We start from the raw sequence: 54702 nt of genomic DNA on the forward strand, positions 1-54702 counted from the left end.
GGGACACGAAGGCCTCCGGTTCGTGAAGCGGTTCCTCGACAGCTCCACTTCACAACCAGAGGCCTTCGCCTGTCTCAACGACAAGCCGACATCAACCCAACCCCGAACAACGTCCCTGGACATCACACCTAGCCGACCCCTAGCCGACCCCTGACCGACCCCTAGGGGCAACGGCGGGGTCTTTCCCGGATGTCGCCGGTCGCGGGCTCTGCCAAGGTCAGGCCATGCCGATCGCCCTGTCCTCGCGGGCGCGCGACGCCGGTCTCGCGCTCGGGTTCGCCGTGCTCGTCGTCGGCGCAACGCTCGCGAACGCGCGCCTGCACGGCGCCTCGATCACCCCGCTGGAGCTGGCGCCGCTGCTCGCGGGCTGCGCGGCTCTGGCCGTGCGCCGGCGCCACCCGGTGGCGGTCGCGGCGGTGACGCTGGCGGCCTCTGCCGTGCACTACGCGACCGTGGAGCCAGACGGTCCGATCCTGCTCACGTTCGTGGTCGCGCTCTACACCGTCGCGGCACAGGGTCACCTGCGGGCGGCCGTCGTGCTCGGCGGGACCGCGCTGGCGGCCACCGCCTACGGTGAGTTCGCCACCCCCGTCCGGCACGTCGGCGACGCGGGACTGGCGATGCTCGCGGGCTGGCTCGTCGCGAGCATCGCGCTCGGCCGCGCTCGCCGCACGCACGTCGCCTACCTGCACGAGGCGGAGCGGCGCGCGGCCACCGAGGAGCGGCTGCGCATCGCGAGGGAACTGCACGACACGCTCGGCCACCACCTCTCGCTCATCACCGTGCAGGCGGGCGCCGCACTGCACCGGCCGGACGAGCAGACGTCGCTGCGGGCGCTGACGGTGATCAAGCAATCCAGCAGGGACACGCTCGGCGAGCTGCGCTCGACGCTGGGCGTGCTGCGCGGCGATCGGCCCGCCCCGCCCGGACTGGCCACTGTGGACACCCTGGTGGAGCAGGCCCGCGCCACCGGGCTCACCGTGACGATCGAGGTGGACGGCGAACGCACCGAGCTGCCACCCGAACTCGACCTCACGGCGTACCGGCTGGTGCAGGAGGCACTGACCAACGTCCGCAGGCACGCCGACGCCAGTACCGCGACCGTGCGCATCCACTACGCGCGCAGGGAGCTGCGCGTGGAGGTGATCGACGACGGCAGGGGCGGCACGGCCGACCCCGGCCACGGGATCAGGGGTATGAGCGAGCGCGTGCGGCTGCTCGGCGGCGACCTCAGCGCCGGGGGCCGCGCGGGCGGCGGATACCGGGTGAGCGCACGGCTCCCGGCGGGAGCACTCGGATGATCCGCGTACTGCTTGCCGACGACCAGACCCTCGTGCGCGCGGGATTTCGCTCCATCCTGGACGGTGAGGACGACATCTCCGTGGTCGCCGAGGCCGCCGACGGCGAGCAGGCCGTGCGGCTCACTCGCGAGCACCGGCCCGACGTGGTGCTCATGGACGTCCAGATGCCCGGCAGTGACGGGCTCGAGGCCACCCGCCGGATCGCCGCCGACGAACGCCTCGCCGGCATCAGGGTCGTCATCCTCACCACCTACGACGTCGACGAGTACGTCTACGGCGCGCTCCGCGCGGGCGCGAGCGGCTTCCTGGTCAAGGACACCGAGCCCGCGGAGCTGGCCCACGCCGTGCGCGTGGTCGCCAGGGGCGACGCGCTGCTGGCGCCCACGGTGACCCGCAGGCTCATCGCGGAGTTCGCGGGCCGGGTGTCGCGGCCGGAACCGAGCCCGCGGCTCAACGCGCTGACCGAACGCGAACGCGAGGTGACCGCGCTCGTCGCCGCGGGACTGTCCAACGACGAGATCGCCGCGCGCCTCGTCCTCTCGCCCGCCACGGCGAAGACGCACGTCAGCCGCATCATGACCAAGCTGGCGGTGCGCGACCGCGCGCAGCTGGTGGTGCTGGCCTACGAGTCGGCGATGGTGACGCCCGGCTGGTTGTCCTCGGACGGTCGACCCCGGTAGTACGGGATGTCCCGCAGGGGACGACCTCGGTGGTACTCCGCTTCGGTACCCGCGCCGGACGCGCCGCGGCAGGACAGCCGCGCACGCTGCGCAGCATGAACACACCAACGTTGTCCGGCAGCCGGCTCACCCGGCTCGCCGCCTGGGCCCAGCGGCGGCACTGGCTCGCGCTGGGACTGTGGATCGCGGTACTGGCCGCGATCACCGTGACCTCGCAGGCGCTCGGCGCCGACTATCGCGACGACCACTCGCTGCCGGGAACCGAGTCGCAGCAGGTGATCGAGACCTTCGAGCGCGAAGCCCCCGCCGAGCAGGGCGAGACCGTGCAGCTGGTGCTCGCTCACGACGACGGCGTCGCGCAACAGCGGGACCGAGTCGAGGCGTTGCTGCGCGAGGTCGCAGCGCTGCCTCACATCGCGGGGGTGCAGAGCCCGTTCGCGACGCCCGGCGCGGTCTCGGCCGACGGCACCATCGCCTACGCCACCGTGGCGCTCGACGCGGACACTCCGGCCGAGGACGTGCGCGCGCTCGTCGGCGCCGGAGAGTCGGCCGCGGGTGACGGGCTCGACGTCGCGTTCGGCGGCGACCCGGTGCGCGAGGCGGAGGAAGGCGGTGGCGGGGCCGCGGAGGGCGCCGGAATCCTCGCCGCGCTGGTGATCCTGGTCCTGATGTTCGGCTCGCTGCTCGCCGCGGCGGTTCCCGTGCTCACCGCTGTGCTCGCCGTCGGCAGCACGATCGGCGTGATCGGGCTGGTCTCGTGGCTGGTCGACATGCCCTCCTACGCGCCGCCGCTGATGATGCTCGTCGGAATCGGCGTCGGCATCGACTACGCGCTGCTGATCTTCTCCCGGTTCAGAGGTGAGCTGCTCGCGGGCCGCGACCGGCAGCAGGCCGCCAGGGTCGCGCTCGACACAGCGGGCCGTTCGGTGCTCTTCGCGGGCTGCACCGTGATCATCGCGCTGCTCGGTCTGCTCGCTCTGGGCCTCGGCTCCCTGCGCGGAGTCGCGTTCGCGGTCGCACTGACGGTGCTGGTCACGATGATCGCCTCGATCACGCTGCTGCCCGCGCTGCTCAGCGTCTTCGGGCGTCGCATCGAACGCAGGATCGTCGCGAGGGCAAGCCGTCGCGAGCAGGGCAGGCGCTGGCGCTCGCTCGCGAGCGCGGTGCAGCGGCGGCCGGTCGTCCCGCTGGTCGTCTCGCTCGCCGCGCTCGGCGCGCTGTCGCTGCCCGCGCTGGACCTGCGGCTCGGGTTCGCCGATGCGGGCAACGACCCGCAGGGCTCGACCAGCAGGCAGGCCTACGACCTGCTCGCCGAGGGCTTCGGAGCCGGAGTCAACGGCCCGTTGATCGTTGTGGCCGAGGGCGGAGCGGCGGCGGCGGAGGAGGCCGCGGCCGTGCTCGAGCGGACCCCCGGCGTCGCGAGCGCGACCCCGCCGCAGTCGCTGTCTCCCGAGGTGTCGACGGTTGTCGTCTTCCCCGACAGCGCGCCACAGGACGCGGCCACGCACGAACTCGTCGAACGGCTGCGGGCCGACGTCCTGCCCGGCGTTGCCGAACGCACCGGCGCGACGTTGCTCGTCGGAGGATCGGTGGCCGCCGCCGACGACTTCGCCGCGGCCGTCAGCGACCGGCTACCGCTGTTCATCCTCGTCGTGGTGGGCCTGTCGGCACTGCTGCTGGCCGCGGTGTTCCGTTCGGTGCTCATCCCGCTCAAGGCCGCGGTGCTGAACCTGCTCAGCATCGGCGCGAGCCTCGGTGTCATCACGCTCGTGTTCGGGCAGGGCCTGTTCGGCGTGCAGCCGGGACCCATCGAAGCGTTCGTGCCCGTGATGATCTTCGCGATCGTCTTCGGGCTCTCGATGGACTACGAGGTGTTCCTCGTGGCGCGCATGCACGAGGAGTGGCGCCGCACGCGCGACGCCGGACACGCCGTGCGCGAGGGCCTTGCCGCCACCGGCGGGGTCATCACGGCCGCGGCGGCGATCATGATCGTGGTCTTCGGCGCGTTCGTGCTCAGTCCCGACCGGATGCTCCAGCAGTTCGGTCTCGGCCTGGCCGTGGCGGTACTGCTCGACGCGTTCGTGATCCGCTGCCTGATCGTGCCCGCGGTGATGCGGCTGTTCGGCGAGCGGGCGTGGTGGCTGCCGCGCAGGCTCTCGCGCGCGTTGCCCGAGGTGAAGCTGGAACGCGACGAGGTGGGCGTCAGTTCGTGACCTCGTGCAGGCACAGCACGTTGCCCTCGGAGTCGTGGAACCAGGCGGCTCGCTCGTCTCCGAGGGTGGCGATGTGGTCGACGGTGCGCAGCTCGTCGCTGTCGATGTCGGTGAACTCGACGCCGTGCCCCTCCAGCTCCTTGATCTCGGCGGGCAGGTCGTCGACCTCGAAGCTGAGCGCGGTGTGCTCGCTCTGTGTGCCCTCGGGCATCGGCCGCAGGGCGAGCACGTCGCCCGCGCCCGCGTTGAAGTAGACCGAGCCGTCGGGGCTCGCGCCCGTGCGCTCGAGGCCGAGCGACTCGGCGTAGAACCGGCTGGCGCGCTCCACGTCGGTCACCGGCAGCAGGGTGGTGATCATCGATCGGGTGAGCATGGTGGCCTCCTCACCGGCCATGCTCCGCTCGATCCGGGGGCCGCGGCGGCCCGGTTTTTCACGTCGGGGCGTTGGCTTCGCGCAGGGTGCGCATGGCCTCGGCGAGCGACTCGGAGGCCTGCGGACCCAGCGGCTCGAGCACGGTTCTGCGCAGGATGTCCGCGCACGCCTTGCGGGCCTGCTCGGCCACGTCGGCGCCGTGCTCGGTCAGGCAGGCGTAGGTGACGCGCCGGTCGGCGGAGCTGGGCACCCGGTGGATGAGATCGGCGGCGGCGAGCCGGTCGGCGACCTTGGTGAACCCGCCGCTGGACAGCGCCGCTTCCTTGGCGAGCCGGGTCATCGGCATGCGGTTCTCGGGGGAGCGGACGAGCCGCAGCAGGATGTCGAACGAGGCGGGCGCGAGGTCGAAGCGGTCGGCGATCTCGCCCATCAGCCGGTCCTGCGTCGCCAGGTAGCCCTCGATCACGAGGCCCCACCAGGTCACGATCTCGTCGTCGTCGGGTTCGGTCGGCACGCGCCGAGTGTAGCGCAGTTGTCTTCTGGAAATATATCTTGCGAGCGAGAGGTTATCGGGTCTAGCTTGGAAGAATCCGCTCCCAAGGAGGGAAGCCATGTCGTTCCAGACCAGCGGCTTGCACCACGTCACCGCCATTGGAGGGGACCCGCAGCGCAACGCCGACTTCTACCTGCGAACGCTGGGGTTGCGGCTCGTGAAGACCACGGTCAACTTCGACGACCCTGGCACCTACCACCTCTACTACGGCGACGAGTCCGGCAAACCAGGCTCGCTGCTCACCTTCTTCCCGTGGAAGGACGCACCGAGCGGGCGCCTCGGCACCGGCCAGGCCACCACCACCTCGTTCTCCGTTCCGGAGCGTTCGCTGGGGTGGTGGAAGAAGCACCTCGAGGCATCGGGTGTCACGACCGGCGACATCGTCAGCCGCGACGCGGAGGAGGTGCTCACCTTCCGTGACCCCGACGGCCTCGTGCTCGCGCTCGTCGCCCACCAGCAGGGCGACCCGCGCGACCCGTGGGACACCGCGCTGGTGCCCGGCGAGCACGCCATCCGCGGCCTGCACTCCGTGACCATGTCCGTGACGCGCGAGGACGCCACCGCGGGCACCCTCACCGAGGACCTCGGGCTGTCGTTCGCCGAACAGGACAGCAACCGCTTCCGGTTCAGTGCGGGCGAGGGTGGCCCTGGCGCGACCGTGGACGTGCTGGTGACGCCGGACGCCCCGAGGGGACTCGTCGCCGCGGGCACCGTGCACCACGTGGCGTGGCGGGCGCCGGACGAGGGCACCCAGGTGGCGTGGCGCGAGGAGCTCGTCGACCGCGGCGTCGGCGTCACGTCCATCCTCGACCGCCAGTACTTCCGCTCGATCTACTTCCGCGAGCCGGGCGGCACCCTGCTGGAGATCGCCACCGACCAGCCGGGCTTCTCGATCGACGAGCCGCTGCTGGAGCTCGGCCGTGCGCTCAAGCTGCCGCCGTGGCTCGAGCCCGACCGCGAGCAGATCGAGGCGATGCTGCCGAAGCTCGACCTGCCCTCCGAGAACAACCCGGTGCGGGCATGAGCGGCCTGTCGCTCGACCACCGATTCGTCGAAGGTGAGCAGCACGCGCCGGTGCTGTTGCTGCTGCACGGCACGGGCAGCAGTCCCGAGGACATCCTCACCCTCGGCAAGGAGCTGAGCCCCTCGTCGCCGATGCTCGCGCCGGCCGGTCCCGTCTCGGAGAACGGGGCGGCACGCTGGTTCCGCAGGCTGGCGGAGGGCGTGTTCGACGTCGAGGACGTGCGGGTGCGGGCCGAGCAGCTCGCGGAGTTCGTGCTCGCCGCAAGGGAGAAGTACGGGCTCACCGACCGCAGGCTCGTCGCCGCCGGGTTCTCCAACGGCGCCAACATCGCGGCGGCCGTGACCCTGCTGCGGCCCGATGTGCTCACCGAGGCGGTATTGTTCGCGGCGATGCTGCCGGTGCCGGACCCGCCCTCGCACAACCTCGGCGGTTCGCGGGTCTACCTGTCCAATGGCAGGCGCGACCCGATGGCCCCGCTGGCGTCCAGTGAAGAGCTCGTGGAGGTGCTGCGCGAGCGCGACGCCGAGGTGACGGAGCACTGGCACCACGGCGGCCACCAGATCACCCTGCCCGGGCTGCAGGCGGCGAAGGCCTGGCTGACCGAACCCTGACCCGCCCCGCCCCCAGCCGCGGTGAAGGGCACCTTCCGTGCGTTGAACGCAGGAAAGGTGCCCTTCACCGCGTTCGGGCTAACCCACAGTTCATGATCCATTTGCGTTTTCGTGGGACGCGAATGTCCGAATTGCTGGGTCGAATGGCGTAGTCGCCAATAGTCGAATCGGGGTGCCTGATTTTTCGCGAACTATGCTGATTACTCTTTCAATGGCGCGGGGGAAGGTACACGATGAACTTCGGTGACATGGTCGACTGCCCGCGGTGTCACGGCTCCGGGCTCGCACCCAACCGAAAGGATCCCTGTGGCAACTGCGGAGGACTCGGGCAAGTCCCCAGGTCGTGAAGGCTGTCCGCTCTGCCGGGGAACCGGGACGTTGTCGTGGCAGCAGCCGCAGGGAAACCCGGGATTGGTCCGTACGATCGAAATGCCCTGCCCGCATGGTTGCGGTGAGTATTGGAAACACCCGCGCGCAGAACGCGATCGGGTGGTCGAAACACCGGTCCCCGAAAAATCGACGCCGGAGCGTGTTCGAGGGAACGCCGACGAAGCGAACCGGATCGGCGCGGACTTCATTCAGGGTGCACTTCGAAACTGGGGTTTCCTCGACGGCGAGCGCGGCCGCCGTTCGTAGTACGGGGCAGTAACATCACCGACGTGGACTCGGAAGACTTGGTGCAGCGCGCCGGGCGGATCGCAGGCTGGGCCGCGCGCACGGGCTACTCGCTGGGCAAGCGCCTGCCCGGAGCCGACAGTGCCGAACGCAGCCTCCGCACACTCGAGCAGCGGGCCCTCGGTGAACTGCGCAGACGTCTCGAGAGCACCGGAGATCCCTACCTCGCCACGCTGAACCAGGCTCCCGCACGGCACACCGCCAACGGAGACGCCGACGTCAGGCCCGGCGCGATCACCGTCATCCAGCAGGACGATCCCCTGCGCGTGGCCATGGCCGAGCTGCTGAACCGCTCCACCGGGCTGGACCGCGACCGGTCTCGCGACTATCTCTACGCCACCATCCTGCGTCAGCTGACCCCGGACGAGGCCCGGATCCTGGCCGCGCTCTCCGACGGCTCGCCCTTCCCGCTCGTCGACGTCGCCGAGCGCGCCGGCCTCGGCACCGGCCGGTTCGTGCTCCGCAACGCCTCGACCGTCGGCAAGCAGGCCGGGGTGTCGCTGCTCGACCACGTGCCCGCCTACGTCACCCGCCTCATCGGGCTCGGGCTCGCCGAGATCGACGAGGAGGCGCCCGCGCTGAGCACGCAGTACGAGATCCTGCTGACCGACGACACCGTCAGGGCCGCCGAGGAGATGGTCAAGCGCGCCAGGATCGTGCGGCGCACGGTGCGGATCTCACCGCTCGGCGTCAGCTTCTGGCAGGCCTGCGCGCCGGGCTGACTCGCGTGCGCCCGGCGGGCGGCCGTGTGATCATGGTCACCCACATTGATGACCGTGACGGTGGTGGGTGATGGACGAGTACCTGCGGGGAATCGCTGACGACTTCCTGCGGTACTGGCCCGTCTACTGCTCCATTCCGCTGGTCGCCGCGCTGATCGGCTACGTCACCAAGCTGGTCGCGATCCGGATGATGTTCCGGCCCCTGAACTTCGTGGGACTCAAGTTCCGGCACAAGCCCGTCGTCGGCTGGCAGGGCATCGTTCCCAAACGAGCGGCGCGCATGGCGAGCATCGCGTGCGACACGATGACCCAGCAGCTCGTCTCGCCCCGCGAGGTCATCGAGCGCCTCGATCCCGAGCGCATCGCGAAGGAGATCGAACGGCCGCTGCTAGCGGCGGCCGAGGAGATCGTCACCGACATCGCCGCCGAGTACCAGCCCGGTCTGTGGGAGGCGCTGCCCGACGGTGTGCGCAGGCTCGTCGTGAAGCGGGTCCAGGCCGAGGCGCCCAAGATGGTCGCCGCGGTGATGGAGGCGATCAAGGACGACGTCGACTCCGTGTTCGACCTCAAGGGCATGGTCGTCACGAGCCTGGTCAAGGACAAGGAGCTGCTCAACCGGATCTTCCAGGAGGCGGGACACAAGGAGTTCCGGTTCATCGCCCGCTCCGGGCTGCTCTTCGGCGGCCTCATCGGCATCGTGCAGATGGTCGTGTGGCTGGTGTTCCGGATCCCGCTGATCATGCCGCTGTTCGGTCTGTTCATCGGCTGGTTCACCGACTGGCTCGCGCTGAAGATGATCTTCCGTCCGAAGCAGCCGACCCGCTACCTCGGCCTGTTCGAGTGGCAGGGTCTTTTCCTGAAGCGGCGCGCCGAGGTCTCCGAGGCCTATGCCGCGCTCATCGCGAAGGAGATCATCACCCCCCACAACGTGATCGAGGCCGTGCTGCGCGGCCCGTTCTCGGACAAGGTCGTGACGCTGATCCAGCGTCAGGTGGACGAGGAACTGGCGAAGCAGGCGAGCTTCGCCAAGCCGCTCGTGGTGATGGCCGTCGGCAGCAGGCGCTACCAGGAGATGAAGGTGCGCATCGCCGAGCAGATCATGGCCAGGCTGCCGGAGACGCTGCACTACATCGAGGACTACGCCGAAGACGCGATGGACATCCGCAACACGCTGGTGACCAAGATGAAGCAGCTCGATGCCGACGAGTTCGAGGGCCTGTTGCGCCCTGCATTCCAGCAGGACGAGTGGATCCTCATCCTCACCGGTGCGCTGCTCGGAGCCGCGTGTGGCGAGTTGCAGGTGCAGCTCGTGCTGCATCTGACCTCGTAGTCGCACGCCTCCCGGCCGGTCCAGCACCACGGCCCTCCGACCGGCCGGTGCAGCCCCGTCGCCGCCATCGGCGCGACGGTGGCCGCTCAGCTTGAGCGCACGTAGGCCAGCAGCTTCTCCGTCAGCTCCTCGGGTCGCGCGAGCGCGGGCAGGTGTCCTCCCTCCATCTCGTCGGGCACGATCCCCAGCCGTTGCTCGACCACGCGCCGCTGGAACTCCGCCGGGAACAGCCGATCGTCGCGGCAGAGCAGGAACCGGGTCGGCACGTCCGGCCACGCGGCCAGCGGCCACGGCTTCTGGAACGGGGTGTCCGACGGGTTGTGTTCGCCGCGCTCGAAGGCCTGCTCGGTGACCTCGTCGGGTACGTCGTGGAAGAACATCTCGCGCACGTCGAACTCCACCGCGCGGCCCTCGCGATCCGCCTTCTCGCGCTGTGCCTGCTCCTGGCCCGTGGCCGCCCACCATTCGCCCGGCGACTCTCCCGACTTCGGCGTCATCGCGGCGACCAGGATCATCAGTTCGACCGGAACCCGCTCACACACCATCGGGGCGACGAATCCCGACATCGACTGCGCCACGAGCACGACCCCGCTGCGCTCCCCGATCGCGTCCACGACCACATCGGTGTACTCGGCTAGTCCGGCGCCGGCATCGGTCCACGGCAGATCGGGAGTCAGCACGTCGTACCCCTCGCTGCGCAGCCGCGGCGCGACGAGATGCCAGTACCACGAGTCGGATCCGGCGCCGGGTAGCAGCACGAATGTCGTGGTCATGACGCAACCGCCAGCGCACCGGGGACACGGTTGACGAAGTCCAGCACTCCGACCCAGGTCGGGCGCACTGCGATGCGGGCCATCCTGGTGCCTGGTCCGAGATCGGCCAGCGTCGCGGCCGCCTGTTCCTCGCCGTAGTAGCGCCGTTGCGCCAGCACGTACTCCTCAGCGACTCCGTCCACATCGGTCACCTCGGCCGCGCCCCGGAGCAACAGGACCTCCGGTGGGATGCCGGCCGTGTCGATGGTGATCGCCACGGCCGGCCGCTCGCGCAGTGCCGTGATCTTGTGGGCGCCCGCGAACGTGGCCACCACCAACTCGATGCCGTTCCAGTGGAACAGCATCGGTAACACGCGCGGCGTTCCGTCTCGTGCCGTGTACGCGAGGCGCGCCAGCTCCGTCGACCGCAACAATCGCTGCGCGACGTGGGTCCTGAGCAGGTCGACATCGCCCTGGGGCAGCGATTCTGTCCTCGGTCCTGTCTCGGGCCCTGCCTTCGGTGTGAACGGTGCGGTCATGATGCCTCCTCGGGTCGATGGTCCTAAATTAGCACTGACAAGTCCTGGTTGTGAAGTGTAGACTTGGATCATGTCCGGCAAACGCACCTACGACGACCCGTGCGGGGTCGCGAGAGCTCTCAACCTCATCGGGGAACGGTGGGCCCTGCTGGTGGTCCGCGAGCTGCTGCACGGCCCGAAGCGGTTCACCGACATCCGGTCGGGGCTGCCGCACGCCAGTCAGAACGTGCTGTCCACGCGGCTGCGCGAGCTGGAGGAATCCGGGATCGTGCGGCGCCGCAAGCTGGGGCCGCCGGTCAGCGCGCAGGCCTACGAGCTCACCGAACGGGGGCGGGAGCTCGAGCCCGTCCTGCTCGCCCTGGCCCGCTGGGGTAGCCGTACTCCGCTCACGTCGGAGGAGGAGCTGAGTGCCGACGCGCTGGTACTCGCCCTGCGCACCACGTTCGACGTGCAGGCGGCCGCTGGCCTGCGCGCCGGAGTCGAGCTGCGGCTCGGCGAGGACATGTTCCACGCCGAGGTCGCCGACGGTGATCTCACGATGGAGCGAGGGGCCGCCGACGAGCCGGACGCCGTCATCGAGGCGGGCTCGGCCACCTTGCGGTCGGTGGTGTTCGGCGGCCGGAAACTCACCGACGCGCAGCGAAAGGGGGAAGCCAGGGTCGAGGGGGACGGCGACGCGGCGAGGCGCTTCGTCGAACTGTTTCCCCGGCCCAGCGTGCGATAGTTCCGTCGGGCACTCCGGCGGAACGGCAAAACCGCGGGACGGGCGGAAGGCCCGCGCGACAGGGGAATCGCTCGGGTCGTCCGCTCCGGGCCGGACAGGTCAGGGGCGCGGTGGGATCTGCTGCACTGCCCAGGAGTTGCCGTCGGGGTCGGAGAAGTACACGAACCGTCCCCACGGAAAGTCCTGGACTTCGCTGACCTCCACGCCGCGGCCCGCGAGCTCCTCGCGCGCGGCCTCGATGTCGGAGACCACCACCTGCAAACCCTCCACCGAACCCGGCCGCATCCGCGAAATCCCTGTGCCGATGGCGATTGAGCAGGCCGAGCCGGGCGGAGTCAGTTGCACGAACCGGATCTCGTCGCTGACGACGTGGTCGTGGTCGGCGTTGAAACCCGCCCGCTCGACGTAGAAAGCCTTGGCCTTGTCCACATCAGACACCGGAACAGCCACCAGCTCGAGCTTGAAATCCATGGTCACTACTCCCTCTCGTTGTCGGTGCGACCACGCTATGTCGAATTCCGGCCAGTTTTCGTCCGCAAGGGGTTGAGTGACCGCTCGGGATCCGCCGGACAGCATGACTCGCAGTGTGCGGCAGGAACCGGCGCCATCAAACACAATCGAGGCATGGGAAGTGTGGAGCTGCTGAAGGACGGTTTCGGTCGCATTCAGGAGGAGGTGCACGCCGCTGTCACTGGATTGAACCCCGACCAGCTGGCCCATCGGGTCGACAAGGACGCCAACTCGATCGCCTGGCTCGTCTGGCACCTGACGCGGGTGCAGGACGACCACGTCGCGGGCGTCGCCGGGCTCGACCAGGTGTGGACCGCCGGGGGCTGGGCCGACCGGTTCGGGCTGCCGTTCCCCGCGGGCGACATCGGTTATGGGCACTCGAGTTCCGATGTCGCGAAGGTCCGGGTCGCCTCGCCCCGGCTGCTCACCGACTACCACGACGCCGTGTACGAGCAGACCGTCGACTACGTCGGCGGCATCAGCGACGCGGACCTGGACGTCGTCGTCGACGAGGCCTGGGACCCGCCGGTGACGCTGGGCGTGCGGCTGATCAGTGTCATGGACGACGACATGCAGCACGCCGGGCAGGCGGCGTTCGTGCGGGGAATCCTGCTGCGCTGACCTACGGCTCGAGCGCGTGACCCGTGGTGGCGTCCACGTGGTCGGGCACGTCCTCGTGCCGGTCGCCGACGGTCGACGTGCCGGTGGGCTCGAACAGCATGATCGAGGCGCCGTCCTTCGACGAGGGTTTGTGCTCGGTTCCGCGCGGCACCACGAAGACGGCTCCCGTGGACAGGACGACGGAGCGCTCGCCTTCCTGCTCGCGCAGCGCGATCGTCAGTTCGCCGTCGAGGACGAGGAAGAACTCGTCGGTGTCGTCGTGGGCGTGCCACACGTGCTCGCCCTCGACCTTGGCGACGCGCACGTCGTAGTCGTTCACCTGGGTCACGATGCGCGGGCTCCAGCGCTGGTCGAAGGTCGACAGTGCGTGGGCCAGGAGGATGGGTTCTCGGGTCACGGGTCCATCGTGACTTTCGCGCGGCCTCCACGGGGTGCTAGGAATCGCATATGTCGCGTGATTCCTCGCAGCCGCATCGGGTGGTGGCGATCGTCGACGACGGCTCGAACCCGTTCGAGTTCGGCGTCGCGACCGAGCTGTTCGGCTTGCGCAGACCGGAGCTGGATTGCCCGTGGTACGACTTCACTCTCTGCGCGGCACGGCCCGCCGTTCGGATGCACGCGGGCATGTTCACGCTCTCGGACGTGGCGGGCCTCGACGTGGTGGAATCCGCGGACACGGTCCTGGTGCCCAACCGGCCCGATCCCGAGGTGGATCCCGCGCCCGAGGTGCTCGATGCCGTTCGCGCCGCCGCCGCTCGTGGCGCGCGGCTGCTGAGCTTCTGTACCGGGGCGTTCACGCTCGCGGCGGCCGGCGTGCTCGACGGGCGCAGGGCCACCACGCACTGGCAGTGGGCGCACACGTTTGCGCGCAGGTACCCGGCGGTGCGCCTCCAACCCGACGTGCTCTTCGTCGACGACGGCGACGTGCTCACCGCGGCGGGCAGCGCGGCCGCACTGGACCTTGGGCTGCACGTGATCCGAGAGGACCACGGCGCCGAGGTGGCGAACGCCGTGAGCAGGCGGCTGGTGTTCGCGGCGCATCGGGACGGAGGTCAGCGGCAGTTCGTCGAGCGACCGCTGCCCGCGGTGGCCGACTCGTCGCTGGGGCCCGTGCTGGCCTGGGCGCAGGAACGGCTGGACCGGCCACTCACCGTGGCCGACCTGGCGACGCGGGCGGCGGTGAGCGAGGCGACGCTGCACCGGCGGTTCCGCTCCGAGCTGGGCACGACCCCGCTCGGCTGGCTCACCGCGGAACGGGTGGCGATGGCGTGCAGGCTCATCGAACGCGGCGAGCAGCGGCTCGACGTCGTGGCGTTTCGCAGCGGGCTCGGTACCGCCTCGAACCTGCGCGCGCAGCTACGCAGACGCACCGGGCTCAGCCCGAGCGCGTACCGAACCCGGTTCGCACTGGCGGGCGCGGTCGACTAACCGGTGCTCTTCGCTGCTGCCTTGGCCGCCTTCTTGAACGAGCGCACCTCGGCGAGCGATTCCGCGCTGGTGACGTCGGCGATCGAGCGGCGAGAGCCCTCCTCGCCGTAGGCACCCGCGGCCTCCCGCCAGCCCGCGGGTGCGACGCCCCGCTGCTTGCCGAGCAGGGCGAGGAAGATCCGCGCCTTCTGGTCGCCGTAGCCGGGCAGTGCCTTGAGCCGCTTGAGCACCTGCTTGCCATCGGGGTCGCCCTCGGTCCAGATGGCCTCGGTCCGGCCGCCGTAGTTGTCCACGATGTCCTGCGCGAGCGCGTGCACCCGCCGTGCCATCGACCCGCCGTAGCGGTGGATCGCCGGCTTGGTCACGCACAGTTCGACGAACTCCTCGAGGTCGGTCTGCGCGATCGTGGTGACGCTGAACCCGCCCATCCGCTCCGCGATCTTCTTCGGCCCCGAGAAGGCGACCTCCATCGCGATCTGCTGGTCCAGCAGCATGCCGGTGAGCAGTGCGAACGGGTCGTCGGACAGCAGCTTGTCCGCATCGGGGTCACCGGTGAGGTGCAACGTGCCAGCCATGGAAACAGGATGGCACGTCGCACCTCGGCTGGTCACGGCACGATGTAGGAGTGGGCGTCGAGCGCCCGTCCCCGCTCCGAGTAGAACGTCACGGTGTCGCCACCGGTGTTGTTGAGGAAGCCGACCGTGAGGTCGTTGTAGTACGCGTCCGGGCGGTTCGTGCCCGGTCCCGGGTACACGCGCAGCAGGCTGCCCGGCTGGATGACGTAGCCCTCGCCGATGCGCAGCAGGTTGCTCGCCGCGTCGCGAACGGTGTGCCCGCCGACGTTCACCGGCCTGCTCGTGGTGTTGCGCAGGGTGACGTGCTCGCCGGTCTCCGGCTGCATGTCGTCGCCGCTCGGGTTGGGGAACACGTGGTCCACCACGACCGCACCCGCGCCGGGGAACGGGTCCTTGCCCGCGCGCACCCGCTTGGCGGTCTCCGGGTAGTTGGTGACCACCCAGTCGTAGCGCTGGTGCAGGGCCATCTCGATCTGCTCGGGGCTGTCCACCGGGTCGCTGATGACCTTCAGGCCGCGTGCGTGCGCCCTGTCGACGTCGGCCGCGGTGGTGACGCGCGGGTGGGAGAACACTCCCACCGTCCAGCCCGCGAGCCGGTCGAGCGTCGCGTCGTCGAGCATCTCGCCGCCGGTCAGCACCGCGAGCTGCACCTTGGGCGCGACCTCGTGGAACTCCCGCAGTGCGGCCTCGTCGCGCGAGTGGACCTTGACCCGGTAGGCACCGGAACGCAATACGGCTCCGTCGGCGAGCCCAGCCGCGTGCAGTTCGTGCGCGAGTTTCGCTCCGACACCCGGGCTGTTCTGCGGCGCCTTCAGCTCGAGCGTCAGACCCGCCCTGCCGCGGTTGATCTCCAGCAGCTCCCGCACGGTCGGCACCCGCTGGCCCGCGAACCGCTCGTCGAACCACGAGCCCGCGTCGAGCTGCTTGATCTCGGCGAGCGTGAAGTCGCCGACCAGGCCCTGTGCCCGCTCCGGGAACACGGTCTCGACGTCGGTGGTGCGCTCGAGTGTGTCGTCGTGGACGAGCACGAGCTCACCGTCGGCGGTGAGTTGCACGTCGCCCTCGAGCACGTCGGCGCCCTCGGTCAGCGCCTGCCGGTAGGAAGCGGGGGTCTCCTCGGGCGCGAGGCCGGGCGAGCCGCGGTGTGCCGCGATCACGGCCCTGCTGTGCTCGCCGGGCGCGGCCGAGGCGACGGTGCCGGACGGTTCGGCACGTTCGGGAATGAGCGTCGCCGTGGTGACGGCCGCGGTGGCGAGCACCGCGACGGCGAGTGGGACGCCGAGCCTGCGCAGGCGTTGGTCCACGAGAATGCCTTTCGGTGGGGAACCGGAACCCGGCGATACTGAAGCCGGGAATTTGCGCACCACCGACTTTCAGTGAAATCGGGACGGAACACCCGGTGACGGAGAGTCGCCGTTCTCTGACCCCTCGCGTGTGGCGGACTCTGCCACTACCGTGCTGGACGAGAGCCGTTGGGAGCACAGCGGTCGACAGTTCTGCGCACCTAGCACATGCCGCCCATTGATCGGTACGTTTCTGTCGGCATTGTCACAGGTGTTTCGGCGTTGTTGCAGGTCGGCGCGTGACCGCGCGGACCTCGGGCTGAGCGCCGTAACGCACTCTGTTACGTTGCTTGAATATGTCCGGAAAGCACTCAAACCGTGCCAACGGCGATAATCAATCGGCGGGCGACGTTGTGATCGAAAAGCCGTCGAGGGCTGATGGTGCGGCTCTCTGGCGAATAGCGCGAGATTCACAAAAGCTCGACCTCAACTCGTCGTACACCTACTTGTTGTGGTGCCGAGATTTCGCTGAGACTTCTGTTGTCGCCAGGGTTGGCGAAAATACTGTGGGGTTTGTCATCGGGTATCGCAGGCCCGATGCGCCCGATACCGCGTTAGTGTGGCAAGTTGCGGTCGATGACGCCCAGCGCGGCCGCGGTCTGGCTGGCAAGTTGCTGGACGGGCTGTTCGAGCGTCTTGTCGCCGACGGAGTGCGGTACCTGGACACCACGATCACGCCCGACAATGACGCGTCCATCCGGTTGTTCGAGTCGTTCGCCAAGAGGTGGGACGCGCCGCTCGAGCGGACCGCGTTGTTCGCGGCGAACGATTTTCCCGACGAGCACGAACCTGAGGACCTGTTTCGAATCGGTCCGCTCGGGAAAGCCTAGAACCAGACTGGGCGATAGAAAGCGAAAACCCAACATTTGTTTTCGCCCGATAATGCAGGAGACGAAGCAAGGTGAGCATCTTCGAAACGCTCGAATCCGAGGTGCGCAGCTACAGCCGTGGCTGGCCCACTGTGTTCGATCGAGCGCAAGGCAGTTGGCTCTACGCGGAGGATGGCAAAGCGTACCTTGACTTCTTCGCCGGTGCCGGCGCGCTCAACTACGGGCACAACAACCCGGTGCTGAAGAAAGCGCTGATCGACTACATTTCGCGCGATGGCGTCACGCACGCGCTCGACATGTACACGGTCGCGAAGCGTGACTTTCTCGAGACCCTGAACGACGTGATCCTGAAGCCTCGCGAGATGGACTATAAGGTCATCTTCCCGGGGCCCGGCGGCGCCAACGCGGTGGAAGCCGCGTTGAAGCTCGCCCGCAAGGTGACGGGCAAGGAATCGGTCATCAACTTCACCAACGCGTTCCACGGCATGACGCTGGGCGCGCTCTCGGTGACCGGTAACTCGATGAAGCGCGGTGGCGCGGGCATCCCGCTCGTGCACGCCACCCCGATGCCGTACGACAAGTACTTCGACGGCGCCTACCCCGACTTCCTGTACTTCGAGCGTCTGCTCGAGGACTCCGGCAGTGGGCTGAACGAGCCCGCCGCCGTGATCGTCGAGTCGGTCCAGGGTGAGGGTGGCATCAACGCGGCCCGCATCGAGTGGCTACAGGGCCTCGCCGAGCTGTGCAAGCGGCACAACATCCTGCTTATCCTCGACGACGTCCAGATGGGCTGCGGCCGCACCGGCCCGTTCTTCAGCTTCGAGGAAGCCGGCATCGAGCCGGACATGATCTGCCTCTCGAAGTCCATCGGTGGTTACGGCCTCCCGCTGGCGATCACGCTGGTCCGGCCCGACCTCGACGTGTGGTCGCCCGGTGAGCACAACGGCACGTTCCGTGGCATCAACCCGGCCTTCGTCACCGCCACCGAGGCGCTGCGCACCTACTGGCGTGACGACGAGCTGGAGAAGTCGACCAAGGCCAAGGGCGAGCGCGTCGGCGCCGTGTTCAACGAGCTCGTCGAGGCCCACCCGGACGCCAACCTGGTCGCGAAGGGTCGCGGCCTGGCCAGGGGGCTCGAGTTCCCCAGCGGCGAGGTGGCCGGCAAGGTCTGCGCGGCGGCGTTCGACCGTGGTCTGCTCATGGAGACCTCCGGTCCCGACGGCGAGGTCGTGAAGCTCCTGCCCGCTCTGACCACCACGGACGCCGAGGTGGAGCAAGGCCTGGAGATCATCAAGAATTGCGTCGAGTCGGTACTGTCTCGCTGAGGCCACGTTGGACACTGAGGAAAGGACACGGCTTTGATCGTTCGCACGCTCGACGAGATCACCGACACCGAGGCCGACATCAAGACCCCGAACTGGCGTAGCAAGCGCATCGTGCTCGCCAAGGAGAAGGTCGGATTCTCGGTGCACGAGACCACGTTGTACGCGGGTACCGTCAACGACTTCTGGTACGCCAACCACATCGAGGCGGTTTTCGTCGTCGAGGGCGAAGGCGAGATCACGAACAAGGCCACTGGTGAGACCCACCAGCTCAAGCCGGGTTCGCTCTACCTGCTCAACGACTACGACAAGCACCAGGTCCGGCCGAAGACCGAGATGCGCACCGTCTGCGTCTTCAACCCGCCGGTCACCGGCCGGGAGGTCCACGACGAGAACGGTGTTTATCCGCTCGTCGTCGAAGAGGACTGAAAAACCACCGAGTCTTCGTGACACGACGCGCCGGGCTGTTCGCAGCCCGGCGCGTCGTGTTCACGAAACCCTGAAGGGGGTACCAACAAAAACAAGAGTGGCACTCGTAGGAGGCGAGTATTTTGACTCTCGCACAGAGCCGGATCGAAGACAGTTATCCGACCCGAGTGGTTGGCGAGGCGCAACTGCTCGAACGCAGGGACCCGACCGTCTGGGGCGCCGAGGGAGACGGACCGTTCGACGCGGCCGCGCTCGCCTCGCACGAGGCGAAGGGTTACACCATCCTCGAGGGCCTGCTCTCGCCCGCCGAGGTGCAGGGCTACTGGCAGGAACTCGTACGGCTCTCGTCGGACTCCCAGCTCAAGACCGACGAGCGCGTGATCACCGAGAAGCAGGCCGGCGAGGTCCGGTCGATCTTCGAGGTGCACAAGATCAGTGAGCTGATCAACGAACTGACGCGCGATCCGCGCATTCTCGACCGGGCACGGCAGATCCTCGGCTCCGAGGTCTACGTCCACCAGAGCCGCGTGAACTACATGCCGGGCTACAAGGGGTCGGGGTTCTATTGGCACTCCGACTTCGAGACGTGGCACGCCGAGGACGGAATGCCGAAGCCGCGCGCGGTGAGCTGCTCGATCGCGCTCACCGACAACTACCCGTTCAACGGCGGCCTGATGGTGATGCCGGGCTCGCAGCGGACGTTCGTGCAGTGCGTCGGGGCGACGCCGGACGATCACTACAAGGCGTCGCTCAAGGAGCAGGAGATCGGCGTTCCGCGCGAGGACGACATCACCAGGCTCGCCGCAGAGTGCGGAATCGACCAGTTCACGGGGCCCGCGGGCTCCGCGCTGTTCTTCGACTCGAACATCATGCACGGATCGGGCAACAACATCACCCCGTATCCGCGCTCCAACATCTTCCTGGTGTTCAACAGCGTCGAGAACACGCTCGAGGAACCGTTCGCGGCTGGAAAAGCGCGGCCGGGATTCATCGGCAGCAGGGAATTCACGCCGCTGTCCCGCTGATCGCGGGTGAGCGATCGGTAGCGGGCTGTGCAGGGGTGGGTTGTGTTCACCCCGGTGCAGCCTGTTACCGTGTCGCACACCTCATCGCGTTGCCGATGTGGTGATCGTGGCCCCAGTGGTGCGGGTGACTCCTTGCTCGGGGTTGAGTTCCGCACCGCCGCGGCCACGGTGACGAGTACTACGAGTACGGCCCCGCGCCACCAGATCGGGACTGGTGGCACGGGGCCGTATTCGCGTTCGCTAGTCGAAGAGACTCGTCTCCGAGTGGATCTCCAGCAGCTCGTACACCGGACGTCCGCGCCTGCCGTCGATCGTGGTCGTGCGCACCACGCGCAGCCTCGCGGTGACCGGGCGGTCCAGGTTGAGCTTGATCTCGTCGAGCAGGTCCGGTGCCACGGCGCCCTTGATCGTGCTGCCGGTGTCGCGCTCGAGGTAGAAGATCCGGCGTCGCGTGCGCACGCCGTCGAGCCGTCCCGTCACCGTCTCGTAGCCGACGTCCTCGCGCGACTCCCGCAGGCTGTTCTGCAGCACCCGCGCCTGATCGACGGTCATGCTGCGCATGAGGTCGTCACCGGTGGTCGGGGTGAGCGCCAGCCCGATGCTGGACGTCTTCATCACGGCGTTGACGATGTCGCTGACGGCGTTGCGCACGGTGTCGCGCTGTAGCAGCACCGCGTCGAGTGCGCCGTCATCCGAACCGTTCGCGGGCAGGAAGTCGCACAGTTCCTTCACGGCGCGCTCCGACAGCGTCTCGATGCCGTCGTTGATCAGCGCGTCCGGTGCCGCGGTCTCGGGGAAGCCGAAGAACATCGCGTTGCCGGCCTGGCCGCGCTGGATCAGCGGGGCCTTCTCGCGGTCGGCGGGCTGCACGTAGGTGATCTCGCCCTGCGGGTTGCGCACGATGTGGCCGACCTTGGCCGTCGCGTCCTGCAGGGCCTTGCTGATGTCGGAGAACGTGTAGGCGTCGAGCTGCGACGAACCGAGCATCGACACCTTCAGCAGCGGCGACCGGGAGGTCCGTTCGAACTTGGCGTAGGCGGCCATCGCCGACGCCCTCGCCAGGTCGTCGAGCCAGGTGCCGCCGGGGATGTTGTCGGAAACCTCCCGGAAGATCACCAGGTCACCTCCGCGAAACCCTTGGTAATGCCGTGGACCGGTCCGCGGGACCAGACCTGTTCCCACGCCTCCTCGTCGCCGGGATGGCAGAGGAACCCGTCGAGCAGTCCGCCGACCGGCTGCACCTGTTCCAGATACATCGCGGGCTGTTCGGCGATCACGCCGCGCAGCGTGAGCATGCCGTAGAGCGCCGCGCGCGCCGGGCCGCCGAGCCGTTTGAGGCTGCCCCATTCGTCGGGGATCAGCACCACGTCGACGTCCTGGGGCAGCTGCTCGCTGCGCACCGTGATGGTGCCGGAGATCCAGGCCCTGCCTGAGGGGATCAGCCTGCAGACCACACCGAGGTAGCCGCTCAACGCGCTGAACAGGATCTCGCGCTCGTTGCGATGGGGCGCGTCCCAGACGAACCGCTCGTAGAGATCGGAGAGATCAGCGGGGTGCCTGCCAGGTGGCAACACGTTGTCCGAGGTCCAGTAGGGGAGCGGCATTCACGTTCCTTACCTCGTCCTCGAACGCTCCCGGAGCGCGCGCCAGCACGGCAGCGCGTGTGTGACCGGGTGCAGCGAACCTATCAGCAGCGGGTGAGCTCGGGCTCAGCCGCCTCGGCCCGTCCGCTCCTGTTCCATCGCGTCCCGCGCGTCCTGTTCGTCGGGCCACTCGTTGCGTGTGTGCCAGTCGCGGCGGGAGGGCAGCGAACCCTCCTCCGGCTCGGGTTCGGCGTGCCGATCGGGCCTGCGGACGGCGGGCAGAGCCCCGGTCACCGGCAGGTTCCCGGTCTGCTCGGCGGCGGTCGGACGAGGTGCCGCGCTGCGCGCCGAGGGCTCCCTGCGACGCCGGCGCCCGCCGAGCAGCAGTGCGGTCAGGCCCGCGCCCAGGGCGAACGAGACCAGCAACCAGACCCAGATCTGCCCGAACAACCACAGCATGTCCCTACCCCTTGCTCAGCGCACAGAGATCTCCACTCGCCGGTCGGCGCTCGTGTCGCCGGTCTCGGTGAGCGGCCGGGTGTCGCCGAAGCCGACCGCGCTCACGCGATCGCTCGCGATGCCGGCCCCGACGAGTCGCTGGGCGACGGCGTCGGCCCGCTGCTGCGACAGCTCCCTCGCGCCGGCCGGGTCGCCACCGGGCACGCGCGCGACGTGCCCACGGACCTCGAAGGCGACGTCGGTGGGCGTCCTGGCGAGCAGCGCGGTCACTGCGGCGACGGAACTCTCACCCTCTGGTGTGAGCACGGCACTGTCCGGCTGGAACGACACCGGCTGCTGCGCCAGCAGCGCGTCGAGCTCCTCCTGGAGCTGCCGGCGGGCATCCGCCGGCCCGGCGTCCCGCTGTCCCGCCGGCGTAGCCGTCACGACGTCGCGCACACCCTCGACACCGCCGACGACCTCGGCCGCCCACACCGCCTCGTCGGCCGGCACTCCGGACACGGTGGCGTCCCTGCCGTCGAACGCGACGGCTTCCGGTGACAGGCCGACCGCCGAGAGGGCCGACTGAGACCGGGCAAGCAGATCCGACTCGATCCCGTCGGTCTCGAATCGAGTCACGACGAACGCGAGCACGCCCGTCACCAGCAGTGCGAGCGGGGCCAGCCAGAGCCGGCCACGATCACCGGACATGAACCGACTGTAAACGCGGGTCCGTTCCGGCGCGAAAAATACGCCCCTGGTCAGAGGCGTTCAGTTGTCCGCGGGCTCGACCACTACCGGCCGGGCGGAGCGTTCGGCCAGCGGAGCCAGCCGGGGGCGCTTGGGGGTGATGCCGTCTCCCATCGACTCGCCCCGAAGCTGGCGGCGGATCCACGGGAGCAGGTGCACGCGCGTCCACTCCAGGTCGGAGCGGCGCAGCGTGAGCCAGTTCGGGTGGCCGTCGATCTCGGGCCACGGCTCGCGCCAGTCCTGCCCGGTCGGCACGCCGAGCACCTCGGCTGTGCGCAGCGCGATCCGTCGGTGGCCCTCCGGGGTGAAGTGCAGGCGGTCGTCGCTCCACGCGCGGATGTCGTGCAGCGCGTCCATCGCCCACAGGTCCACGACCTTGGCGCCGTGCCGCTCTGCGATGGCCCAGAGGTTGGCGTTGTAGATCGCGACCTTGCCGCGCAGGATGTTCATCACCGACATCTGTTTGGTGTCGGGGCCGGTGAAGATCACGACCTCGATGCCCTTGGCCCGCAGCGCGGCGATGCCTTCCTCGAACGACGCCGCGATGGCGTCGACGTCGGCCCCCGGAACGATGATGTCGTTGCCGCCCGCGCAGACCGTGACCAGATCGGGCCGCGTCTCGACGGCGATCGGCAACTGCTCCGTCATGATCTCGGCGAGCATCTTGCCTCGGACAGCCAGGTTTGCGTAGGCAAATCCGGCTTCGCCCGCGGCGAGGATCCCGGCGAGCCGGTCGGCCCAGCCTCGGAAGGAGCCATCGGGTAACCGGTCGTTGAGACCTTCGGTGAAGCTGTCCCCGATGGCTACGTAGCTGTTGATACCGGTCACGAGGTCTCCCTCCGACAACGCCCTGTGGAAATCCCTGTCCTCGATCAACAACCGGGCATCCCCCCGCAGTCCCACCCACGGACCCGGCGCGGTGATCGGACTTCACAGTTTCTAGCTTCGCGGCGACTTTCGCAGCGGTATTACAAGTTCCTGCCGGAGCGTGTGTCGAATGTAACCTGCACAGGGTGACCTAACTTCGCGCGTGAGGCAGGCTGGATACGTGACTGACACCCCGGCGACCGAGCCAGCTCCAACCCGAGAGTCGCTCGCCAGTCTGCTGGGCGGGCGCAAGGGTGCCATCGACGCCAGCCTGCCGCCCGTCGCGTTCGTCGTCGGCTGGCTCGCCACCGGTTCCTCGATCGGCTGGGGCGCCGTCACGGCCATCGCGGTGAGCGTCGCGGTCGGGATCTTCCGGCTCGTGCGCGGCGACAAGGCCCGTGCGGTGGTGGTGAGTCTGGCCGCGGTGGTCGCGGCGGCACTGATCGCGCTGCACACCGGCAGAGCCGAGGACTTCTTCCTCATCCAGCTGCTGTCCAATGTGGCCAGCGCGCTTCTGTGGGCGGCGAGCATCGTGGTGCGGTGGCCGCTGCTCGGCGTGGTCGTCGGCTTCGTGCTGGGACAGAAAACCAGGTGGCGGAAGGACCCGGCACTGGTCAAGGCCTACTCGCGGGCCAGCTGGGTGTGGGTCTTCCTGCAGTACACGCTGCGCGTGCTGGTCTACGGCTCGCTGTGGTGGGCGGGAGAGGTCGTGGCGCTCGGCGTGGCTCGCACGGTGCTGTCGTGGCCGCTGGTCGCCGTGACGGTCGCGGCGAGCGGCTGGGTGCTGCACCGGATGCTGCCGGAGGACCACCCGGGACTGAGGCACCCGAGGGAGTCGTGAACGAGGGCCCCCGGCGAGGGGGAGGTCCGGGGGCCCCGCTGCCTACGGTACCCGGTTCGGACGCGGTGCGTCCTCGCCGAAAGCGTCCACCGCGGCCAGCCACGCGGCCCCGAACACGCCGTCGTCGCTGGCGAGTACGTCCAGGTGAGCGAGGCCCTTCCGCACGCTGATCCCCACCGGGCTCTGCTCGCCGAGCACACTGCCGACCAGCACCACCGGCGTCCGTTCTCCCGGTTCCCTCGCGGCGAGCGCGAGCTCGGTCAGCAGCACCGCCGCGCGCTCGACGATCGCCGCGGCGACGGGGTCGCGGCCGGCGGTCTCGCTCACGAGCGGCGCGAAGCGCGCGAGCCGCACGGGGCGCTCGGCGTTGGCCGCTGTGATGAGCCGGTGGTAGGCCTTCGGCTCCCCGGCGTCCACACCTGTCGCGGCCAGCACCGCGTCCACGAGCGGACCGTGCTCACCGCCCCGGGTCAGCACGTCGAGCGTGGCCCGCACGGCCTCCCTGCCGAGCCAGAAGCCGGAGCCCTCGTCGCCGAGCAACCAGCCGTAGCCGCCCGCCACCGACACCATGCGCCGCTTGCGGATCCGGCCCGCGATGGAGCCCGTGCCCGCGATCAGCACCGTGCCGTCCGGCTCCGCCGTGGCCGACGCGAAGGCCGTCTCCGCGTCGGACACCACGCGCGGGGCCACGCCGAACCCGGCCCGCTGCCAGGCCTGCTCGAACACCGTGGCCACGGCCGGGTCGGACAGCTTGCTCGTGCCCGCCATGCCGATCACGATCGCGCTCGGCCCGCCGAGGCCCGCCAGCGCGGCGCCGACGGCGTCGGCGATGGCGCCTGCTGCCTGCTCGGGCGGGTGCGAGTTCGGGTTGGCGCCGCCCGCCCTGCCGGTGCCGAGCACCGCGCCGTCCGCGTCCAGCGCGAGCGCGCGGGTGGCGGTGCCGCCCGCGTCGACGCCCACTACGTGGCTCACCGTGTCTTCGTCACCTTCCGCAGTCCACGGGGGTTGTCCGGGTCGCCGCCCCTGGCCAGGGAGAGCCCGAGGGCGAGCCGCTGCACCGGCAGCACCTCCAGCACGGGCGCCACCTCCTCGGCCGTCTCCGGCACGTCGATGTGCAGCGCGCCGGGCATGTCCGAGGTCGCAGAGCCCACCGTCAGCACGTCGGCACCGCGTTCGGCCACGGCGCCGAGCACGTCGCCCATCGCCGCGCCGCCCGTGCCCTTGCTGGTCACGGCGAGCACGGCGGTCTCCTCGTCCACCGCCGCGACCGGACCGTGCAGCAGGTCGGCTCCACTGTAGGCGCGGGTGGCGAGGTAACTGGTCTCGGCGAGCTTGAGGGACGCCTCCAGCGCCGTGGCGTAGGAGTAGCCGCGCGCCGCGGCGATGACGCGGTCGGCGAAGCGGTAGCGGTCCACCGCGCGCGCGACCGCGCTCTCGGAGCCGTCGAGCGTGCGCCTGGCGAGCTCGCCGATGTCGCGGACGGCCTCGCCCTGGCCGCCTCGCACGGCGTCGACCAGCAGGTACAGCGCCAGCAGGGTCGCCGAGTAGGTCTTGGTGGCCGCCACGGCGTGCTCCTCGCCCGCCCGCACGTCCACGGCGAGTTCGGCGGCGGAGAACAGCTTCGATGACGCGGTGTTGCTGACCGCTACGGTGAGTGCACCCCGTTCGCGAGCGGCCTCGGTGACCTCCAGCAGGTCGGGGGACCCGCCGCTCTGGCTGACCGAGATGAGCAGGACGTCGCGGAGATCGGGTCGCGCGCCGTAGAGAGTTGTGGTGGACGGCGACACGAGTCCGGTAGGCAGACCGAGCAGTACCTCGATGAGGTACTTGGCATACAACGCAGCGTGATCGCTCGACCCCCTGGCCGCGAGCAGTGCGAACCGGGGCGGGGACGCGGCGATCGCGCGGGCGACTTCGGCGATTTCGGACCGCTGTTGGACGAGACCTGCCAAAATGTCTGGTTGTTCGTCGATCTCGGCCGTCATATTGAGACCGGGTTTGCCCTCTATCACGGTGGTCCTCTCGTCGGCCGTTGAGGTCTAGACCAATAGTAGACGGGTCCGCCAAGGACTGCGCAGGGTAGTTTTGCAGGTGAGGTGTGAGGCAGTGAGGCGTTCCAGTAAGGAGTCGGTCATGTTGGAGACGGTTTCCGGGGGTTCATTGGGTTCGGTATCCGGCTCACGTGGCCAGCGCGAGCCGAAGTACTGGGCTCTCAAACAGCATCTGCTCGATCTGCTGGAGGCGCTACCGGCCGGTTCGCCCATTCCCACTGAAAGGGCGCTCGCCGGAGATTTCAGCGTCTCGCGCACGACCGTGCGTCAGGCCCTCGCCGACCTGACAGCGGAGGGCAGGCTGCACCGCGTCCAGGGCAAGGGCACGTTCGCGGCCGAGCCGAAGGTCGCCCAGCGGCTCCAGTTGTCCTCCTACACCGAGGACATGCGGGCTCAGGGGCGCGAGCCCTCCTCGCAGCTGCTGGAGATCGACGAGATCGTCGCGGAGGGTGAGCTGCCGAAGCTGCTCGGTATCCGTACCGGCGCGAAGGTGCTCAAGCTCAAGCGGCTGCGGCTCGCCGACGGGGAGCCGATGGCGGTGGAGACCACACACCTGCCGCTGGCTCGGTTCCGGGGCCTGCGCAAGGAGGTGTCGGAGGGCGGCTCCCTCTACGCAGCGTTGCGCGAGCGTTACGGGCTGGTGCTCGACCGCGCCGAGGAGACGATCGAGACCTCGCTCGCGGGGCCGCAGGAGGCCGAGTTGCTCGGCGCCGATGTCGGAATGCCGGTTTTGCTGCTTTCCCGGCATTCGTTCGCGGGCGACAAGCCGGTCGAGTTCGTGCGCTCCATTTACCGCGGCGACCGGTACAAGTTCGTCACGACGCTGCTCCGGCCCTGATTCCCCCTTGGCTGAATCGCCCCGCGCGCGGGTTGGCTTCGCCCCGCGCGGGGTATGCGTCGGCTTGGCGGTTTCCGGTGCGGCACGGTGATCTTGAAACCTCGCGTCAAGTCCGCGTGAGATTTCTAGGGTCCAATGTAGACCGCCGTGTCCGTGCTCACTCTTGGCAACGTCGGGAGCGATTCCGGCGATGAACACGTTGAGGGTTCTGGAGACGGCGAGTCCGCGCGAGCGATCGGAATCATGGCTGAGGAGAAGAAGAAAGAAGCAGAAGAGGAATCGGAGAAATCCGGCCTCAAACCCGTACAGGTGATCGCGGCCGCCCTGGCCGCGGTCACGGCCGCTTTTCTGGGGTCGTCGCTGGGCGTTTACGGCACGGTGCTCGGCGCCGGCGTGATCAGCGTGGCGACCACGGTCGGTAGTGAGCTGTACCTGCGCTCACTGAACAGCACCAAGGAAGCGACGAAGAAGGCGAAGGCGAAGGCCGCCGCCATCACCGACGCCAGGGGCTGGCAGACCAAGGTGCAGCAGCGCGTCGCGGTGACCGAGCAGCCGACGGTGCCCACCACCCGGATGCCGGTGCCCGACGAGGAACGAACGCGATACCTGCCCAAGCCTGACGAGGAGAAGACGGTCTTCCTGCCCCTGCCGGGCGAGGACGACAAGAGCGGTGCCGGCGAGCAGCGGGCCTGGTGGAAACGCCGCATGCCGTTGTTGCTGGCCACTAGCGTCGTGGCCTTCGTGATCGGGATGTTCGCGGTCACGGGCTTCGAGTTCGCCACCGGCGGCTCGTTGTCCGGCGAGGGACGCAGCACGGTAGGCCAGCTGGTGGGCAACAACTCGGGCCAGACGGAGCAGCGCGAGCAGCCTCCCGGTCAGCCCGCCACCACCGAACAGCAGGAGCCCACCGGGGGCCCCGAGACGACGGACGAGGCCACCCCGACGGAGGAGAGCACCCCGAGCTCCACCGAGTCGGAGGAGTCCTCCTCGTCGACGGAGTCCTCGGAGTCGAGCAGCAGCTCGGAGGAGCCCACGTCGACGGAGGAGGTGCCGCTGCCCGGCGCCGGTGACTCCGGCGGCCGGACCGGCGGTGGCGCCGAGGTCACGCCGAACGCGGTGCCGTGAGGGCCTGCCGCAGCTCCGCGGCCGCGGCCCTGGGGTCCTCGGCCTCGGTGATCGCCCTGACCACCACGGCCCGGTCGGCCCCGGCGGCGAGCACCTCGGGCACCCTGGCGAGGTCGATGCCGCCGATGGCGAACCACGGGCGGTCGGTGCCGCTCCGGCTCACTGCCCGCACCAGGTCGAGCCCCGGCGCCTCGCGGCCGGGCTTGGTCGGGGTCGGCCAGCACGGGCCCGTGCAGAAGTAGTCGACGCCGGGCTCGGCGGCGGCCGCCAGTGCCTGCTCCGGCGAATGCGTCGACCTGCCGAGCACGGGCTCGTCGCCGAGTACGCGCCTAGCCACGGCCACCGGGAGGTCGTCCTGGCCGAGGTGCAGCACGTCGGCGCCGGCCGCGAGCGCGACGTCGGCCCGGTCGTTGACCGACAGCAGCGCGTCGTGCTCGGCGCAGGCCTGCGCCAGTACCTCCAGCGCGGCCAGCTCCTGGCTCGCCTCGAGCGGAGCGCCGCCCGTCTTGTCCCTGAGCTGGATGATGTCGACGCCGCCCGCGAGTGCCGCGCGAGCGAACTCGGCGAGGTCGCCGCGCGCGAGCCGCGCGTCGGTGCACAGGTACAGGCGGGCTCGCGAGAGTCGGTCGCGGATCTGATCACCGTTGAGGCCGGGCATGGCGTCACCGTAGTACGGGCGGTAGCCTGGTGGGCGTCCGCACGGGAGCCCGAGGAACGGGCTGAGAGGGAGCTGCCGCTCCGACCGTGGAACCTGATCCGGATCATGCCGGCGCAGGGAGCGTGATTCTCATGACCAGCAGCATCAGCCTCGGGATCGTCGGTGCCGGCGTGATCGGCCTCGCGGTCGCGTGGCGGGCCGCTGCCTCCGGGCACCGCGTCACGGTGTTCGACCCTTCCCCCGCGCGAGGCGCGTCCTGGGTCGCGGGCGGCATGCTCGCGCCCGTCACCGAGGCGTGGCCAGGCGAGGAAGCGGTGCTCGAGCTCGGCGAGGAGTCCCTGCGCCGCTGGCCCGCGTTCGCCGCCGACCTGCGGGCCGAAGGTGTCGATCCCGGCCTGTCCGACGCGGGCACCGTGGTCGCCGCGTTCGACCGGGCCGACGCGGAGCAGCTGGAGGTGCTTGGCCGCTACCTGCGCGAGCTCGGCCGCGAGGCGAGCTACGTGACCGGGCGCGAGCTGCGCCGCGCCGAGGCGGGACTCTCCGGCGCCGTCAGGGGCGGGCTGCTGGTGCCCGGCGACCTCGCCGTGGACAACCGCAGGCTGCTCGACGCGTTGCTCGCGGCCGCGACCGCGCGCGGCGTCGAGACCGTGACCGAACGGGCGGTGGAGCTCACCGCGGGTTCGGTGCGCACGGACTCCGGCGAACACGCCTTCGACGCGGTGGTGCTCACCGCGGGGGCGTGGAGCGGTGAGCTGGCCCCCGAGCTGGCAGGGCACGTCAGGCCGCTCAAGGGCGAGATCCTGCGCCTGCGCGCTCGCCGGACGACCCTGCCGCCTCCCCGGCGCACCGTGCGCGCCGTCGTGGAGGGCAGGCCGGTCTACCTCGTGCCGCGCGACACCGGCGAGCTGGTGCTCGGCGCGACGCAGTACGAGTCGGGCTTCGACGACGTGGCCACGGCGCGTGGCGTGCGCGAGCTCCTGGAGGGCGCGGAGCGGATCTTTCCCGCCGTCGCCGAGTACGAGCTCACCGAGGTGACCGCCGGGCTGCGCGCCGCGAGTGCCGACAACCTGCCCTACCTGGGTGAGCTGGCAGGCGGGGTGCTCGCCGCGACCGGCCACCACCGCAACGGGCTGCTGCTCGCGCCCGTCACCGCCGACGCGGTGCTCGCGCACCTTTCCGGCACCCCACTGCCCCCGGGCGCCGCGGCGGCGCACCCGAACCGGATCCGCAGTGAGGAACGAGTCTGATGCACATCCACATCAACGGTGCCGAACGGGAGTTCCCCGACGGCAGCACGGTGGCCGACCTGCTGACCGCGCTGGACACCCCTCGCCAGGGCGTCGCGGTGGCGCTCGACGGCGAGGTCGTGCGCAGGGCGGACTGGCCGGTCGCCGTCGTGTCAGACGGCGCGCGGCTGGAGATCCTCACGGCCGTGCAGGGAGGGTGACGATGCTCGACGAAGGCGATCACCTGGTGATCGGCGACCACAAGCTCACGTCCCGGTTGATCATCGGGACCGGCGGGGCGGGCAACCTGAGCGTGCTGGAACGCTCGCTCGTCGCGTCCGGGACCGAGCTGACCACCGTGGCGATGCGCCGCGCCGACGCCGAGGGCGGTTCGGGCGTGCTGGAGCTGCTGCGCAGGCTGGGCATCACGCTGCTGCCCAACACCGCCGGCTGCCGCAGCGCCGCCGAGGCGGTGCTCACGGCGCGGCTGGCAAGGGAGGCGCTCGAGACCGATCTGATCAAGCTCGAGGTGCACGCCGACGACCGCACCTTGCTGCCTGATCCGTTCGAGACCCTCGACGCCGCCGAAGCACTCGTGGCGGACGGGTTCACCGTCCTGGCCTACACCAACGACGACCCGGTGCTCGCGCTGCGGCTGGAGGAGGCCGGGTGCGCCGCCGTGATGCCGTTGGGCGCGCCGATCGGCACGGGGCTGGGAATCCGCAACCCGCACAACATCGAGTTGATCGTGTCGCGCGCGGGCGTGCCGATCATCCTCGACGCCGGGATCGGCACGGCCTCCGACGCCACACTGGCGATGGAGCTCGGCTGCGACGCGGTGCTGCTCTCCACCGCCGTTACGCGGGCGCAGGATCCCGAGGGCATGGCGTCCGCGATGCGCGCGGCGGTCACGGCGGGCAGGCTCGCGCGGGCCTCCGGTCGCATCCCGCAGCGGTTCTGGGCGCAGGCGTCCAGTCCGCCACGCTGACGGGCTCACGCGCGGCGGCACCGGGCGCACCGTATGGTGAACGGCAATTTCCGCCGCGCGCGTACCCGAAGGAGCGTCAGGTGACCACGTCGACGGAAGACGTCCCCGGCAGGTTGTTCCTTGCCATCGGCAGGCTGTCGCGCTCGCTGCGGCAGGCGGGTTCGCCCGGGCCCGGCCACGGGGCGATCTCCGCGCTGGCCACGCTCAGCGCGTACGGCCAGATGCGGCTGGGGGACCTCGCGGCGAAGGAGGGCGTGGCAGCCGCGACGATGTCGCGGATCGTCGCGGCGCTGGTCGAGTCCGGTTACGTGCGCAGGGAGTCCGATCCGGTCGACCGCCGCGCGTGGCTCGCGACGGTGACCGAGGACGGGGAGCGGGCGCTCTCGGGCGTGCGCTCCACGCGCATCCACGAGCTGAGCGCGCGCATCGACCGGCTCGCCCCGCCGCACCGCGAGGCACTGGCCGCGGCCCTCCCAGCCCTGGAAGCCTTGCTGACGGAGGAGGACTGACCCACCCGCGCCAGCGCCACTACCCCCGCCACTGCGGTGAAGGGCACCTTTACTGCATCCAACGCGGTAAAGGTGCCCTTCACCGCAGTCAGGCGGGCTGCTAGCTCGGGTCCGGTTGGTGGTTCCGGAGTTCCGCCACCTCCGTGCGCAGCGCCCGCAGCTCCGCGAGGATCTCCGCGCTCACCGCCGCCTGTTCCGCCGCGTTGCGTTCCTCCTCCTCGCGGATCTCGTCGCGCAGCTGGTCCTCCATCGCGCTCACCACGACGGCGATGAACAGGTTCAGCACCGCGAAGCTCGACACGAGGATGTAGATCACGAAGAAGATCCACGCCATCGGCGCCTGTTCCATCACGCGCTCGGCGATGTCCGGCCACGCCTCGCCGGTCATCACCTGGAACAGCGTGAACAGCGACGTGCCGAGGTCGCTGAAGTCCTCGGGCGCGATCGCTCCGAAGAGCTTGGTGGCCATCACGCCCGCGACGAAGATGATCAGCCCCAGCAGCGCCACGATCGACGCCATGCCGGGCACCGCGGCCAGCAGCCCCGCCACGACCTTGCGCATCGACGGCACGAGCGAGACCAGCCGCAGCACGCGCAGGATGCGCAGCGCCCGCAGCACGGCCAACGGCCCGGTCGCGGGCACCAGCGCGATGCCGACCACCACGACGTCGAAGATGTTCCACGCGTCGCGGAAGAAGTCCTTGCCATAGGCGTAGAACTTCGCCAGCAGCTCCACCACGAAGATCGCGAGCGCGAGGTAGTCGATCGTGTGCAGCAGGGTCCCGTGGCTCGCCACGATCGTCGGTGACGTCTCCAGCGCGAGCGTGCCCGCGTTGACGATGATCACGGCGATGATGAAGTTCTGAAACCGCCTGTCGTCGACGACCCGTCGGATGCGTTCTCGCGTTGTCACGCGGGAATCCTAGGGTGAGGGCTCCGGGGCGAGTCTCCAGAACGCCGAAACCGGCCCGACCTTGGCGCCCATCGGATACGAGTGCTCGACGGCGTTGCTGACGAACCACTTGCCGAACTTCGCGGCCTCGGCCATCTCCATGCCGCGCGCGAGTCCCGCGGTGAGCGCGGAGGCCATCGCGTCGCCCGCGCCGTGGGTGTGCGGGGTCGCGAAGCGCGGTCCCGGCAGCTCGGTGAACGTCGTGCCGTCGTAGAGCACGTCGACGCACTCCGGGTCCTCCACCAGGTGCCCGCTCTTGACCAGCACGTGGCGAGGGCCGAGGTCGCGCAGCGCGACGGCGGCCTCGCGCATCCGGTCGCGGTCGGTCACGTCGATGCCGGTGAGCAGCCGCACCTCGTCGAGGTTCGGGGTGACGACGGTCGCGCGGGGCAGCAGTTCCTCGCGCAATGCGGAGAGCCCGGCCTCGTCGAAGAGCGGGTGGCCGTGCATCGAGGCGGCGACGGGGTCGACCACGAACGGCACCTCCGCATCGCGCCCGATGCCGGCCTTGTCGCACGCGCGGGCGACGGCGTGGATGATCTCGGCCGACGCGAGCATCCCGGTCTTGGCCGCCTGCAGGCCCATGTCGTCGGCGACCGCCTCGATCTGCGCCGCGACGATGTTCGCGGGGATGTCGGTGCGGTCGTGCACGCCGAGGGTGTTCTGCACGGTGACGGCGGTGACGGCGACCAGGCCGTGGACCCCGCAGGTCACGAAGGTCCTCAGGTCGGCCTGGAGTCCCGCGGCGCCCCCGGAGTCGGATCCGGCGATGGTCAGCGCTGCGGGCGGTCGGGCTTGGCTCATGACCTCCAGTGTCGCGCGCGGTCGTCGTCGAAGGTCACCGGGTGCCTAGGTGGCGAAGGCCTGCGCGACGGCGAGGCTGTCCTCGTAGATGTGGTTGCGGACGATCAGGCCGCCCTCCACCGTGAGGTGCAGCGCGAACCTGGCCGTGTATGCGCGTCCGGTGTCCCGCGACGTCTGCCGGATCTCGCCGAGCACCACCGCGTCGGCGCCGTCCACGAGTATCCGTTCGATCCTGGTGTCCGCCTGCTCGGGCACGTGGTGCTCGGCCAGCGCACGGTAGTGGGCGGCGGTGTCGGAGCGGCTCGCGCGCTGGCGGATCCACGGGGTGTCGACCCGGCCGTGCTCGGCCTCGGGCCAGTTCAGCTTCCAGTCGCAGTCCTCGCCGTACAGCTCGGCGATGCGCTCGGGGTCGCCCGCTCCGATGCGGGTCAGCAGGTCGGTCACCACGGCGCGGGTCTTTGTCGTCGGCATGCTGACGATCGTCGTCGGCGCGGCGCACGAGCGCGATTACCTCGCACGTCATGCGTCAGCGGCACAGTTCGTGCAGGCCGCCGTCCTTGCCGACACACGGCGTGTAGCCGGCGTCGCGCAGCTCGGCCCTCGCCGCGGGGCTGCGCAGGTATTCCAGGAACGACCGGAGCACGGAGTCCTCGGCGGGCACGCCTCTGGTGTAGACGTACTCGATCGTCCAGAAGGGATAGCCCTGGCTGATCGCGCTCGGGTCCGGGTAGTGCTCGCCGAGCTCGACGAGCGTGATCGGATCCCCGTCGGCCGTGGCGTCGTTGGCCGAGGGCAGGTCCACGTAGCCGATCGCGCCCGCGGTGGTGGCGACCTCCTCCACCACCTCGGCCTCGGTGCCGCGTTCGCAGCGGATCGTCGGCGACGACGTGCCGCGGTCGGCGCGCTCGCACGAGTCCGACGTCAACGCGCCCTCCGGCGCGCCGAGCACCGTGCGCTCGAACGTCTGCCGGGAACCCGACTCCTGTCCGCGCCCGACGATGCGGATCGGCAGCGACGGCCCCGGCCGCACCTCGCTCCAGTCCCGGTACCGGCCCGAGTGGATCCCCGCGAGCTGCTCGGCCGTGAGCCGCTCGACGCCGACGGAGTCGTTGACCACCACCGAGTAGACGATCACGGCCAGCGGGTTCGGCACCAGCTCGTCGGTGGCCTCCCCGGTCTCGCCGTCGGACAGGGCGGCGAGCTCACCGCTGTCGTCGCCCGCCAGCATGCGCACGCCGTCGAGGCTGCCGGTGGGCACCGTGCTCACCTCGGCTCCGCCGCACGAGCGCGTGTACTCCTCGGCGATGTTCTCGGCGATCGGGGCGAACGCGCTCGAGCCGACGATCCGCAGCGGGCCGTCGGCGCACGCGACGCCGCCCTCGGCCTCGGTCCGTGTTCCGTCGGCGATCAGCGTGACGATCAGAGCGCCGGTGAGCAGGACGCCGAGCGTCGCCGTGACCCGCGGCCACCACGCCTTGCGCTGCTCTCGTTCGTTGAGGACCCGCCCACCCGACGGTTGTCCCGAGCACTCGATGGTCTTGGTGAGCTCTCCCGCGGGCTCGCCCTCCGGCTCGCGCAGCACCACGACGAGCTTGAACTTCTCCTTGCGCAGCAACGTCAGGTCCAGCAGCCGCACCCCGTCCCACTGCGGCGGGGGCGGAGGCGGCTCCTCCTGTTGGTTGCTCGCCCGGCCCAGCCTGATCAGCAGTTTCTGGCCGAGCGTCCGGCGCACCGTGCTGAGCGAGTTGTGCGCGCTCTCGTCACCGTTGGACCGCGTGGTGGCGAAGAAGTCGAGCCCCTCGGTGAGCCGCTTGCGGTGCGGCTCGTGCGACGGCTCGGAGATCCGCGCGTTCCAGATGGTCCTGCCGCCGAAAGTGAACTCCAGCGGCGAGTCGGCAAAGTCCTCCTTGGCGATGTCGTCGATGCCGGAGTTGCGCACCCGGATCACGACGATGCTCATGCGGTCGAGCAGCTGCGCGAGGGGCTCGAGTTCGGTGTCGGCGTGCTTGACCGAGTCGTCGTGGTCGTTCAGGTCGACCGGGCTCAGGCCGAGCTTGGAGTTGTACTGGACGCGGTAGTACACCCGCTTGCGCCGGATGAGGTAGCGATCGGCGAACGGTGCGGCCATCGCGAGCAGCGCCGCGATCCCGAGCACGATGCTGCCCTGGTTGGAGAGGAGCACCTCGGCCAGCGACTCCAACCGTTGTCCGAGACCCATTGCCGGCGACCATCCCTCGTCTCGCGTGGAGGAATGAGCCTAGAAGCCGATCACCACCCTGCCGCGGGAAAATCCCAGAGGTTCACCGGTCGTTCACCTCACTGGTCGGGCTGCAGCCGCCAGAACGGTGACACCGGGCCGATTCCCTTGCCGAGGGGATAGGCCTCCGCGACGGCCCGCTCGATGAACCGCTTGCCCTGCGACACCGCGTCGGGCACGCCGAGCCCCTTCGCCAGCGACGCCGTGATGGCCGAGGCGAGCGTGTCGCCCCCGCCGTGGGTGTGCTCGACGTCGTGGCGCGGGCCCGTCAGCTCGACGACCTGTGCCCCGTCGGAGAGCAGGTCGACGCACTCGGGGTTGTCGTACATGTGCCCGCCCTTGACCAGCACCCATCGCGGCCCCAGCTCCAGCAGAGCGGTGGCCGCGTCGCGCTGGCTCTCGACGTCGGTCACCTCGACGCCGGTGAGCAGCCGCACCTCGTCGAGGTTCGGCGTCACCAGCGTCGCCCTGGGGAACAGCTCGGTGCGGATGGCCTCGAGCGCCTCCTCCCGCAGCAGAGGGTCACCGTGCATCGACGCTGCGACGGGGTCCACCACGAACGGGACGTCGGCGTCGCGTCCGATGTGGACTTCGTCGAGTGTCCGGGCGACGGCGGTGATGATCTCGGCCGTGGCCAGCATGCCGGTCTTCGCGGCGTCCACGCCCATGTCCTCGGCGACCGCCCTGATCTGGTCGGTGACGAGGTGCACGGGGATCTCGCCGAAGTCCCGCACGCCCAGCGAGTTCTGCACGGTCACCGCCGTCAGCGCGGTCATCCCGTGCACTCCGCACGCGAAGAACGTGCGCAGGTCGGCCTGAACGCCCGCACCACCGCCGGAGTCCGATCCGGCGATGGTGAGAGCGGTCTTCGGCGTCGCGGTCACGGCTGGTCGACCACCGGGAGGTAGACCTTGTTGCCCTGTTCGCCGAACTCCTCGGACTTCTCCTTCATCCCGGCCTCGATGGCCTCCACGGAGGACAGCCCGTGTTCCTCGGCGTACTTCCGCACGTCCTGGGTGATGCGCATCGAGCAGAACTTCGGCCCGCACATCGAGCAGAAGTGCGCCGTCTTCGCGGGCTCCGCTGGCAGCGTCTCGTCGTGGAACGAGCGCGCGGTGTCCGGGTCGAGCGAGAGGTTGAACTGGTCGTGCCAGCGGAACTCGAAGCGAGCCTTGGAGAGCTCATCGTCCCATTCCTGCGCGTAGCGGTGTCCCTTGGCCAGGTCAGCGGCGTGCGCGGCGATCTTGTACGTGATCACGCCGGTCTTCACGTCGTCGCGGTTGGGCAGGCCCAGGTGCTCCTTCGGCGTGACGTAGCAGAGCATCGCCGTGCCGTACCAGCCGATCTGGGCCGCACCGATCGCCGACGTGATGTGGTCGTAGGCGGGTGCGATGTCCGTCGCGAGTGGACCGAGGGTGTAGAACGGCGCCTCGCCGCAGAGCTTCTCCTCCAGCTCCACGTTCTCCTTGATCTTGTGCATGGGCACGTGGCCAGGCCCCTCGATCATCACCTGCACGTCGTGCTCGCGGGCGATGTGGGTGAGCTCGCCGAGCGTCTCCAGCTCCGCGAACTGCGCCCGGTCGTTGGCGTCGGCGATCGAACCGGGCCGCAGGCCGTCGCCGAGCGAGAACGTGACGTCGTAGGCGCGCAGGATCTCGCACAGCTCGGAGAAATGCGTGTAGAGGAACGACTCGCGATGGTGCGCCAGGCACCAGGCGGCCATGATCGAGCCGCCGCGGGACACGATTCCGGTGACCCGGTTGGCCGTGAGCGGCACGTAGCGCAGCAGCACGCCCGCGTGCACGGTCATGTAGTCGACGCCCTGCTCGCACTGCTCGATCACCGTGTCGCGGTAGATCTCCCACGTGAGCCTTTCCGGCTCGCCGTCGACCTTCTCCAGTGCCTGGTAGATCGGCACCGTGCCGACCGGGACGGGGGAGTTGCGCAGGATCCACTCGCGCGTCTCATGGATTCGCCTTCCGGTGGAGAGGTCCATGATCGTGTCGGCGCCCCAGCGGGTGGCCCACACCATCTTGTCCACTTCTTCCTCGACCGACGACCACACGGCGGAGTTGCCCATGTTGGCGTTGACCTTGACGAGGAAGTTCTTGCCGATGATCATCGGCTCGGACTCGGGATGCCTGCGGTTGACCGGGATGACCGCCCGGCCACTGGCCACTTCGGAGCGGACGAACTCGGGCTCCACCCGCTCACGCGCCGCGACGAACTCCATCTCGCGGGTGATCGCACCCGCCTTCGCCCAGCCGAGCTGGGTCTGGTGTTCGCGGCCGTCGATCCAGCCCGAGCGCGCCGGGTGAAGTCCATTGTGGACGTCAATCACGGCGTCGGGGTCGGTGTATGGGCCGGACGTGTCGTAGACGTCGAAGTGCTCGCCGGTGGAGAGATCGATGCGGCGCACCGGCACCCGCAGCCCGGACTCCGTGTGCACGAAAGCCTTGTGGGAACCGGTGATGGGACCCGTGGTGACCGTCGGCTGGACGTCTGCGTTGTTTTCCAGGGTCGTCAAGAGAAGCTCACTCCCTACGCTGGCATTACCCAGTCAGGTTCCTGCGGTCGGCGACGCCGGGTCCACGAACGGACACCAGTCGCCCTCTCAGCCCGCCAAGGCGCGAGCTCCCGCGATGTTCGGTTGTCCCGTCGACCATGCCACGCGGCGAGGCAGACCTCAACCCACGAGTTCGGTCGGAGTGGCGAAAACGTCGACCATCGCGCCGTTGCGGAGCACGGTCACCGGCAGTCGCGTCGCGATGACCTCCGCGAAGAGCTGCCGCTGGATCCCCTGCGCGTCGGAGACCGGAGAACGCGCGACCGTCAGCACGAGGTCACCCGAATGCAGTCCGGCCCGATCGGCGGGACCGCCCGCGACGACCTCGACCACGCGCAGCCCCGCGTCCTGGCCGGTGCGCTCGGCGACCTCGTCGGGCAGTGGCGTCGGGACGCCGACGACGCCGAGGTAGGCCCTGCGCACGCGGCCCTCGACGAGCAGCGTGTCGATGATGCGCCGCGTGGTGGAGTTGACGGGAACCGCGAGCCCCAGCCCGAAGCCCGCGACCGCGGTGTTGACGCCCACCACACGGCCAGACGAGTCGGCGAGCGCGCCACCCGAGTTGCCCGGGTTGAGCGCGGCGTCGGTCTGGATCACGTCCTCGATCACGCGCCCCGTCCGGCCCTGCCTGACCGGGATCGCCCGGCCGAGCGCGCTCACCACGCCCGCCGTCACGGAACCGGAGAACCCGAGCGGACTGCCGATCGCCACCACGAGCTGGCCGACCACGAGCCGGTCGGCGTCGCCCAGCCGAGCCGGCTCGGGCACCTCGCCGCGCACGCGCAGCACCGCGAGGTCGGACAGCGGATCGGCGCCGACGACCCGGAAGCCGGACTCTGTGCCGTCGGTGAACGTCGCCGTCCCGTCGCGGTCGTGACCGACAACGTGGGCGTTGGTGAGCAGGTAACCGTCGTCGAACACCACAGCGGAGCCGCCGCCACGCGGCAGTCGCACGCTGGCGACGTGCGGAGTCACGGTGCGCGCGACGGCGCTCACCGTGCGGGAGTAGGCGTCGAGCGCGTCCGCGTCGGACATCGCGACCACCACCCTCGATTACACCGTTACACCTCGATTGTGCGCCCGGTGTGAGCGGTGGTGGCCCGCGTTCGCCGTGGGCTTAAGCCTCGGGAGCCTCGGGCTCGTCGGTGCCGGGCAGCCAGGCGTTGCCGGGAACACCCCACTTGTTCGCCTTGAGCATCTTCTTCGCCGAGCGCGCGTGCCGACCGACCAGCCGGTCGAGGTAGATGTAGCCGTCGAGGTGGTCGGTCTCGTGCTGCAGGCAGCGTGCGAAGTAGCCCGTGCCCTCCGCCTCGATGGGCTGGCCCTCCAGGTCGAAGCCGGTGACCTTCGCCCACGAAGCGCGCCCCGTCGGGTACGACTCGCCCGGCGCCGAGAGGCAGCCCTCCCAGTCGTCGTCGGGGTCCGGCATCGTCTCGGGGATCGCGGAGGTCTCGAGCGTCGGGTTGACGATCAGGCCCTTGTGCCGCACGCCCTCGTCATCCGGGCAGTCGTAGACGAAGATCCGCAGGTCGATGCCGATCTGGTTGGCCGCGAGACCCACACCCTCGGCCGCGTACATCGTCTCGAACATGTCGTCGGCCAGCGTGGCGAGCTCGGCGTCGAACTTCTCGACCTCGCGAGTCGGCGTGTGCAGGACGGGGTCGCCCGCGATGCGGATGGGGTGAACGGTCACGGCGTCAATTGAACACAGTGACGTGGTGCATCCGCTCCGGGGGTGGGGGCCGACACGTGTACAGGGACGCGCCGGGCGCGCTGCGCGCGCGAGTGCTGGCATCGTGATCTAATTACGCAGCGGAACGACAGCCGTGTGATTTCGCCAGGATTGCGAGGAGCCAGATGGACGCCGCGGAGTCGATGGCCAAAAACGGCCAGTCGTCCCCGTCCGCCCCAGCCGGCGAACCCACGGAGGGACTGTCGCAGCGTGAGCACGAGGTGCTCGCGTTCGAACGTCAGTGGTGGAAGTACGCGGGGGCGAAGGAACAGGCCATCCGCGAGCTGTTCGGCATGTCGCCGACCCGCTACTACCAGATTCTGAACCAGCTCATCGACAAGCAGGAAGCCATGCGCGCGGACCCGATGCTGGTCAAGCGACTGCGGAAGATGCGCGCCGCGAGGCAGCGCACCCGCGCGGCACGGCGGTTGGGGATTGAACTGCCATGAGCATCTTCGACGGGCTGTCCAGGCCGATGCGGGCCACGGGTCTCGGGCTGGTCGCGGTCGCGGTGGTCGCGGCCCTGGTCGGCGGCATCACGTTGCTGACGGGCAGCGGCGATTCGGACGAGGCCGCGGCGCCCAACCCCTCGAGCGCACCCCAGTCGCCGACGGGTGACTCCGACGGCACGTCAGGGCCGGACGCCTCCGACGAGGCGCCGTCCTCGGACACCAGCGAGCAGCCCTCGGCTCCCGGCTCCGCCACGTCGCAGCCCGGCGACGACACGCCCGCGCCCGGTGGCAACGGCGACAACGGCCAGGACGGCGACGGTGATGGCACCGATGACAGCACCGGCAACGGCCAGACGGGCGAGAACCAGCAGGCGGGCGCCCAGCAGTCGGTGGGCGTGCGCGTCTACAACAACAGCAACGTCAAGGGTCTGGCCACCGACGCGGCCGACGACTTCCGCGCCCAGGGCTGGAACGTCGTCGAGGTCTCCAACTACCCGTCGGGCATCATCCCGACCAGCACGGCCTACTTCCGTCCCGGCACGCAGGAGGAGGCGGCGGCCCGCGTCATCGGGCAGGCCTTCGGCCTCCGGGTCGAACCGCGCTTCGACGGCATCAAGGACTCCAGCGGCGGCGTCATCGTCATAGTGACCATGGACTACGAAGGCGCGGGCAAGGGTAAGTAACCCAGCCCAACCCGCACCGCGAGTCCCCCGCTCGAGCATGCGAGTCCCCCGTTCCTGCATGCGAGTTGCCCGCTCGGGCATGCGAGTCTCCCGTCCCTGATCACGAGACCGATCCCACCGTGAACCCTGCGGTCCCGGTCCGTAGTTCGACCGCCTCCGGGATGTCTCGTTCATGGGCGATCGCACGTCGCTGCCGTCGGGAACGCACAACGCTGAGCGCACAGCTCGCGGTCCGGGCACGACACACGGGGTGCTTCACGACTCGGGGTGGTCGGCGCGGTTCGACGCGCACTCAAGTTCGGAAGCGCGGACTCACCGCCAGGAGCGCGCGACTCGCGGTCCTGAGTGCAGGACTCGCCGTTCCAGCGCGCAACTCGCGCGCTGGAACGGGCAACTCGCGGTCCTGAGCGGGCACTTCGCGCGCCGCACGGCACCGCGGCTCGCGGACCTAGCCGTTGCGGGCCGCGTAGGCCTCCAGGGCCGCCAGTTGGGCCGGGTCGAGGGACGGGCGCACCGCCTCGCGGGCCTTCGCCAGGTGGGCGGCGCTCACCTCCGCCGCTTCCAGGGACTCGCGCATCGCCGTGAGCGCTGCCTCCCGGATGAGCGCCGCGCAGTCGGCCGCCGAGTAGCCGTCCAGCGTCTCCGCCAGCTCGTCAATGTCCACATCGGATGCCAGTGGCGTGTTCTTCGCGCTCGAGCGCAGGATCGCCGCTCGCGCCTCGGTGTCCGGCGGCGGCACGTAGATGAGCCGCTCCAGCCTGCCCGGACGCAGCAGCGCGGGATCCACCAGCTCCGGCCGGTTGGTCGCGCCCAGCACGACGACGTCCCGCAGCGGTTCGACGCCGTCCAGTTCCGTGAGCAGCGCCGCCACCACCCGGTCGGACACCCCGGAGTCGCCGGACTGGCCGCGTCGGGGAGCGAGCGCGTCCACCTCGTCGAGGAAGATCAGCGACGGCGCGGCCTCGGCGGCCCTGCGGAAGAGCTCCCGCACGGCCCGCTCCGACTCGCCGACCCACTTGTCGAGCAGTTCGGCGCCCTTGACCGCGAACACGTTCAGCGCGCCCGTGCCGGCGAGCGCCCTGACCAGGAACGTCTTGCCGTTGCCAGGCGGCCCGTAGAGCAGCACGCCACGCGGCGGCGCCACGCCGAGCCGCGAGAACGAGTCCGGGTAGCGCAGCGGCCACAGCACGGCCTCGGTCAGCGACTGCTTGACCTCGGCCATGTCGCCGACGTCGTCGAGCGTTAGCCCGCCCGTCGCGAGCGTGTCCGAAGTGGACATGGAGATGGGCCGGACCGACTCCAGCGCGTCGAGCAGGTCCTGCTCGGCGATGCGCGGCTCGGTCTCGCCGTCGCGGTGCCGCAGCGCGGCCCGCAGTGCGGCGTCGCGCCGCAACGCGATGAGGTCGGCGGCCACGAAGCCAGGCGTGCGCTCAGCGATCACCCCGAAGTCGACGCCGGGCTCGACGGGGGTGTCGCGCAACAGGATGCGCAGCAGTTCGGTGCGCACCTGCCCGTCCGGCAGGCCGAGCATCAGTTCCCGGTCGAGCAGGTCGACGCCGCGCAGTCTCGGGTCGACGGACTCGGGATGCGCCGAGGTGGCAACCAGCGCGAAGTCGTCGTTGCCGAGCGCGGCCCTCAACCGGTCGAGGACGACAGTCGCGACAGGCGGTGGCTGCTGGGCGGGCAGGAGCGCGTCGATGTCGGTGATCAGCAGGACGCCCGCGCCGTCGCCGGAGACGGTGGCCTCGACGGCCTGCGCCACGCGCGACAGTGCCGCGTCGGGTTCCAGCACGGCGATGGTCGGCGCCGCCAGGCACACCACCCGGACGTCCTCCGAGTGCGCGACCGACCGCACCAGCGTGGCTTTGCCGACGCCCTCGGGTCCGGAGAGCAGCACGCCGAGCCTGCCGCTGGTGCCCAGCTTGGCGAGCAGTTCCGGGCGGTGGAACGCCAGGTCGATCCACTCGGACAGTTTGCGCGCGACGGTTCCCTGTCCTGCCAGGTCGGCCAGTGGCGGCGGCGGTTCCTGGTCCTCGGTCACCACGATCTCCGGCGGGGCCACCGGGGCGGGCGTGGCGGTCGATGCGGGTGCGGGCGCGGCCTGCTCGGCGGCAGCGGGCTCCGCTCCCCGCCAGCTGACCACAGTGGACTGCCCGACGGCGACAGTGCCCGTGGGCTCGGTGGCGGTGACGGTGAGCAGCTCGCTGGTCCAGCTGGCCCCGATCGTCCTGGAGAGCTGGCCCCTCACCGCCGAGACGTCGGAGCCGGGCGGGGGCGCGAGGTCCTGTGGCAGCAGCGACACCGCGTCGCCCACCGTGAACACCTTGCCGATCAGCGCGAGCCGCAGCGTGCCGGGGTTGAGCGACATGCTCGCCATGCGCGATCCGGAGACGGTCACCGTCCTCGCGACCGTGACGTCGCACGGGGCCACCACGACCTCGGTGCCCTCGGTGACACCGAGGTTGGCCATCGTGACGTCGTCGACCAGCACCACACCGGGCGCGCTCTCGCCAGGGGAGGGCGCCGCGAGCGCGGCACTGACCCTCGCGCCGGTGAGCCGGACCGCATCCCACGCGTGCAGGCCCAGCGCGTCCAGCACCTCCGGGTGCAGTCGAACGACACCACGACGCGAGTCGAGCGCCGAAGGGGTGTGCCGGACGGTCAGGGTGATCTGGGGCGAACTCGTCACGCCCCCACCCTATTGGTCACGCGTACGTCGTGGGGTGAACGCCGCTCAGTCGCCTCGGCGCAGCCCGATCCGCCGCCAGTTGCGACGCCGGGGGCCGCGGCCGTCCGGCGAGTAGACCCTCGGCACGTGCTGGGTGCTCGTCGGGGTGCGCGGGCGCCGGACGGCGCGCCTCGCGGCGCCGGCGACCCTGCGGAACTGAGGCCTGCGCAGTCCGAGCCTGCGCTGGCTGCGCGCCCTGCGGATGGCGCGGCGCTCGCGCGGCGGGACGTCCCACGCCTCGGGGTGGTTGGCCAGCCAGTAGTAGCGGCGCACCGCGTACGGGATGTGGATGAGATACAGCAGCAGCGCGCAGACCAGGGCGATCAGCGGGTACTGGATGATGGCCGCCGCGACCAGGCCGACACCGACGAGCAGCGGCGCGACGGCCTTGGCGGGGGCGCGCAGCTTCTTCAGCGACAGCGTCGGGATGCGGCTGATCAGCAGCCCGGCGACGGCGACGGTCCAGATCCAGACCGTGACCTCGGTCGACCACCAGCTCTCGCCGAACTCCGCGGTCAGGATCACCGGCAGCAGCACCAGCAGTCCGCCGGCAGGGGCGGGCACTCCGACGAAGAACTCGCCCGCGTACGGCGGCTGTTCGGTGTCGTCGAGCAGCGTGTTGAACCGGGCGAGTCTCAGCACGATGCAGACCGCGAAGATCAGTGCCGCGACCCAGCCGAGTCTGCCCGCGTCGGGCAGCCAGATGTAGAGCACCAGCGCGGGCGCGACGCCGAACGAGATCGCGTCGGCCAGCGAGTCGAGTTCGGCACCCATCTTCGACGTGGCGTCGAGCAGCCGGGCGATGCGCCCGTCGAGGCTGTCGAGCACCGCGGCGACGCCGATGGCGCCGATCGCCAGCACGTAGTCGCCGACCAGCGCGAACTGGACGGACGAGAGGCCCGCGCAGAGCGCGAGCACCGTGATCGCGTTGGGCAGCAGCCGCACGCCGGGGGACGCCATGACTCAGTCTCCCCGGGTGGGACCGGCCGCGCGGAGCTCCGCGATCGGGGTCTCACCGCCGACCGTGCGCTGGCCCTTGGCGACCAGCACGCGGCTGCCCTCCGGCAGGTAGACGTCGACGCGCGAGCCGAAGCGGATGATCCCGTAGGTCGAGCCCGCCTCCACCCGGTCGCCCTCACCGACCTGGCAGACGATGCGCCTGGCGACCAGTCCGGCGATCTGGACGACCACCAGCTCGTCGCCGTCGTCGGTGCGCAGGAGCATCGAGTTGCGTTCGTTGTCCTCGCTGGCCTTGTCGAGGTCGGCGGAGAGGAACTTGCCGGGCCGATAGGCGAGTCGTTCGACCTTGCCCGCCGCGGGCGTGCGCTGGACGTGGACGTCGAACACCGAGAGGAACACGCTCACCCGGGTCCTCGGCTCGGCGGGAAGGCCGAGCTCCGCTGGTGGGACGGCGTCCTCGATCAGCGAGACGAGTCCGTCGGCGGAGGCGAGCACGAGCCCGTCGCGCGCGGGCGGCACGCGACGCGGTTCGCGGAAGAACGCGGCGGTCGCGAGCGTGCCGAGTCCGGCGAGCAGGCCGAGCCGCTTGGAGACCTTGCGGAGAGCGAGCGTGGCGACGGCGCCGCCGAACACGAAGGGCCTGCCCGCGGGGTGCATGGGCGGCAACGTCTCCCTCGCGAGCTGCAGCGCGTGCCCGAGTGGATTCCCCTGGGCTTCGCGGTCCGGCGATACGTGTGAGGTGCTCACGAACTCATCATTTCCGCTGCTCAGACGGCCTGTGCTGCCCGCTGGCCGGAGCGGCTCAATCGGTCGAATTACCCATAACGCACGGTGGGGTTGGCAAGCACCACGCTACGCCAAGGCCGGGAACTGGACGGGCCGGGTGGCGTGCGCCCCCCGACGCCGTACGCCACCCGGCCACGGACCGCTGATCGTAAGCCTTCGGGGCCAGCCGGGATAACCCCACGTGGGGAAAACGTTACAAAGCGTCGCTGAAAGGAGCAGTCGGCCTCACGGGTTCACAGCAGCAGCACGTCGACCTCGTCGCCGCGTGCGACGTCAGTGACGTCCTCCGGCAGCACGATGAGGCAGTTGGCCTGTGTGAAAGCCGCCAACAGGTGCGAGCCGGGGCCACCCCTCGGCCCCACGACGCCGGTCACCTCGCCGTCGCTGTGCGTGTAGTAGCCGCGGCGGAACTGGCGCTTGCCCTTCGGCGACTGCAGCGCCTCGGTGAGGTTGGCGCGCACGTGCTGCCGGTCAACGCCGGTGTGCCCGAGTGAGGCCAGCAGCGCGGGCCGCAGGAACGCCTCGAAGGACACGAGCACGCTCACCGGGTTGCCGGGCAGGGTCACCACCGGAACGCCGTTCCAGCGGCCGCAGCCCTGCGGGCCACCCGGCTGCATCGCGACCTTCGAGAACTCGACGCCCGCTCCGGTCAGCGCGTCCTTGACCACCTCGTAGGCACCGGCGCTCACCCCGCCCGAGGTCACCACGAGGTCGGTGTCGGCGAGCTTCGGCTCGATGGCGGCGCGGAACGTGTCGACGTCGTCGGCGACGCTGCGCACCGACTCGACGTGGCAGCCGAGGCTCCGCAGCGCGGCGACGAGCATGACGCTGTTGGACTCGTAGATCTGGCCGTGCCGCAGTTCGGCGGGAGGCAGCACGAGCTCGGTGCCGGTGGAGACCACGAGCACCCTCGGCGGCTCGTGCACGACGAGCCGGTCCATGCCTACCGCGGAGGCCAGCCCGAGCTGCGCGGGGCCGAGCACGGTGCCCGCGGTGAGCGCGACGGTTCCCGACACCACGTCCTCGCCCGTGCGGCGCACGTGGTCGCCGGGGGTCGAGCTCGCGAAGACACGGACGTTCTCGGCGCCGCCGTCCGTTCGCTCGACCATCACGACACTGTCGGCGCCGGGCGGCATCGGCGCGCCCGTCATGATCCGGTCCACTGTGCCCGGTAGCAGCGGCGGCACCTCGGTGCGCCCCGCCGGGATGTCCTCGCTCACCGGCAGTTCGACGGGCCCGGACTCCGTGGCCCCGGCGACGTCGACCGAGCGGACCGCGTACCCGTCCATGGCGGAGTTGTCGAAGGGCGGCAGCGAGACCTGTGCGCGCACGTCCTCAGCCAGCACCAGACCGGTGCAGTCGGCGAGCGGAAGTTCCACGGCCGGCCGGACGCCGAGCAGCGCGGTGACGGTGGTGCGGTGTTCGTCGACTGAGATCACGCGGACCATCCTCCCCCGGTTTCGCCGCCGTGCAAGACTCTCCCCGCCGACATGAGAAACAGGGGAGGATCCATGCAGGTGCAGCTCCGGCACCAGCCATCGTTCGCGGTGGCCAGGCTCGTGCTGGGCCCCGGCGAGCCCGCGCAGGTCGAGGCAGGCGCGATGGCGGCGACGAGCTACGGCGTCCAGGTGCAGTCGCAGTCTCAGGGCGGCGTGATGAAGGGGCTGGGCCGCGCGTTCCTCGCGGGCGAGTCACTGTTCATCTCCACCTACACCGCGCCGCAGAACGGCGGCTGGGTCGACATCGCGGCCAACCTCCCCGGCGACCTCCAGGTGATCAACTTGGACGGCAGCACCGGCTGGTGTGTCACCAGGGGATCGTGGCTGGCGTCGTCGTACGGCGTGCAGACCGAGACCAAGTGGGGCGGCTTCGGCAAGCTCTTCGGCGGTGAGGGCGGCTTCCTCACCAGGGCCACGGGACAGGGCCAGCTCGTCGTCGCCTGCTACGGCGCGATGGACGTGGTCAACCTCCACCAGGGCGAGATGGTGACGATCGACTCCGGGCACGTGGTCGCCTACGCCGACACCATGCAGTCACAGCTGCGCAAGATCACCTCCGGTCTCGTTCAGACAATGAAGAGCGGCGAGGGTTTCGTGTTCGACTTCGCAGGCCCAGGGCAGGTGCTCACGCAGACGCGCAATCCCTCCGCGCTTGCCTCGTGGGTGATCGCCCAGGTTCCGTCGCGGTAGCCGGTCATGCAGGTGCACACACGGCACACGCCGTCCTTCGGAGTCGCCAGGATCGTTCTGTCCCAAGGGGAAGCGGTTCAAGCCGAGTCCGATTCCGTACTCGCCAACAGCTTCGGGATCGTCGAGTCCGCGCCGTCGAGGGGCAAAGGGCCCGCCATTTTCACCGCCCCGGCGGGTGGTGGGTGGATCGATCTCGCACCCGAGCACTCCGGTGACATCTATCCACTGGAGTTCGACGGCCGCGCAGGTTGGTGCGTCGCGACGGGAAGAGTGCTCGCCCGGCCCCCGACAGTGCGGCGGGACCAACCGTGGCCCGCACTGCAGGCTTTGTTCGGTGGGGACTCGGGTTTTCTCGAACACTTCGGAGGGACGGGTCAGCTCGTGCTCGCGTGCAAGGGGCCGGTTGACGCACTCACGCTCGAGGCTAACGAAGTGATCACGGTGCGACCGACGTTCCTCGTGGCCTATCCGGACCGGGTCCAAGTGCGGTTGCGCGCACTGGATCCCGCGGCTCAGCAGTCCGTCCGCACAGGTGAAGGTCTCGCACTTGACTTCGCGGGGCCGGGAACGGTTCTCGTCCAAGCGCGGAAGTGACGGCCCACAGAGTCGTAGTTACCGCAAATTGACCATTGCCGAGCGCGGTTATTCCGGTAGCGTGATCCAAGCTTGGAAACGGGTCAGGCGGGACTGCTCCCGTTTTGGTTTGGTGCAAGGAGGACGCCGTGGCTGTGGGCACGGTCAAATGGTTCAACGCGGAAAAAGGCTACGGCTTCATCGAGTCCCCAGAGGGGCCTGATGTGTTCGTACATTACTCCGCCATTCAGGCAGACGGCTTCCGGACCCTCGACGAGGGAGACCGGGTCGAGTTCGAGATCACGGCAGGACGTGACGGCCGCAGTCAGGCCGCTGACGTCCGAAAGGTCTAGTAGGCGGCGACACCGCTTACGTCAACCCCGGCACTTCCCTAACTCATGAGGCGTGGGCGTTAGGCTGCGCCCTGTGACAGGCGATGTGTCGGGGGACCTCACCGGTCGGCGGCTGGGCAACTACCGCATCGACGGTGTGCTTGGTCGTGGCGGCATGAGCGTGATGTACAAGGCCACGGACGTGCGTCTGGGACGCAAGGTGGCCTTGAAGGTGATCGGGGAACACCTCGGTGCTGACGCCGAGTTCCGCGAGCGCTTCGTCGACGAGGCACGCAACACCTCGGCGATCGATCACGCCAACATCGTGCCGTTGTACGACTTCGGTGAGCTCGACGGGATGCTCTACATCGCCATGAGGCTGGTCGACGGTTCCGACCTGGCCAGCCTCATCGGTGGTGAGCCGATGAAGCCTGAGCGGGCGATCGGGCTGCTCGACCAGGTGGCCGACGCGCTCGACACGCTGCACGGCCGTGGTCTGGTGCACCTGGACGTCAAGCCGGCCAACGTGCTCGTGACGAGCAGGGAGTCCACGCGCGAGCACGTCTACGTCGCCGACTTCGGCCTGACCAGGCGCGGCGCGACGGGACATCGCACCCGTGGTGGCGATTTCCTCGGTTCGCCGACCTACGCCGCGCCGGAGCATCTGCGCGGAGAGCCGCTCGACGGGCGCACCGACCAGTACGCACTGGCCTGCATGCTCTACGCGTGCCTGGCGGGCAGGCCGCCGTTCCAGGGTGACGTCCAGACGGTGATCAAGGGCCACCTCAACGGGGACGCGCAGCCGGTGTCGCGCATGGCGCCGTCGTTGACCGCTGCCGTCGACGAGGTCGTCCGCAAGGGGATGGCGAAGAATCCCGGAGATCGGTACGCGTCGTGTGTCGAGCTGATCTCCGCCGCGCGCGCGGCGCTGCGGCCGGACCCGGCGGTTCCGTCGCAGCGGCCCGACCGGCATCCTGTCGCGGTCGCTCAACACGGAGAGGGGGGTCCGGTGCTTCCCTACGGTCAGCAACCGGGACAGCAACCCGGTCAGCCAGGCGGCCCACAGGGCCAGCCCGGTCAGCCCGGTCAGCAGGCGCCGCAACAGGGCCAGCCCGGCCCGCAGGCACCGCAGCCAGGCCAGCCCTCTCCCGGATACGGCCAGCAGCCTCCGCCGCCTCCTCCCGGCTACGGACAGCCGCAGGGGCCCCCGCAGCCTTACGGAGGCCCGCCGCCGCAGGGCATGGGCATGCCCCCGCAGGGACCTCCGCCCGGGTACGGGCCGCCGCCGCAGCACGGCGGCTACCCGCCGCCGCAGCGGAAGAAGAGCAAGGCCTGGATCGGCTGGGTGATCGCGGCCGTCGTCGTGATCGGCGCCGCCGTCGCGGCGATCATCATCTTCACGGGCGGGGACGACGAGAGCGGAGACCAGCCCGCGGAGCAGCCCGGTAACTCCCAGGCGCCGGACATCCCTGTCGGCCCCGGTTCGCAGGGCAATCAGCCCACGGAGACCGGCACCGGCGAGACCGGCGGAAACAACCCGCCGCCGACCTCGATCCCCATCGTTCCCGGCTCGGGTGGGTGACCGTCGTTCTTGCACTCTCCCCCGGAGAGTGCTAAACACGAGATTGGCACTCGGCACCGTCGAGTGCTAGGTGACTGGCCGAGGGCCAGCCGCCTGAAGGTCGGGACGGTGAGGCCACGTCCGGGGGATCCCGGGCTGGTCGTCCGTCGCGGGCACCGAGCCTGGCCGAGGACGTGTCCGATTACCGGAGGACCACACCCCAATGGCCAAACTGATTGCGTTCGACGAGGACGCCCGCCGCGGTCTCGAACGCGGCCTGAACACCCTCGCCGAGGCCGTCAAGGTGACGCTTGGCCCCCGTGGCCGCAACGTCGTGCTCGAGAAAAAGTGGGGCGCGCCGACCATCACCAATGACGGTGTCTCCATCGCCAAGGAGATCGAGCTCGAGGACCCGTGGGAGAAGATCGGGGCCGAGCTCGTCAAGGAAGTTGCCAAGAAGACCGACGATGTCGCGGGTGACGGCACCACCACCGCCACCGTGCTCGCTCAGGCCCTGGTCAAGGAAGGCCTGCGCAACGTCGCGGCCGGCGCTGACCCGATCGCCCTGAAGCGTGGCATCGAGCAGGCCGTCGAGGCTGTCACCGAGCAGCTGCACAAGGCCGCCAAGGAGGTCGAGACCAAGGAGCAGATCGCTGCTACCGCCTCGATCTCGGCCGCTGACCGCACCATCGGCGAGCTCATCGCCGAGGCGCTCGACAAGGTCGGCAAGGAAGGCGTCGTCACCGTCGAGGAGTCGAACACCTTCGGCCTCGAGCTCGAGCTCACCGAGGGTATGCGCTTCGACAAGGGCTACATCTCGGGCTACTTCGTGACTGACGCCGAGCGTCAGGAAGCCGTCCTCGAGGACCCGTACGTCCTGCTGTTCGGATCGAAGATCTCGAACGTCAAGGACATGCTCCCGGTGCTCGAGAAGGTCATGCAGTCCGGCAAGCCGCTGCTGATCATCGCCGAGGACGTCGAGGGCGAGGCCCTGGCCACCCTGGTCGTCAACAAGATCCGCGGCACCTTCAAGTCCGTCGCCGTCAAGGCGCCCGGCTTCGGTGACCGTCGCAAGGCGATGCTGCAGGACATGGCCATCCTCACCGGTGGTCAGGTCGTCAGCGAGGACGTCGGCCTCAAGCTCGAGAACGCCGACATCTCCCTGCTGGGCAAGGCCCGCAAGGTCGTCGTGACCAAGGACGAGACCACCATCGTCGAGGGCTCGGGCGACGCGGACCAGATCCAGGGTCGGGTCAACCAGATCCGTGCCGAGATCGAGAACAGCGACTCGGACTACGACCGGGAGAAGCTGCAGGAGCGTCTGGCCAAGCTGGCCGGCGGCGTCGCGGTCATCAAGGCCGGTGCCGCCACCGAGGTCGAGCTCAAGGAGCGCAAGCACCGCATCGAGGACGCGGTGCGCAACGCCAAGGCCGCCGTCGAGGAGGGCATCGTCGCCGGTGGTGGCGTGGCTCTGCTGCAGGCTGCCGAGGCTGCCTTCGCCGGCCTGAAGCTGGTGGGCGACGAGGCGACCGGCGCGAACATTGTCAAGATCGCCGTCGAGGCCCCGCTCAAGCAGATCGCCATCAACAGCGGTCTCGAGGGTGGCGTCGTGGTGGAGAAGGTCAAGTCCCTCCCGCAGGGTCACGGCCTCAACGCCGCGACCGGTGAGTACGAGGACCTGCTCGCGGCCGGTGTTCCGGACCCGACCAAGGTCACGCGTTCCGCTCTGCAGAACGCCGCCTCGATCGCCGGGCTGTTCCTGACCACGGAGGCCGTGGTCGCCGACAAGCCGGAGAAGGCTGGCGCCGCTCCGGCCGGTGACCCGACCGGTGGCATGGGCGGCATGGACTTCTGAGTCCGTCGTAACAGTCGATCCCCGAGGGCCTCGTGCCCTCGGGGATCTTCTTTTTGTGCCTACGCGTCGTCTTCCGACATCAGCAGCCAGCAGGCGGCGTAGAGCAGGATCGGGGTGCCGAGGCCGAAGATCGTGGTGGCGACGAGCCCGATGCGCAGGATCGCGGCGTCCACACCGAGCATCCGGGCCCAGCCGCCGCACACGCCCGCGACCATCCGGTCTCCACGGCTGCGGCGGAGCTTCTTGACCGTCACGTTGTTCGTCATGACTTCATGTTCGCCGCGGACACCACCTCTTGACATCGGGGAAGGACCCCGAGTGAACCCGGATTCCGCGACCCTGACCCGTGCGCTGGAGTTACTCGAGGTGTGCGAGGCCGTGAGCCGCGGTTAGGGTCGGATGCATGCCCGGATCAGTGCTCGGAACCGAGGTGCGGCGGGTCGAGGACCCCGAACTGCTGCGCGGACAAGGTTCGTACGTCGACAATCTCGCCATCGAGGGTGTCGTGCACCTCGCCTTCGTGCGCTCGCCGTTCGCCCACGCCGAGGTCACGGCCATCGACATCAGCGAGGCCGAGAAGGCCGACGGAGTGGTGGCCGTCTACACCTCCGCCGAATTGGACCTGCCGCCCGTCCGGCAGTTCATGGAAGTGAATCCGGACTGTGAGCGGCCGCCGCTCGCGAAGGGCCGGGTCCGGTTCGTCGGCGATCCGGTCGCGGTGATCGTGGGCGAGACCGCCGCCGCGGCGGCCGACGCCGTCGAGCTGGTGGACGTGGACTACGAGCCGCTCGAGGCCGTGATCGACCTCGAGCAGGCATTGGCGCCCGACGCGCCCCTGCAGTTCCCCGACCTGGGCTCCAACATCGCCGCCGGTGAGCGCGACGCGGCCGGTTCGGAAATCCTCGACGACGCCGACGTCGTGGTGCGGGCCAGGATCGAGAACCAGCGCGTGGCAGTGGTCCCGCTGGAGGGCAACGCCATCGCCGTGCTCCCTGGCGGTCCGGACGAGGACTACGACCTCACGATCTACGTCTCCACGCAGGCGCCCCACGGGCTGTGGGCCGCGGCCGCCAAGACGTTCGGCCTGTCCCGCGATCGGGTCAGGGTGGTCGCGCCGCACGTCGGCGGAGCCTTCGGCGGCAAGTTCGGGCTCATCGCCGAACACGAGGTCGCCGTCGGGGTGGCCAGGACGCTGTCCCGGCCGGTGAAGTGGGTCGAGACGCGCACGGAGAACCTCCAGTCGATGCCGCACAGCCGCGCGCAGGTGCAGTACGCGGAGCTGGGGCTCAAGTCCGACGGCACGATCACCGGGCTGCACTGCAGGATCATCGGCGACTCCGGTGCCTACGCCGGCTTCGGCGGAGCCTTCGCGCTCGGCCCCACCCGCATCATGGCGCAAGGCGTCTATCGCATCCCCAAGATCAGCTTCGGCGCCATCGCGGCGCTCACCAACACCACGCCCACCGGGGCGTTTCGCGGTGCGGGCCGGCCCGAAGCGGCCGCGATGCTGGAGCGGCTTGTCGACCTGGCGGCCGCCGAACTGGATCTCGACCCGGTCGAGCTGCGGCGGCGGAACTTCCTGCAGCCGGAGGAGTTCCCGTACACCACGGTGGTCGGCACGAGCTACGACTCCGGCGACTACGACCTCCCGCTGCGCGAGGCGCTGCGGATCGCGGACTACGACAAGCTGCGCACCGAACAGGCCCGTCGCATCGAGGCCGGTGAGCACGTGCTCCTCGGCATCGGGCTGAGTACCTACGTCGAGATCACCGGCGGCGGTGGCGGTGGTGAGTACGCGTCGGTGGAGATGAGCACGGAGGGCCGGGCCACGATCAAGGTCGGCACCTCGGGACACGGGCAGGGCCACCCGACGTCGTTCTCGATGCTCGTCTCCCACGCGCTCGGTATCCCCATGGAGTCGATCGACTTCGTGCAGTCGGACACGGCGCAGGTCCCGAAGGGTGGTGGCACGGGCGGTTCCCGGTCGCTGCAGATCGGCGGCAGTGCCGTGCGCGAGGCGAGCCAGCTCCTGGTGCAGCGCGCCAAGGAGGTGGCGGCCTCCGAGCTGGAAGCCGCGGTCGACGACATCGAGTTGAACGAGGACGGCACGCTCGGCGTGGTCGGCGTTCCAGGCACGACCCTGAGCTGGGCGCAGCTGGCCGAAGCCGCGGCGCGCGATGGCGACACGCTCGCCGCCAACACCGACTTCACGCCGGGCGGTGCGACCTTCCCGTTCGGCGCACACGTGTCGGTGGTCGAGGTGGACACCGAGACCGGCCACGTCCGCCCGATCCGCCACATCGCCGTCGACGACTGCGGCCGCGTGCTGAACCCGCTACTCGTGCGCGGCCAGCAGCACGGCGGCGCGGCACAGGGTATCGCGCAGGCCCTGTGGGAGCAGATGAGCTACGACGAGGACGGCAACCCGGTCACCGGCACGCTGGCGGACTATCTGGTGCCCACGGCCATGGAGATCCCCGATCTCGAGGTCTCCAACACCGAGACCGAGACCCCGCGAAATCCGCTGGGAGCAAAGGGAATCGGCGAGTCCGCGACCATCGGCTCCACCCCTGCCGTGCAGAACGCCGTGGTCGACGCGCTCAAGCACCTCGGCGTGCGGCACCTCGACATCCCGCTGACACCACAGCGCGTCTGGCGGGCCGTCGAGCAGGCCCGCACCGGGCAGCTGCCGTCGCCGTGGCAGGAGCCGCCCGCCGCGTTCGACACACTGCCGATCCGCGCCGACGGTCCGGATCCGCACGCCGACGAGGCAGCCGTCTAGCTTCCTTCGGTATCGGCCTCGGTCAGGGCACGCACC

Annotated in this window: 59 protein-coding genes and 1 riboswitch (1 of these 60 only partly in view); of the genes, 29 read left to right on the top strand and 30 right to left on the bottom strand. The window is 69.8% G+C overall.

The window, feature by feature from the left end; all coding sequences use genetic code 11:
• The first annotated feature begins 224 nt into the window (after positions 1 to 224).
• The 3 genes from JHE00_RS13235 to JHE00_RS13245 all read left to right on the top strand — a co-directional run bounded on the left by JHE00_RS13235 (position 225) and on the right by JHE00_RS13245 (position 4194).
• The gene (locus tag JHE00_RS13235; RefSeq protein ID WP_200318367.1) at positions 225 to 1301 is read left to right on the top strand and encodes a sensor histidine kinase; all 1077 of its coding nucleotides are present in this window, start codon (positions 225 to 227) and stop codon (positions 1299 to 1301) included.
• A complete protein-coding gene (locus JHE00_RS13240) occupies positions 1298 to 1981 on the top strand; it encodes a response regulator (protein ID WP_200318368.1) in 684 nt (227 codons plus the stop codon). Before JHE00_RS13235 ends, JHE00_RS13240 begins: the two co-directional genes overlap by 4 nt.
• A 95-nt stretch (positions 1982 to 2076) precedes the next feature.
• Complete coding sequence (locus JHE00_RS13245; protein ID WP_200318369.1) at positions 2077 to 4194, top strand: MMPL family transporter; 2118 nt, start codon at positions 2077 to 2079, stop codon at positions 4192 to 4194.
• Here JHE00_RS13245 and JHE00_RS13250 read toward each other — a convergent pair.
• Positions 4184 to 4567 carry a VOC family protein gene (locus tag JHE00_RS13250; RefSeq protein WP_200318370.1) on the bottom strand — a complete coding sequence of 128 codons (384 nt, stop codon included), beginning with the start codon at positions 4565 to 4567 and terminating at the stop codon, positions 4184 to 4186. The genes JHE00_RS13245 and JHE00_RS13250 overlap by 11 nt on opposite strands.
• Positions 4568 to 4625: 58 nt before the next feature.
• A complete protein-coding gene (locus JHE00_RS13255) occupies positions 4626 to 5081 on the bottom strand; it encodes a MarR family winged helix-turn-helix transcriptional regulator (RefSeq protein ID WP_307831927.1) in 456 nt (151 codons plus the stop codon).
• Between the two features lie 97 nt (positions 5082 to 5178).
• Here JHE00_RS13255 and JHE00_RS13260 point away from each other — a divergent pair, with 97 nt between their 5' ends.
• From JHE00_RS13260 to JHE00_RS13275, 4 genes are all read left to right on the top strand, one after another.
• Positions 5179 to 6144: a ring-cleaving dioxygenase gene (locus JHE00_RS13260; protein WP_200318371.1), complete on the top strand. Its 966-nt coding sequence runs from the start codon at positions 5179 to 5181 to the stop codon at positions 6142 to 6144.
• Positions 6141 to 6755 carry an alpha/beta hydrolase gene (locus JHE00_RS13265; protein ID WP_200318372.1) on the top strand — a complete coding sequence of 205 codons (615 nt, stop codon included), beginning with the start codon at positions 6141 to 6143 and terminating at the stop codon, positions 6753 to 6755. The genes JHE00_RS13260 and JHE00_RS13265 overlap by 4 nt, the downstream gene beginning before the upstream one ends.
• Before the next feature lie 659 nt (positions 6756 to 7414).
• The gene (locus tag JHE00_RS13270; protein ID WP_307831928.1) at positions 7415 to 8152 is read left to right on the top strand and encodes an Abi-alpha family protein; all 738 of its coding nucleotides are present in this window, start codon (positions 7415 to 7417) and stop codon (positions 8150 to 8152) included.
• A gap of 70 nt (positions 8153 to 8222) precedes the next feature.
• Complete coding sequence (locus JHE00_RS13275) at positions 8223 to 9482, top strand: DUF445 family protein (RefSeq protein ID WP_200318373.1); 1260 nt, start codon at positions 8223 to 8225, stop codon at positions 9480 to 9482.
• 86 nt (positions 9483 to 9568) lie between these two features.
• Here JHE00_RS13275 and JHE00_RS13280 read toward each other — a convergent pair whose 3' ends face one another.
• Complete coding sequence (locus JHE00_RS13280; protein WP_200318374.1) at positions 9569 to 10255, bottom strand: alpha/beta fold hydrolase; 687 nt, start codon at positions 10253 to 10255, stop codon at positions 9569 to 9571.
• Positions 10252 to 10773 (bottom strand): pyridoxamine 5'-phosphate oxidase family protein, encoded by a 522-nt coding sequence (locus tag JHE00_RS13285; protein WP_200318375.1) that lies wholly within the window; start codon positions 10771 to 10773, stop codon positions 10252 to 10254. Before JHE00_RS13285 ends, JHE00_RS13280 begins: the two co-directional genes overlap by 4 nt.
• 70 nt (positions 10774 to 10843) lie before the next feature.
• Between JHE00_RS13285 and JHE00_RS13290 the strand changes: the two genes are divergently transcribed.
• Positions 10844 to 11497 carry a winged helix-turn-helix transcriptional regulator gene (locus tag JHE00_RS13290; protein WP_200318376.1) on the top strand — a complete coding sequence of 218 codons (654 nt, stop codon included), beginning with the start codon at positions 10844 to 10846 and terminating at the stop codon, positions 11495 to 11497.
• Positions 11498 to 11596: 99 nt separating this feature from the next.
• Here JHE00_RS13290 and JHE00_RS13295 read toward each other — a convergent pair whose 3' ends face one another.
• Positions 11597 to 12073 carry a glyoxalase superfamily protein gene (locus tag JHE00_RS13295; RefSeq protein ID WP_307831929.1) on the bottom strand — a complete coding sequence of 159 codons (477 nt, stop codon included), beginning with the start codon at positions 12071 to 12073 and terminating at the stop codon, positions 11597 to 11599.
• A gap of 48 nt (positions 12074 to 12121) precedes the next feature.
• On the opposite strand from JHE00_RS13295, the gene JHE00_RS13300 reads away from it, so the two are divergent.
• Entirely contained in the window at positions 12122 to 12628 is a 507-nt protein-coding gene (locus JHE00_RS13300) for a mycothiol transferase (RefSeq protein ID WP_200318377.1), read from the top strand.
• Position 12629: 1 nt separating this feature from the next.
• On the opposite strand, the gene JHE00_RS13305 is transcribed toward JHE00_RS13300, so the two are convergent.
• Positions 12630 to 13025, bottom strand: a complete 396-nt coding sequence (locus tag JHE00_RS13305; protein WP_200318378.1) for a cupin domain-containing protein — start codon at positions 13023 to 13025, stop codon at positions 12630 to 12632.
• Between the two features lie 50 nt (positions 13026 to 13075).
• On the opposite strand from JHE00_RS13305, the gene JHE00_RS13310 reads away from it, so the two are divergent.
• Complete coding sequence (locus JHE00_RS13310) at positions 13076 to 14056, top strand: helix-turn-helix domain-containing protein (RefSeq protein WP_200318379.1); 981 nt, start codon at positions 13076 to 13078, stop codon at positions 14054 to 14056.
• Here JHE00_RS13310 and JHE00_RS13315 read toward each other — a convergent pair.
• Entirely contained in the window at positions 14053 to 14631 is a 579-nt protein-coding gene (locus JHE00_RS13315) for an HhH-GPD-type base excision DNA repair protein (RefSeq protein WP_200318380.1), read from the bottom strand. The two genes, JHE00_RS13310 and JHE00_RS13315, sit on opposite strands and share 4 nt — an antisense overlap.
• A 32-nt stretch (positions 14632 to 14663) precedes the next feature.
• On the bottom strand, positions 14664 to 15935 hold the full coding sequence (locus JHE00_RS13320; RefSeq protein ID WP_200318381.1) for a glycerophosphodiester phosphodiesterase family protein: 1272 nt from the start codon (positions 15933 to 15935) through the stop codon (positions 14664 to 14666).
• A gap of 335 nt (positions 15936 to 16270) precedes the next feature.
• Here JHE00_RS13320 and ectA point away from each other — a divergent pair, with 335 nt between their 5' ends.
• From ectA to thpD, 4 genes are all read left to right on the top strand, one after another.
• Complete coding sequence (gene ectA, locus JHE00_RS13325) at positions 16271 to 16804, top strand: diaminobutyrate acetyltransferase (protein WP_200318382.1); 534 nt, start codon at positions 16271 to 16273, stop codon at positions 16802 to 16804.
• Between the two features lie 71 nt (positions 16805 to 16875).
• Positions 16876 to 18129, top strand: a complete 1254-nt coding sequence (gene ectB / locus JHE00_RS13330) for a diaminobutyrate--2-oxoglutarate transaminase (RefSeq protein WP_200318383.1) — start codon at positions 16876 to 16878, stop codon at positions 18127 to 18129.
• Positions 18130 to 18162: 33 nt separating this feature from the next.
• Positions 18163 to 18555, top strand: a complete 393-nt coding sequence (locus tag JHE00_RS13335; protein WP_200318384.1) for an ectoine synthase — start codon at positions 18163 to 18165, stop codon at positions 18553 to 18555.
• A gap of 122 nt (positions 18556 to 18677) precedes the next feature.
• Positions 18678 to 19580 carry an ectoine hydroxylase gene (gene thpD, locus JHE00_RS13340; RefSeq protein WP_200318385.1) on the top strand — a complete coding sequence of 301 codons (903 nt, stop codon included), beginning with the start codon at positions 18678 to 18680 and terminating at the stop codon, positions 19578 to 19580.
• 240 nt (positions 19581 to 19820) lie between these two features.
• On the opposite strand, the gene JHE00_RS13345 is transcribed toward thpD, so the two are convergent.
• The 5 genes from JHE00_RS13345 to JHE00_RS13365 all read right to left on the bottom strand — a co-directional run bounded on the left by JHE00_RS13345 (position 19821) and on the right by JHE00_RS13365 (position 23179).
• The gene (locus JHE00_RS13345) at positions 19821 to 20696 is read right to left on the bottom strand and encodes a hypothetical protein (RefSeq protein ID WP_372440445.1); all 876 of its coding nucleotides are present in this window, start codon (positions 20694 to 20696) and stop codon (positions 19821 to 19823) included.
• Positions 20693 to 21184 carry a DUF6932 family protein gene (locus tag JHE00_RS13350; protein ID WP_200318386.1) on the bottom strand — a complete coding sequence of 164 codons (492 nt, stop codon included), beginning with the start codon at positions 21182 to 21184 and terminating at the stop codon, positions 20693 to 20695. The genes JHE00_RS13345 and JHE00_RS13350 overlap by 4 nt, the downstream gene beginning before the upstream one ends.
• A 105-nt stretch (positions 21185 to 21289) precedes the next feature.
• The gene (locus JHE00_RS13355; RefSeq protein ID WP_200319398.1) at positions 21290 to 21622 is read right to left on the bottom strand and encodes a hypothetical protein; all 333 of its coding nucleotides are present in this window, start codon (positions 21620 to 21622) and stop codon (positions 21290 to 21292) included.
• A gap of 15 nt (positions 21623 to 21637) precedes the next feature.
• The gene (locus JHE00_RS13360) at positions 21638 to 22312 is read right to left on the bottom strand and encodes an OmpA family protein (protein ID WP_200318387.1); all 675 of its coding nucleotides are present in this window, start codon (positions 22310 to 22312) and stop codon (positions 21638 to 21640) included.
• Positions 22313 to 22372: 60 nt separating this feature from the next.
• A complete protein-coding gene (locus tag JHE00_RS13365) occupies positions 22373 to 23179 on the bottom strand; it encodes an SGNH/GDSL hydrolase family protein (protein ID WP_200318388.1) in 807 nt (268 codons plus the stop codon).
• 220 nt (positions 23180 to 23399) lie between these two features.
• Between JHE00_RS13365 and JHE00_RS13370 the strand changes: the two genes are divergently transcribed.
• Entirely contained in the window at positions 23400 to 24059 is a 660-nt protein-coding gene (locus JHE00_RS13370; protein ID WP_200318389.1) for a DUF3159 domain-containing protein, read from the top strand.
• Positions 24060 to 24101: 42 nt separating this feature from the next.
• Here JHE00_RS13370 and JHE00_RS13375 read toward each other — a convergent pair whose 3' ends face one another.
• Together JHE00_RS13375 and JHE00_RS13380 are read right to left on the bottom strand one after the other, a co-directional pair.
• Positions 24102 to 25031: an N-acetylglucosamine kinase gene (locus JHE00_RS13375; protein ID WP_200318390.1), complete on the bottom strand. Its 930-nt coding sequence runs from the start codon at positions 25029 to 25031 to the stop codon at positions 24102 to 24104.
• Entirely contained in the window at positions 25028 to 26044 is a 1017-nt protein-coding gene (locus JHE00_RS13380) for an SIS domain-containing protein (RefSeq protein WP_200318391.1), read from the bottom strand. Before JHE00_RS13380 ends, JHE00_RS13375 begins: the two co-directional genes overlap by 4 nt.
• Before the next feature lie 148 nt (positions 26045 to 26192).
• On the opposite strand from JHE00_RS13380, the gene JHE00_RS13385 reads away from it, so the two are divergent.
• Entirely contained in the window at positions 26193 to 26948 is a 756-nt protein-coding gene (locus JHE00_RS13385; protein ID WP_200318392.1) for a GntR family transcriptional regulator, read from the top strand.
• Positions 26949 to 27191: 243 nt separating this feature from the next.
• Entirely contained in the window at positions 27192 to 28073 is an 882-nt protein-coding gene (locus tag JHE00_RS13390; protein WP_200318393.1) for a hypothetical protein, read from the top strand.
• Here the strand turns inward: JHE00_RS13390 and thiE are convergent.
• Positions 28051 to 28731: a thiamine phosphate synthase gene (thiE, locus tag JHE00_RS13395; protein ID WP_200318394.1), complete on the bottom strand. Its 681-nt coding sequence runs from the start codon at positions 28729 to 28731 to the stop codon at positions 28051 to 28053. The genes JHE00_RS13390 and thiE overlap by 23 nt on opposite strands.
• A 31-nt stretch (positions 28732 to 28762) precedes the next feature.
• A riboswitch (TPP riboswitch) is annotated at positions 28763 to 28868 on the top strand.
• Between thiE and thiO the strand changes: the two genes are divergently transcribed.
• The 4 genes from thiO (at position 28863) to JHE00_RS13415 (ending at position 31454) form a co-directional block, all read left to right on the top strand.
• On the top strand, positions 28863 to 29978 hold the full coding sequence (thiO, locus tag JHE00_RS13400; protein ID WP_200318395.1) for a glycine oxidase ThiO: 1116 nt from the start codon (positions 28863 to 28865) through the stop codon (positions 29976 to 29978). Its footprint overlaps the riboswitch before it by 6 nt.
• Positions 29978 to 30178 (top strand): sulfur carrier protein ThiS, encoded by a 201-nt coding sequence (gene thiS, locus JHE00_RS13405; protein WP_200318396.1) that lies wholly within the window; start codon positions 29978 to 29980, stop codon positions 30176 to 30178. The genes thiO and thiS overlap by 1 nt, the downstream gene beginning before the upstream one ends.
• A 2-nt stretch (positions 30179 to 30180) precedes the next feature.
• Positions 30181 to 30945, top strand: coding sequence for a thiazole synthase (locus JHE00_RS13410; protein ID WP_200318397.1), 765 nt, complete (start codon positions 30181 to 30183; stop codon positions 30943 to 30945).
• 80 nt (positions 30946 to 31025) lie between these two features.
• Positions 31026 to 31454, top strand: coding sequence for a MarR family winged helix-turn-helix transcriptional regulator (locus JHE00_RS13415; RefSeq protein ID WP_200318398.1), 429 nt, complete (start codon positions 31026 to 31028; stop codon positions 31452 to 31454).
• Between the two features lie 100 nt (positions 31455 to 31554).
• Here the strand turns inward: JHE00_RS13415 and JHE00_RS13420 are convergent, their stop codons facing one another.
• The 8 genes from JHE00_RS13420 to JHE00_RS13455 form a co-directional block, all read right to left on the bottom strand.
• On the bottom strand, positions 31555 to 32367 hold the full coding sequence (locus JHE00_RS13420; protein WP_200318399.1) for an ion transporter: 813 nt from the start codon (positions 32365 to 32367) through the stop codon (positions 31555 to 31557).
• Between the two features lie 9 nt (positions 32368 to 32376).
• The gene (thiD, locus tag JHE00_RS13425; protein WP_200318400.1) at positions 32377 to 33210 is read right to left on the bottom strand and encodes a bifunctional hydroxymethylpyrimidine kinase/phosphomethylpyrimidine kinase; all 834 of its coding nucleotides are present in this window, start codon (positions 33208 to 33210) and stop codon (positions 32377 to 32379) included.
• Between the two features lie 45 nt (positions 33211 to 33255).
• A complete protein-coding gene (locus JHE00_RS13430) occupies positions 33256 to 33681 on the bottom strand; it encodes a nuclear transport factor 2 family protein (protein ID WP_200318401.1) in 426 nt (141 codons plus the stop codon).
• Between the two features lie 55 nt (positions 33682 to 33736).
• Entirely contained in the window at positions 33737 to 35428 is a 1692-nt protein-coding gene (locus JHE00_RS13435) for a PstS family phosphate ABC transporter substrate-binding protein (RefSeq protein WP_200318402.1), read from the bottom strand.
• 98 nt (positions 35429 to 35526) lie between these two features.
• Positions 35527 to 36351, bottom strand: a complete 825-nt coding sequence (thiD, locus tag JHE00_RS13440) for a bifunctional hydroxymethylpyrimidine kinase/phosphomethylpyrimidine kinase (protein ID WP_200318403.1) — start codon at positions 36349 to 36351, stop codon at positions 35527 to 35529.
• A complete protein-coding gene (gene thiC / locus JHE00_RS13445; protein WP_200318404.1) occupies positions 36348 to 37994 on the bottom strand; it encodes a phosphomethylpyrimidine synthase ThiC in 1647 nt (548 codons plus the stop codon). The genes thiD (JHE00_RS13440) and thiC overlap by 4 nt, the downstream gene beginning before the upstream one ends.
• Before the next feature lie 159 nt (positions 37995 to 38153).
• Entirely contained in the window at positions 38154 to 39068 is a 915-nt protein-coding gene (locus JHE00_RS13450; protein ID WP_200318405.1) for a S1C family serine protease, read from the bottom strand.
• A gap of 82 nt (positions 39069 to 39150) precedes the next feature.
• The gene (locus JHE00_RS13455) at positions 39151 to 39726 is read right to left on the bottom strand and encodes a peptide deformylase (protein ID WP_200318406.1); all 576 of its coding nucleotides are present in this window, start codon (positions 39724 to 39726) and stop codon (positions 39151 to 39153) included.
• 164 nt (positions 39727 to 39890) lie between these two features.
• Here JHE00_RS13455 and napA point away from each other — a divergent pair, with 164 nt between their 5' ends.
• Together napA and JHE00_RS13465 are read left to right on the top strand one after the other, a co-directional pair.
• A complete protein-coding gene (gene napA, locus JHE00_RS13460) occupies positions 39891 to 40214 on the top strand; it encodes a nucleoid-associated protein NapA (RefSeq protein WP_200318407.1) in 324 nt (107 codons plus the stop codon).
• Positions 40211 to 40900 (top strand): LytR C-terminal domain-containing protein, encoded by a 690-nt coding sequence (locus JHE00_RS13465; protein ID WP_200318408.1) that lies wholly within the window; start codon positions 40211 to 40213, stop codon positions 40898 to 40900. Before napA ends, JHE00_RS13465 begins: the two co-directional genes overlap by 4 nt.
• A 448-nt stretch (positions 40901 to 41348) precedes the next feature.
• Here JHE00_RS13465 and JHE00_RS13470 read toward each other — a convergent pair whose 3' ends face one another.
• The 4 genes from JHE00_RS13470 to moeA form a co-directional block, all read right to left on the bottom strand.
• Positions 41349 to 43589 (bottom strand): AAA family ATPase, encoded by a 2241-nt coding sequence (locus JHE00_RS13470; protein WP_200318409.1) that lies wholly within the window; start codon positions 43587 to 43589, stop codon positions 41349 to 41351.
• 45 nt (positions 43590 to 43634) lie between these two features.
• A complete protein-coding gene (pssA, locus tag JHE00_RS13475; protein WP_200318410.1) occupies positions 43635 to 44588 on the bottom strand; it encodes a CDP-diacylglycerol--serine O-phosphatidyltransferase in 954 nt (317 codons plus the stop codon).
• Positions 44589 to 44591: 3 nt separating this feature from the next.
• Positions 44592 to 45335: a phosphatidylserine decarboxylase gene (locus JHE00_RS13480; RefSeq protein WP_200318411.1), complete on the bottom strand. Its 744-nt coding sequence runs from the start codon at positions 45333 to 45335 to the stop codon at positions 44592 to 44594.
• A gap of 272 nt (positions 45336 to 45607) precedes the next feature.
• The gene (moeA, locus tag JHE00_RS13485; RefSeq protein WP_200318412.1) at positions 45608 to 46813 is read right to left on the bottom strand and encodes a molybdopterin molybdotransferase MoeA; all 1206 of its coding nucleotides are present in this window, start codon (positions 46811 to 46813) and stop codon (positions 45608 to 45610) included.
• A gap of 72 nt (positions 46814 to 46885) precedes the next feature.
• Here moeA and JHE00_RS13490 point away from each other — a divergent pair, with 72 nt between their 5' ends.
• The 5 genes from JHE00_RS13490 (at position 46886) to groL (ending at position 51884) form a co-directional block, all read left to right on the top strand.
• Positions 46886 to 47563, top strand: coding sequence for a TIGR00266 family protein (locus tag JHE00_RS13490; RefSeq protein WP_200318413.1), 678 nt, complete (start codon positions 46886 to 46888; stop codon positions 47561 to 47563).
• A gap of 6 nt (positions 47564 to 47569) precedes the next feature.
• Positions 47570 to 48157, top strand: coding sequence for an AIM24 family protein (locus tag JHE00_RS13495; protein ID WP_200318414.1), 588 nt, complete (start codon positions 47570 to 47572; stop codon positions 48155 to 48157).
• 128 nt (positions 48158 to 48285) lie between these two features.
• A complete protein-coding gene (locus JHE00_RS13500; RefSeq protein ID WP_110343324.1) occupies positions 48286 to 48489 on the top strand; it encodes a cold-shock protein in 204 nt (67 codons plus the stop codon).
• Between the two features lie 73 nt (positions 48490 to 48562).
• On the top strand, positions 48563 to 50050 hold the full coding sequence (locus tag JHE00_RS13505; protein WP_200318415.1) for a serine/threonine-protein kinase: 1488 nt from the start codon (positions 48563 to 48565) through the stop codon (positions 50048 to 50050).
• 202 nt (positions 50051 to 50252) lie between these two features.
• Positions 50253 to 51884 carry a chaperonin GroEL gene (gene groL / locus JHE00_RS13510; RefSeq protein ID WP_200318416.1) on the top strand — a complete coding sequence of 544 codons (1632 nt, stop codon included), beginning with the start codon at positions 50253 to 50255 and terminating at the stop codon, positions 51882 to 51884.
• Positions 51885 to 51943: 59 nt separating this feature from the next.
• Here the strand turns inward: groL and JHE00_RS13515 are convergent, their stop codons facing one another.
• A complete protein-coding gene (locus JHE00_RS13515; protein ID WP_200318417.1) occupies positions 51944 to 52150 on the bottom strand; it encodes a PspC domain-containing protein in 207 nt (68 codons plus the stop codon).
• Between the two features lie 137 nt (positions 52151 to 52287).
• Here JHE00_RS13515 and JHE00_RS13520 point away from each other — a divergent pair, with 137 nt between their 5' ends.
• Entirely contained in the window at positions 52288 to 54666 is a 2379-nt protein-coding gene (locus JHE00_RS13520; protein ID WP_200318418.1) for a xanthine dehydrogenase family protein molybdopterin-binding subunit, read from the top strand.
• Here JHE00_RS13520 and JHE00_RS13525 read toward each other — a convergent pair.
• A protein-coding gene (locus JHE00_RS13525; RefSeq protein ID WP_200318419.1) for an o-succinylbenzoate synthase crosses the window boundary here: on the bottom strand, positions 54663 to 54702 show its final stretch. It continues 926 nt past the right edge of the window; 40 of the gene's 966 nt are visible here — the last part of the coding sequence; the start codon falls outside the window, past its right edge; the stop codon is at positions 54663 to 54665. The two genes, JHE00_RS13520 and JHE00_RS13525, sit on opposite strands and share 4 nt — an antisense overlap.

The sequence above is a fragment of the Prauserella cavernicola genome, from assembly GCF_016595675.1.
GTDB classification, from domain to species: Bacteria; Actinomycetota; Actinomycetes; order Mycobacteriales; family Pseudonocardiaceae; genus Prauserella_A; species Prauserella_A cavernicola.

What these genes read in the sequence shown, in the direction of transcription:
- JHE00_RS13235 (WP_200318367.1), top strand. Translation starts at nt 225, where the DNA reads ATGCCGATCGCCCTGTCCTCGCGGGCGCGCGACGCCGGTCTCGCGCTC.
- JHE00_RS13240 (WP_200318368.1), top strand. Translation starts at nt 1,298, where the DNA reads ATGATCCGCGTACTGCTTGCCGACGACCAGACCCTCGTGCGCGCGGGA.
- JHE00_RS13245 (WP_200318369.1), top strand. Translation starts at nt 2,077, where the DNA reads ATGAACACACCAACGTTGTCCGGCAGCCGGCTCACCCGGCTCGCCGCC.
- JHE00_RS13250 (WP_200318370.1), bottom strand. Translation starts at nt 4,567, where the DNA reads ATGCTCACCCGATCGATGATCACCACCCTGCTGCCGGTGACCGACGTG.
- JHE00_RS13260 (WP_200318371.1), top strand. Translation starts at nt 5,179, where the DNA reads ATGTCGTTCCAGACCAGCGGCTTGCACCACGTCACCGCCATTGGAGGG.
- JHE00_RS13265 (WP_200318372.1), top strand. Translation starts at nt 6,141, where the DNA reads ATGAGCGGCCTGTCGCTCGACCACCGATTCGTCGAAGGTGAGCAGCAC.
- JHE00_RS13275 (WP_200318373.1), top strand. Translation starts at nt 8,223, where the DNA reads ATGGACGAGTACCTGCGGGGAATCGCTGACGACTTCCTGCGGTACTGG.
- JHE00_RS13280 (WP_200318374.1), bottom strand. Translation starts at nt 10,255, where the DNA reads ATGACCACGACATTCGTGCTGCTACCCGGCGCCGGATCCGACTCGTGG.
- JHE00_RS13285 (WP_200318375.1), bottom strand. Translation starts at nt 10,773, where the DNA reads ATGACCGCACCGTTCACACCGAAGGCAGGGCCCGAGACAGGACCGAGG.
- JHE00_RS13290 (WP_200318376.1), top strand. Translation starts at nt 10,844, where the DNA reads ATGTCCGGCAAACGCACCTACGACGACCCGTGCGGGGTCGCGAGAGCT.
- JHE00_RS13295 (WP_307831929.1), bottom strand. Translation starts at nt 12,073, where the DNA reads ATGCTGTCCGGCGGATCCCGAGCGGTCACTCAACCCCTTGCGGACGAA.
- JHE00_RS13300 (WP_200318377.1), top strand. Translation starts at nt 12,122, where the DNA reads ATGGGAAGTGTGGAGCTGCTGAAGGACGGTTTCGGTCGCATTCAGGAG.
- JHE00_RS13310 (WP_200318379.1), top strand. Translation starts at nt 13,076, where the DNA reads ATGTCGCGTGATTCCTCGCAGCCGCATCGGGTGGTGGCGATCGTCGAC.
- JHE00_RS13315 (WP_200318380.1), bottom strand. Translation starts at nt 14,631, where the DNA reads ATGGCTGGCACGTTGCACCTCACCGGTGACCCCGATGCGGACAAGCTG.
- ectA (WP_200318382.1), top strand. Translation starts at nt 16,271, where the DNA reads ATGTCCGGAAAGCACTCAAACCGTGCCAACGGCGATAATCAATCGGCG.
- JHE00_RS13350 (WP_200318386.1), bottom strand. Translation starts at nt 21,184, where the DNA reads ATGCCGCTCCCCTACTGGACCTCGGACAACGTGTTGCCACCTGGCAGG.
- JHE00_RS13355 (WP_200319398.1), bottom strand. Translation starts at nt 21,622, where the DNA reads ATGCTGTGGTTGTTCGGGCAGATCTGGGTCTGGTTGCTGGTCTCGTTC.
- JHE00_RS13360 (WP_200318387.1), bottom strand. Translation starts at nt 22,312, where the DNA reads ATGTCCGGTGATCGTGGCCGGCTCTGGCTGGCCCCGCTCGCACTGCTG.
- JHE00_RS13380 (WP_200318391.1), bottom strand. Translation starts at nt 26,044, where the DNA reads ATGACGGCCGAGATCGACGAACAACCAGACATTTTGGCAGGTCTCGTC.
- JHE00_RS13385 (WP_200318392.1), top strand. Translation starts at nt 26,193, where the DNA reads ATGTTGGAGACGGTTTCCGGGGGTTCATTGGGTTCGGTATCCGGCTCA.
- JHE00_RS13390 (WP_200318393.1), top strand. Translation starts at nt 27,192, where the DNA reads ATGGCTGAGGAGAAGAAGAAAGAAGCAGAAGAGGAATCGGAGAAATCC.
- thiE (WP_200318394.1), bottom strand. Translation starts at nt 28,731, where the DNA reads ATGCCCGGCCTCAACGGTGATCAGATCCGCGACCGACTCTCGCGAGCC.
- thiO (WP_200318395.1), top strand. Translation starts at nt 28,863, where the DNA reads ATGACCAGCAGCATCAGCCTCGGGATCGTCGGTGCCGGCGTGATCGGC.
- thiS (WP_200318396.1), top strand. Translation starts at nt 29,978, where the DNA reads ATGCACATCCACATCAACGGTGCCGAACGGGAGTTCCCCGACGGCAGC.
- JHE00_RS13410 (WP_200318397.1), top strand. Translation starts at nt 30,181, where the DNA reads ATGCTCGACGAAGGCGATCACCTGGTGATCGGCGACCACAAGCTCACG.
- thiD (WP_200318400.1), bottom strand. Translation starts at nt 33,210, where the DNA reads ATGAGCCAAGCCCGACCGCCCGCAGCGCTGACCATCGCCGGATCCGAC.
- JHE00_RS13430 (WP_200318401.1), bottom strand. Translation starts at nt 33,681, where the DNA reads ATGCCGACGACAAAGACCCGCGCCGTGGTGACCGACCTGCTGACCCGC.
- JHE00_RS13435 (WP_200318402.1), bottom strand. Translation starts at nt 35,428, where the DNA reads ATGGGTCTCGGACAACGGTTGGAGTCGCTGGCCGAGGTGCTCCTCTCC.
- JHE00_RS13450 (WP_200318405.1), bottom strand. Translation starts at nt 39,068, where the DNA reads ATGTCCGACGCGGACGCGCTCGACGCCTACTCCCGCACGGTGAGCGCC.
- napA (WP_200318407.1), top strand. Translation starts at nt 39,891, where the DNA reads ATGGACGCCGCGGAGTCGATGGCCAAAAACGGCCAGTCGTCCCCGTCC.
- JHE00_RS13465 (WP_200318408.1), top strand. Translation starts at nt 40,211, where the DNA reads ATGAGCATCTTCGACGGGCTGTCCAGGCCGATGCGGGCCACGGGTCTC.
- pssA (WP_200318410.1), bottom strand. Translation starts at nt 44,588, where the DNA reads ATGGCGTCCCCCGGCGTGCGGCTGCTGCCCAACGCGATCACGGTGCTC.
- JHE00_RS13490 (WP_200318413.1), top strand. Translation starts at nt 46,886, where the DNA reads ATGCAGGTGCAGCTCCGGCACCAGCCATCGTTCGCGGTGGCCAGGCTC.
- JHE00_RS13495 (WP_200318414.1), top strand. Translation starts at nt 47,570, where the DNA reads ATGCAGGTGCACACACGGCACACGCCGTCCTTCGGAGTCGCCAGGATC.
- groL (WP_200318416.1), top strand. Translation starts at nt 50,253, where the DNA reads ATGGCCAAACTGATTGCGTTCGACGAGGACGCCCGCCGCGGTCTCGAA.
- JHE00_RS13515 (WP_200318417.1), bottom strand. Translation starts at nt 52,150, where the DNA reads ATGACGAACAACGTGACGGTCAAGAAGCTCCGCCGCAGCCGTGGAGAC.
- JHE00_RS13520 (WP_200318418.1), top strand. Translation starts at nt 52,288, where the DNA reads ATGCCCGGATCAGTGCTCGGAACCGAGGTGCGGCGGGTCGAGGACCCC.